Raw genomic sequence first — 57,671 nt, 5'->3', positions numbered from 1 at the left:
TGAGCCATCAACTCAAGAGCTAAAAGTGAAGACCGTTAAGTACTTCCAAGAACTAGAAGCGGAAAATATTAACCACCTTTAATCCTATTAAGGAATATTCATGTACGCGCTTACCAACTGTAATATTTTTACCGGTAGCGAAGTGCTGAATAACCACGCCGTCATTATTGACGGCGTGAACATTCATGCAATCTGCCCGATTAATCATTTACTCGATGGCATCGACACTATCGATCTTCATGGTGCAAACCTCTCTCCTGGCTTTATTGACTTACAATTAAATGGTTGTGGAGGGGTGATGTTCAACAATGAAACCACCGCCGAAGCCATTGATATTATGCACCAAGCCAACCTAAAATCAGGTTGTACTAGCTTTCTCCCTACGCTTATCACCTCCCCCGACGAAGACATGAAACGTGCAGTTTCAGCTATTCGTGACTATCAAGCAAAATACCACAATCAAGCATTAGGCCTACACCTAGAAGGCCCTTATATTAATGTTGTAAAGAAAGGGGTTCACCGCCCGGATTTCATTCGTCCAGCGAGTGACGATATGATTGCGTTCTTGTGTGATAATGCTGATGTTATTACTAAAGTCACTCTCGCACCTGAACTGAATTCACCTGAGCATATTCAGAAACTGATTGATTCAGGTATTGTCGTATCGGCAGGACACAGTAATGCGACATACGAAGAAGCAAGACAAGGCTTCGATCTCGGTATTAGTTTTACTACGCATTTATTCAATGCGATGAGTCCAGTAGAAGGTCGTTCGCCAGGTCTAGTTGGTGCTATTTACGATAGCAGTGAAATCTATACAGGCGTTATTGCTGACGGTTTCCATGTTGACTATGCCAATATCCGCATGGCTCATAAAATGAAGAATACGCGTTTAGTTTTAGTGACCGATGCCACAGCTCCAGCAGGTGCAAACATCGATAGCTTTCTTTTTACTGGGACAAAGGTATATTACCGAAACGGCATGTGTGTAACTGAAGAAGGCACACTTGGTGGTTCAGCACTGACAATGATTGAAGCAATTCAAAATAGTGTTGAACATGTAGGTATCGCCTTGGACGAAGCGATTCGTATGGCCACACTTTATCCTGCTCGCGCTATTGGTGTAGACAAGAAACTTGGGGCTATAAGAAAAGGCATGGTAGCAAATCTTACTGTGTTTGATCGCGATTATCATGTTCAGGCGACAATTGTTAATGGTGAATACAAACAGAGCTAATTATGACAGGCGGACAAATTGGTAATGTTGATCTCGTAAAACAGCTAAACAGTGCAGCTGTTTATCGCTTGATTGACTTGCAGGGCCCTATTTCACGTATTCAGGTGGCTGATGTTAGTCAGCTTGCTCCTGCCAGTGTTACTAAAATAACCCGCCAACTACTTGAGCGCGGCCTAATCAAAGAGGTCGCGCAACAAGCATCAACCGGCGGTAGACGGGCAATATCGCTGACAACTGAATCAGCAGCATTTCATTCTATTGCGGTGCGTATTGGTCGAAATTACATTGAAATAACCCTTTATGATTTAAGTGGTAACCATATAACAGGTACCGCTCACCCATTTTCTTATACCAGCCAACAAGCCTTAATTGATGGTTTACTTGAGCATATCCAAAATTTCATCAGTAATAACCAAAATGTAATGAAAGAATTGGTTGCATTTGGTATTACGCTCCCCGGCTTAGTGAACCCTGAGCATGGTATTGTGGAATATATGCCACATATTGAAATTGATGACTTTCCATTAGCTGACATTATTAAAAAACAATTCGGTGTTATTTGTTTTGTCGGTAATGATATTCGAGGCCTAGCGCTAGCTGAACATTACTTCGGTGCAAGCCGCGATTGTAAAGACTCAATTCTAGTCAGTGTTCACAACGGTACAGGTGCCGGTATTATTGTTAATGGTCAAGTATTCTTGGGCTTTAACCGTAACGTGGGCGAGATCGGCCATATTCAAATCGATCCTTTAGGCGATAAATGCCAATGCGGTAATTTTGGTTGTTTAGAAACAGTCGCAGCCGATCCCGCAATAGTTAAAAATGTTCAACATTTGCTCGACCAAGGCTATCCAAGTTCATTACAAGCGCTTGAAGATATAACAATGCTTGCGATTTGTAATGCGGCAAATGATGGTGATGAGTTAGCAACCCAAGCGTTGATAAAAGTTGGAAATCAATTGGGCAAAGCTCTTGCGATGACCATCAATTTGTTCAACCCTCAAAAAATCATTCTTGCGGGTAACATTACTCATGCCCAAGAGATTGTTTTTCCAGCGATTCGACGTTGTGTTGAAACACAATCACTCTCAAGATTTCATCATGACTTACCGGTTGTTGCATCTGAGCTTTATAACCAGCCGACCATAGGTGCATTTTCAATGATCAAACGCGCCATGTTAAACGGTGTATTATTACAGCTTCTATTAGAAGACTAATCACAGCACCATATAAATTCAGAGCAAAGGGGCGTATTGATTTAATACGCCCCTAATCTCATCAGCTTCACACTATTTCTCCAGATTGTTATCTTGCAAGGATGTTGTACAAGATATGGAATTTATCTACATACTTACCGCTTTTATCATTGGTTTTATTGCTCTACGTTGCAAACTCCCCCCTCTTGTGGGTTTTCTTGTTGCAGGCTTTAGTCTTAACAGTTTTGGCTTTACTTCTACACCCACATTAGAAACCTTAGCTAACTTAGGGGTAACACTGCTTCTTTTTACCATTGGTTTAAAGCTGGATGTGAGGTCCTTACTTAAAAAAGAAGTTTGGGGTGGTGCTACCTTACATAATCTCTTATCAACAACCTTATTTACCCTCTGTTTATTAGTATTAAAACAGCTTGGTTTAACCATGTTCAGCGACATGGCGTTAAGCCAATTAATTCTTATCGGGTTTGCGCTGTCTTTTTCCAGTACAGTATTTGCCATTAAGCTGTTACAAGAAAAAGGCGAGTTAAATGCAAAGTACGGTACCGTCTCTATCGGTATTCTGGTCATGCAAGATATCTTCGCCGTTATATTCTTGACTATCTCAAGTGGAAAAATGCCAGAAGTGTATGCGCTTGGACTTTTCGCCCTACCGTTAATTCGCCCTATCCTATACAAGATCTTAGACAAAGCAGGTCACGGTGAAGTACTGGTACTCTATGCCATTACTCTTGCGCTAGTGCTCGGTGCAGGGTTATTTAAACTGGTTGGTATGAAGCCTGATTTGGGTGCGCTATTGATCGGGATGCTAATGGCAGGACACAGTAAGTCTTCTGAAATGGCAAAATCACTCTTTAACTTTAAAGAGCTGTTACTTGTTTGCTTTTTCTTAAATATTGGCCTGTCAGAAACCCCGACGCTTAATGGGTTACTGATGGCATTTGTTTTACTACTCTTATTACCGCTTAAAGGCATGTTGTACTACGGCATATTCCATTTGTGTCGTTACCGTGTCCGTACCTCAATGCTCGCGACGTTAACACTATTTAATTACAGCGAGTTTGGTTTAATTGTCGGTGGTGTGGCTTATAAACTCGGACTATTACCGGGTACTTTTTTAGTGGCTATCGCTATTGCCGTTTCTTTTTCATTTTTGCTCGCAGCCCCTCTCAACAGCGTGAGCCATAAACTTTATACAGAAGCATCAAAATGGCTAAAAGAATTTGAACCAGAAAAACTCAACGCCGATGACAAACTGATCGATCTTGGACAATCAAAAGTGTTAATTCTTGGTATGGGTCGAATAGGCACGGGGGCATATGATGAGTTACAAGCACGTTACGGCAAGCAAATCATAGGCGTTGAAACCCGAGAGGAATCCGCAGAGAAGCAACGCAAAGAAGGACGTAATGTTATTCAAGGCGATGCGACTGATCCTGATTTTTGGGCGCGGGTTATCAGCAAAGAACGTATAACTCTTATTTTATTAGCAATGCCTCATAGTCAGGCGAACGTTTATGCCTTGGAGCAAATTAAAGCTCGTCATTTCCAAGGTAAAATAGCAGCAATTGCTCAGTACAATGATGATGAAGAGTTACTGTATGAACAAGGTATTGATGCCGTCTTCAACATCTTCAATGAGGCTGGCAGTGGTTTTGCTCGTAATGTATGTGATCACTTAAAGCCAGACATAACAGCAATCAAATCATAATCCTATAAGTACGCCCCCTTATTTCGCAGCGAAAAATAAACAGTGGTAACAACTACTGTTTATTTTTTTAAACAAAAAGCCAAACAAATTAGATTTAATTCAGTTAAAGGCGCTTTTACTGAATGATATTCACCTAAGGCGTTTTATTTTAATCGATTGAAGATTTTTTATTGCAATTTACTTCAGAATACGCAATTTTAACAATCAAAGAGAAACGCACATAAATAAAAAGTTTTATTTTCATTATATAAACCTTTCGGTTACATCTGTGTTTCTAAGATTTATGGATATAAAAAGATAACGTTGGAGTGGTATTACTATGTGTTCTGTATTTGGGATCCTAGACATTAAAAGCGACGCAGCAGCATTGCGTCCTATCGCATTAGAAATGTCGAAAAAGCTTCGTCACCGCGGCCCAGACTGGTCAGGTATTTACGCATCAGAACATGCCATTCTTGCGCATGAGCGTCTAGCGATTGTTGGCTTAAACAGTGGTGCACAACCGCTATATAGCCCAGATAAAAAATTAATTCTTGCGGTTAACGGTGAAATCTACAACCACAAAGAAATCCGTGCTCGCTATGAAGGTAAATACGATTTCCAAACAGATTCAGATTGTGAAGTTATTCTTGCGCTATACCAAGATATGGGCGAAGAGTTACTTGAAGAGCTTAACGGTATTTTCGCCTTTGTACTGTACGATGAAGAAAAAGATACTTACCTTGTAGGTCGTGATCACATTGGTATTATTCCGTTGTACCAAGGCTTTGACGAAAACGGTAACTACTATGTTGCATCAGAAATGAAAGCGCTGGTACCTGTGTGTAAAACAGTGAGTGAATTCCCTCCTGGTTGTTACTACGGTAGTGCTGATGCCGAGCCACAACGGTATTACACCCGTGATTGGAATGAATACGCAGCCGTACAAGGTAACTCAACCAGCAAAGAAGAATTAACTGAAGCATTAGAAGCCGCTATTAAGCGTCAGTTAATGACAGATGTACCTTACGGTGTACTACTATCAGGTGGTTTAGATTCATCAATTACATCAGCTGTGGCAAAACGCTTTGCTGCAATGCGTATTGAGGATAATGACCAATCTGAAGCATGGTGGCCTCAACTTCACTCTTTTGCCGTGGGTCTTGAAGGTGCCCCTGATTTAAAAGCAGCGCGTGAAGTTGCAGATAAAATTGGTACCGTTCACCATGAAATGACTTACACGATTCAAGAAGGTCTAGATGCTATCCGTGATGTGATTTATCACATTGAAACTTACGATGTGACAACCATTCGTGCTTCTACCCCAATGTTCCTAATGGGTCGTAAAATCAAGGCAATGGGTATCAAGATGGTACTTTCTGGTGAAGGTGCAGATGAAATCTTTGGTGGCTACTTATACTTCCATAAAGCACCGAACGCGAAAGAGTTCCATGAAGAAACTGTACGTAAATTGCTTGCTCTGAACATGTTTGACTGTGCACGAGCAAACAAATCGTTAGCGGCATGGGGTGTTGAAGGCCGAGTACCATTCCTAGATAAAGAATTTATCGATGTGGCAATGCGTCTGAACCCTGAAGATAAAATGTGTGGTAACGGTAAGATGGAAAAACACATCTTACGTGAGTGTTTTGAGCACTACCTACCAGAATCTATCGCATGGCGTCAAAAAGAGCAGTTCTCTGATGGTGTAGGTTACAGCTGGATTGATACGCTAAAAGAAGTGGCTGAAGAAAAAGTAACGGATCAACAGCTTGAAACAGCGGCTTACCGCTTCCCTTACAACACACCAACAACCAAAGAAGGTTACGCATACCGTGAGATCTTTGAAGAGTTGTTCCCGCTAGAAAGTGCGGCAAAATGTGTACCGGGTGGTCCATCGATTGCTTGTTCAAGTGCAAAAGCGATTGAATGGGATGAGAGCTTTAAGAACGCAGCAGACCCATCAGGTCGTGCAGTAGCAGCTGTACATAACGAAGCTTATAAAAAATAAGTTTGCTCTAAACTGCAGCTAATAAAAAACCGCCAAGCACGAAAATGTGTTGGCGGTTTTTTTATATCTATATGAAACTTAACGTTCCCAGTATGCTTCTTCCAAACTATCTTCACGCTCTGGCAGACCACGAGATAAACGTGGAGAATACTGAGCCAAGACTTCGTAGCTTACACGGTTTGAATATAAACAAACCTGTGAGAACGATGAATAAGTTAGGAAAGAATGTTGGTGCTTACTCGAGTTCGGCACGTTTTCTTTATGGTAGCGGTTTGCAGACATATCATGCAGTAATGCTGAAAGTGCACCATCACCAGCACCGTTAGTATTCTTAATACGCTCAGGACCGCCCATATAAGGAGCAATATGTGAATACGCCTTAATTGGATTCTCACACGCCGTTTTAAGCATTGGTCGGCTAAATTCATAGCGGTTAAACTCAGCAATATCACCTGGAAGTAACGGTAAACTTGTTTCACGCTTAGCGTTATCATCAGTGTAACCTGCGGTATATAAACCTACAGGGCCTGCAGTACAAAGAACAAGATCAACCCATTCTAATGCTTTATCAGCTGCTACAAGCGGATCAGACTCACCAGTTAACGCTTCACCTTCATCTTCATTCATTGCAACAACTGTTACATGATCACGAAGGAAGTCGCGCCACCATTGTGGATCGTCTTGAATAACGAACTTTGTACCTAATGTTAATACCACAGGTACATCGTATTTTTTCGCATATTCAATGGCGCGCATTGTTGCCGCTGGCATAGGATCGCCAGGCTTACAACGCACTAAATACGCCGTTAACACAAGTGCAGACGCATTTTCAAACACATGTTCAGGAATGCTATCAGGTTCAAGTTGGTTCATCTTACCTTCGTTGATAGCGAAGGTACGTTCACCGTCTTTTGAAATAAGAGCAAAACAACGACCAATAGGACCGTCAACAGGTTGAAGGTAGTTCATATCCATGCGGCTTGATGTATTACAAAGGTAACGGTACGCGTAACTACCGATCTCAATGTCTTTACTCATCACGCCTAGAAGAACAGATTTATCATCCGCTAACACAGAATAGTTGTGTAGCGTATTACCAATCGTGCCACCAGCAAACTCGTGAGTAACAAGGTTGTTCTCTTTTAGCTCTTGATATAGCGCTTCTGCTTTTTCATCAGTAATAACCAAAGAATGGCCTTTACTTAACTCATAGCGTTCCAGGAATTCATCATCCACATAAGCTTCAATATCTACCAATGTTTGGTCAATACCGACAACATGAGTACGTGCTAGACGCTTCTCTTGTTTCGTTTGACTTAAAAGTGGATCGCGAGCATGTACCGGAAAGTAATGCTTAGATTTTCGTTGGCCTGGAAATTTCATGTCTATGCGCTATCAAGTTGTAAATTTTGCGAATTCTATCACAGAATATAGAACATAAAAGCAAAAGCTCTCATTGGTTTTGAGATATATCAACACAAATGAGAGCGTAAACGTTATCGTCAATGTAAGTTACAGAATAAAAACTGACTATTCCCAACCTTGAACATGTTGTTTCACCAAGTTTTCCATCATTGTAATATGTGCCTGGCTATCATTAAGGCAAGGGATCAAATTAAATTCTACCCCACCCGCTTCAATGAACACTTCTTTGCACTGCTCTGCAATTTCTTCAAGGGTTTCTAAACAATCAACAGAGAACGCAGGACACATAACATCAAGGCGTTTTACACCTTTCTCTGCCAATGATTTTATCGTGCCTTCCGTATACGGTTTTAACCATTCTTCACGTCCAAAAATAGACTGATAGCTCATGCTCATTTTTTCACGCGGCATCTCAAGCATCTTCGCTAATAGCTCCGTTGTACCATTACAATGATCGGGATACGGATCGCCATTATCAGCATAACGTTTAGGAATACCGTGATATGAACATAATAAGTAATCAGGCTCGCCTTTTTCTGCCCACACCGTTTTAGCCGTCTCGGCTAACGCTGAAATATAATCAGGGTGATCGTAATAATGATTAATAAAGCGCAACTCTGGGATATACGATATGGACTTTAAGTCTTTCGCAATACGATCAAATACAGCAGCGGTGGTAGTACCTGAATACTGAGGATATAACGGTAAAACTAAAACCTTATCACAACCTTGCTGCTTTAGACGCTCCAAACCAGCCTGAGTACTCGGATTACCATAAGTCATACCCAGTTCAACTGGGACTTGAAGTATCTCTGTTAATGCTTTTTGTTGGCGTTTTGAATACACCATCAATGGTGAGCCATCTTCCATCCAAACAGATTGATATAATTTAGCAACTTTCGGTGAGCGAATCGGCAAAATTACGCCGTGTAAAATGGGGCACCATAACCAGCGAGTCATATCGACGACACGGTGATCGTGTAAAAATTGAGATAGAAATTGTTTCACCCCAGCCGCCGTCGGTGCATCAGGCGTACCTAAGTTAACTAACAATACACCGTATTTTTTATTGTCTTTATTCATCGGTTTTCGCTCTTATCTGTCCTAAACCAAGCTTTCTGATCAAAAAATATTAATCATGCAACCGAAGCTAAACGAAGGCTGATCGCTTTTAGATCACTTTGATCAGAAAAAGACGTATCCCGCCTTTATTAACCCCTATTTAAACCATAAAAAAACGGACTATACCAATAGGTAAGCCCGTTTTTTTCATTGTTACAAGCTATCTAAAACAGCCTATATCAATATTAAGCTAATGCTTTTTCTAGCTCAGCGCTCACTTCAGCAACAGGAAGTGTACCATCAAACTTAAGGTATTTCGTGTTACCCGCTGCCGCTTCTTTACCATAGTACTCGATAAGAGGTGCAGTTTGTGTGTGGTAAACATTTAGACGTGCACGAACTGTTTCTTCTTTGTCGTCTTCACGGATAACAAGATCTTCACCTGTTACGTCATCTTTACCTTCAACCTTTGGTGGGTTGTAAACAGCGTGGTAAGTACGACCAGAAGGAAGGTGAGCACGACGACCCGCCATACGCTCAACGATCACATCGTCAGCCACATCAAACTCGATAACGTAATCAACGTTAACACCGTTTTCTTTTAGACCATCAGCTTGAGGAATTGTGCGTGGGAAACCATCTAGTAGGAAGCCTTTTGCGCAATCATCTGCCGCAATACGCTCTTTTACAAGACCAAGAATGATATCGTCAGATACCAATTGACCTGCATCGATCACTGATTTCGCTTGCTTGCCTAGTTCAGTACCCGCTTTGATAGCTGCACGTAGCATGTCACCAGTTGAAATTTGAGGAATACCAAACTTTTCCATGATGAATTGAGCTTGAGTACCTTTACCTGCACCTGGAGCGCCCAGAAGAATGATGCGCATTGTGATCCCCTTTAATAGAGTGGAATTTTTGCAAAAAAGTGAAAATACACTGAATAAGCGAGACTCGCAAGCCCAGTACAATGACTGGGCTTGGTTTACATGCTTTATCAGAATAGTATTTGATACAAGCAAGTTATTTGGTTATTTAATCAGCAACTTGTTAATTGCAGCAAGGAACTGAGAAGGATCTTCCATCGTACCGCGTTCAGCTAACATCGCTTCACCGAGCAAGAATTCAACCCAACGACCAAACACTTCTTCATCTGCTTCATCTGCCATTTTCTTAACCAATGCATGCTCAGGGTTTAATTCAAAAATGTATTGAACCTCTGGCGCATCATGACCCGCTGCTGCTAGCAGTTTCGCCATTTGGGTACCCATTTCGTTTTCATCTGTCACAACAACTGCTGGTGTGTCATGAAGTTTGAACGTTGCACGTACATCTTTTACACGTGTGCCTAAGTAACCTTTTGTTCGCTCAGTCACTGAAGCAAACTCTTTTTCCGTCTCTTTTTGCTTCTCTTTCACTGCTTCATCGTCAAAGCTTGAAAGATCAAGATCAGATTTAGTAATCGCTTGGAACTGCTTGCCTTCAAATTCTGGCAAGTGGCCCATTAGGTACTCATCAATACGATCGTACATCAAAATCACTTCCAACCCTTTAGCACGGAATTGCTCTAGGTGTGGGCTATGTTTCGCTGCATTAAAATTATCTGCGGTTAGATAATAAATCTTATCTTGGTTTTCTTTCATGCGGCTCACGTAATCGGCAAGCGATACTGTTTGCTCTTGTGAGTCATTTTCTGTTGAGCTAAAGCGTAGCAAGTTGGCAATTTTGTCACGATTAGCAAAATCTTCAGCTAACCCTTCTTTTAATACCTGACCAAACGCTTTCCAGAACGTCTGATACTTCTCAGCATCATTTTTCGCCATACGCTCAAGCATTTGCAACACGCGCTTGGTACACGCTTTACGTAGCGCTTGAGTTACCTTGTTATCTTGTAGAATTTCGCGCGATACGTTCAGTGGCAGATCGTTTGAATCAATTAAGCCGCGCACGAAGCGAAGGTATGTCGGCATAAACTGCTGTGCATCATCCATAATAAATACACGTTGTACATACAGTTTTAAGCCATGCTGACCATCACGATTATTCAGATCCCAAGGTGCCGTCGACGGGATGTAAAGCAGACTAGTGTAATCTTGCTTACCTTCAACGCGGTTATGTGACCATACCAAAGGCTCTGCGTAATCATGCGCAACGTGATTGTAGAATTCTTTATATTCTTCCTCACTGATGTCGGACTTATTACGTGTCCACAATGCTTGGGCCTTATTGATCTGATCCCACTTTGTTCCTGTTACTTTACCTTCTTCGTCTTTTTCTTCGGTTTGAATAAGAACAGGAATACCAATATGGTCTGAATACTTACCCACGATTTCACGTAAGCGATACTCATTTAAAAACTCTTTATCATCTTCACGTAGATGCAAGATAATATCAGTACCACGATTCGCTTTAGTGATAGTTTCAATACTGTAATCACCTTCACCAGCAGACTGCCAACTTACCGCTTCATCAGCCGCAACATCAGCTGCACGTGTATTAACCGTTACCGAATCTGCCACAATGAATGCTGAGTAAAAACCCACACCAAACTGACCAATTAATTGCGAATCTTTACTTTCATCTTCTTTTAGCTGAGAGAAGAATTCTTTCGTACCTGATTTAGCAATTGTGCCTAAATGCTCAATCGCCTGCTCACGAGTCATACCAATACCATTATCACTAATAGTTAATGTACCCGCTTGCTCATTGATTGATAACTTAACGCATAGGTTAGAATCGTCACCATACAAATCAGACTGTGATAAGGCTTTAAAACGTAGCTTATCTGCCGCATCAGACGCATTTGAGATCAATTCACGTAAGAAAATCTCTTTATTCGAGTAAAGTGAATGGATCATTAGGTGAAGTAATTGTTTTACTTCCGACTGAAAACCACGAGTTTCCTTATTTTTATCAACTACTTGCTCGCTCATCTCTACTCCATTGGAAATTGTTAGGTGTTATTTTTAAGATAAATATGGTCAAACGGTATAATTTCAACCTAAAATAACACGATTTTTATTTTTTATATTTTTTCAGATTCCGTTTTATATTTTTAGATTAAGAAACCATTCAGCAAACTTATAGAACAATGAATAATTAGAAGATCATTGCTAAGGTTAAAAAATGCCCACACACGCAAAAAAGTTTTTAATCGGACAACGATTCATTTTTGATCCAAACGATAACAGTTTAATTGATAAACTAGAAAATAATGAGTTAATTCGTTTAGGCAGTAATGAAAGCCGCGCCTTGAGTCTTCTAATCGAAGATCCAAGCCTCATTATTACTCGCCAGCGTATTCACGATTATGTTTGGCGCGAACAAGGCTTTGAAGTCGATGACTCAAGTTTAACACAAGCTATTTCAACGTTGCGTAAAGCACTAAAAGACTCAACTAAGTCGCCTGCATTTGTAAAAACTGTGCCCAAACGTGGTTACCAAATCATTGCCACTGTCGATCCCTATGTCGATGAAGAAGGCATGGATTCTAATGTTGCAGCCCAAGAAACTTTACCGCATCCAGAACATATTTCCCCTCTTGATACACCAAGTGTTGATGTTACAGATAGCGAGATCGTTGAACAAATAACAGAGGCTGAATCATCGATACCACCCTCGATAGAAACCAAACCGAAGATAACATGGCTTGGTTGGATAGCACTGGCGATCGCTTTAATATTACCGGTTGTTGTTAATTTAAGTATGCCCCCAAAATCGGCTGCTTTTCGTCCACTTCTTCAAGTTGAGGGCGTAAAAATTTATACGCCAATTAGTAATCCAGTGATGAAAGATTGGAACAATATGATCAGTAGTTGCGTCAGTGATTATTTGAAAAATCATCAGGATGAAGGTAAACCAACCGAAGTCATCGTCACTGGTGGACAAAATAATCAACTGTATTTGAATTACTTACATAGCAGCAGTGTACCAATGGAAAACATCACCTTACGTTTACTGACTAGCCATGAGGATAATGTGAAATTATGCCAGTAAATTCTCCTATTACCTTCTCGCATATTATTCGTAAGTATTGGCCTTTTGGGATCCTTGCTATTTCTATCACTGTTTGTAGTTGGGTTTATTTTTCAACAGATTACAAACAAGAGCAGCTACTAATGTCGCGAGAATGGCAAAGTACGACATTTAGTCGCATTGAGCCAACACAACTCGATAATTTAGGCACACTACGTAAAGTAAAACAAAGCAGTAATATGGTGTATTTGCCTAACCATACCTATTCACGTATTACGACGTTAGAGCTGTATAGTGAGAAAGCAACGCCCGTAACGATTCATATTTCTGAATCCGGTCAATGGGATGTCAGTGGTGGCTATCTGCTTACTGAGCCCACAGAGTTTAAAGACGTAACATCTGGTACAAATATTGATTTTGATGATAAGCAACTTAATGTTGTAAAAGATATTTTCAGAATGAATGCGCAAGAAAGCCGTCGGATTGATGTGATAAACAAAAATTCACTGTTATTAACCAGTTTAACCTACGGCTCTAATATTCTTTACTCGCTGTAAAAAATACAGGCTTTAAATAACACATAAAAAAACCGCGCTATATGAGCGCGGTTTTTATTTATTCTCGCCAGACTATAAACGCTGACGCCCTGCTAATGAGTGCGATAGCGTTGTACCATCAACAAGCTCTAACTCACCACCGACAGGAACACCATGAGCAATACGGCTCGCCGGTACATCATATTCATGACATAACTCAGCAATGTAATGCGCTGTGGCCTCCCCTTCAACCGTAGGGTTAGTTGCAAGAATTACTTCACTGATATTTTCATGCTGTAATCGATTTTCAAGACGATCAAGACCAATATCAGAAGGTCCAATACCATCAAGTGGTGACAAGTGCCCCATCAATACAAAATAACGGCCAGAAAATTGTCCTGTTGCTTCTACTGCGACAATATCCGCAGGACTTTCAACAACACAAATTAATCCGTTTTCTTGGCGGCGAGGATTTTCACAAATGGCACAAACATCATCTTCAGTAAATGTTCGACAATCACGGCAATGTCCAATTTCAGTCATAGCCTGACTCAGTGCATCTGCAAGTTGTAAACCACCTTGGCGATTACGCTGTAGCAAACTAAAAGCCATACGCTGTGCTGACTTAGGACCAACCCCCGGTAGACAGCGTAAAGCTTCCATTAAATGCTCCAGTAAGTGACTGGTACGCATTAATTAGAATGGCAGTTTAAAGCCAGCAGGTAGGTTCATACCGCCAGTAACTGAAGCCATTTTTTCTTTTTGTGCTTCTTCGATACGACGAGAAGCATCGTTAAATGCTGCTGCGATAAGATCTTCTAGCATGTCTTTGTCGTCTTCCATTAGACTTTCATCAATTTCAACACGACGAACACTGTGGCTACCAGTGATAGTAACTTTAACAAGGCCAGCACCTGATTCACCAGTTACTTCCATGTTTGCTACTTCTTCTTGCATCTTCTGCATACGCTCTTGCATCTGCTGCGCCTGCTTCATCATGTTACCCATGCCACCTTTACCAAACATATCTTTTCTCTCTCTATCTTGGTCTGGTTAAAAACCTTTAAATTGGTCGAACACTGTCTTCATCCAGTTGAGCGGCAAAACGCTGACAAATAAACATCACATTTTGATCGTTATCTAAGCTCTGTTTTGCTTGTAACAGCTTTTGTTGATACAGCTCTTCACGTAATTCTAACGGTGTTTTTCCTTCTTCACCCAGTACGATATTCAACATGACTGAGTGTCCTAATACGGAACTTAATGCACTACATAATTGTTCTTTCGCACGCTCACCATTTAAATGCTGTTGCGCTGCGCGTAAATGCAATGTGATTTGATCACCTTGCTGCTCAAAAGAAGAGTTCAAGGCTAGCTGTTGGATTAATTTACCCACATCCAACTGCGTCACTAAGTTTGCCCAACTATCCTGATTTGCCGCTTCATTGACAAGTATTTTTGTCATTTCAGGTGTTTTTTCGTGCTCTAGTGCTTTCTTTAAAACACGTGGAGCAACATCGACTTTTTTAGCCTCTTCAGCATCCGGTTTTGCTGTCGGTTTCCAGCGGTATTCTTGATCTTCTTTCTCTTGTAGCTGTTGTGCTGGGAGATTCGACGTCGGCATCGCACGTGAAACACTCGTAGGTATCGCTTTTTGCTTATTCGCAACACGATCTAATACGGAAGTAGCGACTTTTTTAGCTGACGTCGTTGGCGTCTTTTTTACCGATGAAACCTGTGCATCATCATGACCACGCTGTTTCTGGCTGCGTAACCTATTACGTGCCGCCAATAACCCACTAGCTGGCGAGCCTGAACGTGATGTTTCAGCAGGTGCCGCTGGCATTTCAGGCGCACTCATCGGTTGCGATGCCTGTGATACAGGCTCCTGAGAACGTTGTGGCGCAGCAGGTTGTGATTGAGCACTTGACTGAGCTGGTCCCACTTGAGGTTCTGGCATCACAGAATGAGGTGGCATTGGCGCCATATTCATCTCTGGATTAATAGCAACATTAGATTGTTGTATTTGATGCGGTGCGACTGGAGATACAGGCTCCGTATGCGTGGCTTGCATCTGCGCTTTTAACGCTTGTACGCGTGAAACACCTTGTTGCCCAGTAGGGTTTGGATTCGCCGCTGGTACTGCCGCGACTGGCTGAGTGCTAGGAACATTGATCGCTTGTGGCTGGATCCCTGATGAAACAACAGGTCTAAATGCCAACATACGCAATAGCACCATTTCAAGTCCAGTTCGACCATCAGGGGCATAGCCTAAATCTTGTCGACCTTGCACCGCAATTTGATAGCATAGCTGCACATCTTGTGGCGTCATCAATTGGCTTAACAAACTGATACGCTCAGCGTCAGGCAAGGCTTCATCTAAACTCGCAGGTAAAGCTTGATACATGGCTACACGGTGCAATTGACAGGCTAATTCACGCAGTAAGCTGTCCCATTCAACGCCAATATTCGCCAGTTCTTGTAAACTGTTCATCGCAATATTTGCATTTGCTTGCGCAACAGCTTCAAGTAAAAATAACGCTTGATCTGTGTCTAATGTGCCAAGCATTGTCGCGACATTATCAATGCCAACTTGGCCGTTTCCCAAAGCAATCGCTTGATCCGTTAAACTTAACGCATCACGCATACTGCCTTCTGCAGCGCGCGCTAATAAACTCAATGCTTTAGCTTCATACTCTACTTTTTCTTCTGTGAGTACTGTTTCTAATTGCGTTTGAATTTGTTGATGATCAAGGTGCTTTAAATGAAACTGCAAACAACGAGATAAAATCGTAACCGGCAACTTTTGAGGATCCGTTGTCGCTAAAATAAATTTAACGTACTCCGGTGGCTCTTCTAACGTTTTGAGTAAAGCATTAAAACTGTGGCGAGATAACATATGTACTTCATCAATCAAGTACACTTTAAAGCGTCCACGAGCAGGCTTATACTGAACATTATCGAGCAATTCACGAGTATCTTCTACTTTGGTACGAGACGCGGCATCTATCTCTAATAGATCAACAAAACGTCCTTCGTCAATTTCACGACACGTTGTACATTTACCACAGGGGGTTGCAGTGATCCCTTCTTCACAGTTTAGTCCTTTGGCGAAAATGCGCGCGATGGTTGTTTTACCCACACCACGAGTGCCACTGAACAAGTAAGCATGATGAAGGCGATTTTGCGTTAACGCATTGCCTAAGGCTGTCAACACATGTGACTGACCAACCACATCAGAAAACTGAGATGGACGCCATTTACGGGCCAGAACCTGATAACTCATTAATAACTACCTTACTCTATCTAGACAGCGTCTTATGAATACACTCGCTTCTATTTCTATTATTCTCTAAACCTTATTTTAGATACCCATAAAACAAATAGTTCGTAGAAAATAAGAGAAATACTAAGACATGGTGTATTGATGGTGAAACCTGCGCTAATGCTAGCATATTGCGTATTTTGGAGCGAGAGAAGAGATAATTGAGAGAGCAATCATTAAGCAAATAAACAGTAAGTAAACATCTGGCTTACTTACTGTTCAATATTCTATTTATACTTAGTGGCCGGGGAAGTCACAAATAGCATATACATTTAAGCCTAAGCCTTGCAGGCGTGCTTCACCGCCGATATCTGGCAAGTTAATAACAAATGCAGCATCATCTACAATACCACCTAAACGACGCACTAAATTCGTTGTCGCTTCAATGGTGCCACCTGTTGCCAATAAATCGTCTACAAGCAATACGCGATCACCAGGTTTAATTGCATCTTTGTGAATTTCTAATGTGTCTTTGCCGTATTCTAACTCGTAACTTTCAGCAATCACTTCACGCGGTAATTTACCTGGCTTACGAACAGGCACAAAACCAACGCCAAGTTCTAATGCTAATGGCGCACCAAACAGAAATCCGCGCGCTTCAGTACCGATAATTTTGGTAATACCTTGATCTTTATACTTTTCAGCTAAAATAGCAATCGTTGCACGGTAAGCTTCAGGCTGCTCCATCAAACTCGTCACATCACGGAATAAGATCCCCGGTTTTGGGTAATCTTGAATTGATTGAATACTATTTTTAATCAAGTTAAGTGTTTCTTGGTTCATAATCGTTTCCGTGCTTTCACAATGCTGATAAGTATCAAGCGAGAAATAAAATGCCTACTCAATCGCAGGCAATATCATCAACTCCGGCAGATAAATATCAAAATTATCTGTCATGAATTATTGTTGCAGTTTATTGGTTTTCCTGCTTGTCAGCAACTAGCTCTGCAGCCATAGTTTTATCAATTACTGTCAACCTATTAAAGAAAAAGAGCAATGTCATCGCCATCACCAACAACATCAATTTATGCCACCATAACGGCACAAGAAAAATAGACAGTGCAAAACTGCACACTATCATGATGTTACCACGACGTTTTACGGTAGAAGAGACAGCACGATGCTGGTACCAATTATCTAAAATCGGTCCAAAGGTAGGATGATGACGTAGCCAATGATTTAAACGTGGTGAACCTCGCATAAAACACGCACTGGCTAGCAGTAAAAATGGGGTTGTTGGCAACAGTGGTAAAAAAATCCCTATCACCCCTAAGACAACACAGGTGGCTCCTGTAACCACATATAAAGATGAGACAACTCTTGTTTTTAAATTGGCATTCTGTCGCATTATCATGCTATTCCTTGTGTCCATTGCTACCTCCATATTGAAGCAAGATATAAGGTTAGTATAGCGATGATTAAAACTTATAAATCAAATAATAAGTAACAAAACAAATTAATCATATGACTAACCTAGTTTAATATAATCCCAAGAGAAGTGAGGTTCGCAGGCAAAGTCGGTAGAGCAATTAATAACAACAGACCACAGAAATACTTCACGCTAAACGGGTCTTCAAATTCATGATCCATCTCTACTTCTTTATATAAGATAATTGACAGTGCTGTGACGAAGATACTGAACTTGTTTTTTTTTCTTTATATTTGTTAAAAAAAAATTCTATCTGATAATTTTTTTAGCAAAAACCGAAAGAAAATAGGGTTATTGATATAAATTTACACTAAGACTTGATTCAAATCACAACTCAAAAATGAATATCACCTAAACTAAAAATGAACTTGGGAGGATTCGTTAATATGTAAAATTTCTCGCAACTCTCTTGTTTCATATCAATCCCCATAATTAATGACAGTGATGTTTAATTTTCTCTATTGAATCAATCATTACGGCAATGGTAGACATGAATTATCAACAATTTCAGAGCCCGCTAAATACAGAATTTTTAACCCTAGCGGAAGAATTAAAAAATAAAATACAGCTCAATAGCCTAGTTACTGATCCTGCAAAGATTAATGATGCAGAACTTAACGACCTGATTGCGATGGCGAAAGCATCATTCATTCCTGCTCTTTTTGATACTGCAATTCGTCTTGAAAAAGTAGATGCCGCAGTCTGTTCATTTAAACTAGGTATGTATGGTTTATGTACTGATTGTGAAGAAGAAATTGAATACCGTGATTTAGAGCAAGACCCAGCACAACCTCGCTGTAAAGCATGTCGTGAGCATAGCCGTTATCACCACGACTGATCTTCATTAATAAATGACATATATAGAAAAAGGCAGCGATAGTCGCTGCCTTTTGCTTTTTACAATGTAGCGTAAGTCTTAATTAAAATCGTGCTCTGCCATCCAAATTTTAAACGCTTTTTTATCGTCTTTAGATGCCTTGCTATACCATAACTTTAATTGCGTTAACGCATCACCCGTGATCTGAACTTTTCCTGTTTTATCATCAACTTCTACCACTGTTTTTTGTAAATCAACAGGGTTACCGTTTTCAATAATGATACCGTTGTTTTTATTATATTCAGCCACAAGTGCCGGCATGTCACTATACGCTCCAAAACCTTCACCAATAAGTTCAACCGCATCTAACGATAATTTCTCACCACCTTCTGTCTCTAATATCCATTTTGGATCGCGGTCAAAATATGCTTTTGCTTGTGATTCTGTGGTTAAACGTGGCAAGGTGATTTCCGCATCTTGCGAAGTCATATTAATATCAAATAGATATGGACGCGTTGTATAAATTGTTGTTTTTGAGCCACGCTTCACTTCACCATCAAAACGTACCACTACTTGGTGCTTGCCTTCAGATAATTCAATACTTTCAGCATGAGAGAAGCGGCCTGATTTTACTTCCTTACCATCTACAACCAACAACTCAAGATTATTACCTACCGATAAGGTTGCCGCATTAACAGCACCAGAAAATAATGCGACTAGCAATAAGATTTTTTTCATTTTACATCCCTTATATACAGCGTTGGATCATCAAACTCTTTCTATAGCAATTTATATCAACAGCTATAGAAAAAATGTAATAAAAAAGCCGCCAAAATGGCGGCTTATTGGTAGTAAACTCTATAATTAGAATTTAACTTCTAGACCAGCAACGTAACCGAACTCTTCAACTTCGTTGAAGATCTTGTCGTTATCAGCGTAACCAACTTCAGCGTATGCTTTAACATTGCTGTGTAGTTGTTGCGTTACGTTAGCGTATACGTTGTCATGAGAAACATCTTCGTGACGGTCTTTAGCGTGAACATAACCTAGAGCGAACGTTGTTTTGTCTAATGTGTAAGAACCGTTAACTTCGTATAGATCTAAGTCTTTCTGAACTTTCTTAGTATCAGAGTGTTTGTATTTAATTTGACCGAAAGAAGCAGCTAGGTTTACAGCACCGAATGCGTATTCCGCTTCTAGGTTGTAACCACGAACATCATCGCCAGCTTTACCAGGCTTAACAACTGGCTTACCGTCAACTTCACCAAAATTTTCTAGACCTTTGTAGCCAACACGCTCAGCATCGTAACCGTATACACGCACGTCAAGACCAGCAGTACGGAAACCTAAACGACCATCAGTGATCTCTGTTTTGTTATCAGAACCTAAGTTATGAGAAGCAGCAGCGTAGAAAGTACCGTTGTCGTAAACGTACTTAATTGCACGGTCGCCTTCAGTTTGAGCAAAGCTTACTTGCTCTAGACCCATTTCGTAGTCCTTACCAATACCTGAATCATCTGAAACAAGTAATTGACGACCAAATGTTAGCGTACCGAAATCACCTGAGAAACCAGCCCATAGTTCATCATTTTTTACTTCTTTACTTTCGTATTTAAACGCAGTACCAGAAACAACATTTAGATTATCGCTAACTGCAACAGATGCATTTAGAGATAAATCACCGTCATCCAGACGGATTGTTGTATCTTCGTTTTTTGCATAACCGTCATAAACTTGAACTTCAACAGCACCAGATAGGTCAACTTTAACACCGTTTGCGTCATATAGGTTGATGCCTGCATTTGCAGAACCAGCTGTTAGTACAGCAAGAGCTAAAAGAGTTTTTTTCATGATAAGTCCACTGCCTTTCTTTATCTTATTTATGGAGAACCATTCCCGGCACTCCTGTTTATTTTCTCCTTGTTATGCAACAGTTCTAAAAATAAAAAACTAAAATAACAAGGAGTTGGTGTTCGTGGCTCGCATCCTGACAGAAGTTCAATATTTTTGTCAAATTTCATAAAATAAATATAAAAAAATATAAAACAATCATAATTTTCAATCAGTTACAGCAAATAAATACAAATAACAAACACTATCAAATGGCGCTTTTCCTTTTATTTAAACCATTAAAAAGTGTAAATAAACAGAATAAAAAACTAAAAACAAAACATAAAAATAGGCATTTTAGCTATTTAAACTTTAAAAAACATTTTGAATGGACGATCGTTTCCAGTCGTCATTTATGGTATTTAATATTACAGTTTTCTATTCGCAATCGTGATCCAAAGCACAATACAACTATTATTTTGTCTCCGTATATCGCTCCTATCACTCAAATAAATTCCTTATAAACACCTTTCCTGTCATTCCACCTTTAATACTTGATGAGATTGTTATCTTTGTTTCTTAAATGTCAGTACTAAAACAAACACATGACTTATTATGCACCGTTCAACGCTCTGAATTTCACCTCACTCCACGTTATTCACTTTGAACACCGACACTTCATGCTACAATGCCGTCCCCTGCCATTATGAAATTTCAGCCATGTTACACAGCCAAGTAAAAACCGATATCAAGCAGTGCTATGAGAATTTAGGAAAACAGCTAGATAACTTTATTCCGCGTCGCGCACAAAACTATTTGGTGTCAGAAATAGCAAAAACGCTGGCTGGGGAATACCACAAAAAAAATCGAATGTTAGTGGCTGAGGCTGGTACAGGGATCGGTAAATCTTTAGCCTATTTACTCGGTGGGATCCCTTTCGCGTTATTCAATAATAAAAAGCTATTGATCTCGACAGCAACCGTTGCGCTGCAAGAACAGCTAATCAACAAAGATCTCCCGTTGTTTAATCAAATTTTCCCAAAGGAATTCAGTTTTATTCTCGCCAAAGGGCGTCAACGCTATTGCTGTAACCATAAGTTAGAAGCATGCTGTTCACCTGATGGTGATCCTCAACTCGCCATGTGGGAAGAAAAACCTAAAAAATCTGATCTCGATCTGCTAAAACGAATGCTAAAGGCAATCGAGCAAAAGAAATGGGATGGCGACAGAGACAGTTGGCCAACAACAATTCCTGATCGTGTTTGGATGCAAATTATGGCAGATAAACATAGCTGTCATGCTGGTATGCCTAAACATCGTACATGCCCTTTTGCTAAAGCACGTGAGCACTTAGATAAAGCGGATGTTATTGTGGCTAACCATGCTTTGTTAATGGCTGATATTGAACTAGGTGGTGGGGTTATCTTACCTGAGCCAGAGCAAACCATTTATGTGATTGATGAGGCCCACCACCTGCCACAAGTCGCACGTGACTTCTCATCTGCCGCTGCGAGTTTGAAAGGCGCAGCAAGTTGGCTTGAAAAACTCAATCAAAATGTAAGTAAATACGCAGAGCTCGCTGACTATCAAAAAGCTAATCGCTTTCAAAATGCAATACAAGATAACATCCAGCACTTAATTCCAACATTGAGTCAGATTGCCAATAATATTGATCCCGCTATTTTTAATAAAGATGGCGTGTATCGTTTTGAACATGGTGAATTACCACAATGGTTAGAAGAAGAAGCGAAAGGCTGTAAAGAAGCCAGTAAAAAAGTCATGCAATCATTGGGTAAGATCCAAGATTTAATCTCCGAGCGTACGAAAGAAAACGAAATTATTCCTCGATTAGGTGAGCAAGCACTTACTGAAATCGGTTTTTATCTTCAGCGCGTGGAAAACCTTGAAAAAGTCTGGACACTGATGGCGCAGCCAAATAATAAAAAAGGGGCTCCGTTAGCTCGTTGGATAGAAAAAAGTCCCGAACGGGAAAATGACTACATTATTGAAGTTTCGCCACTTGAAGTCGGCTATCGGCTAGATCAGCTACTTTGGAGTCGCGCAGCAGGATCTATTTTAGTTTCAGCAACCTTGCGTGCTTTAAACCAATTTAACTTCTTCTGCCGTCAGGCTGGTGTTTCAGAAACGGATGGAACACGCTTTTTAGCACTGGCATCTCCATTTGATTATCAAAATAATGCGCGATTAGTGATCCCCTCTTTAAAAATGGAACCACAAGCCGAAGCATTTACTGACTTATTAATTGAAATATTACCTGAATACCTTGAAGGTGAAACTGCAAGTTTGGTGTTGTTCTCTTCCTATTGGCAAATGAATAAAGTCGCCGATGCATTACGCCCACTAGCGAAAAAGAATAAATGGGAATTATTGGTACAAGGCGAAGAGTCACGTAATGAAACCCTAAAAAAACATAAAGAAAACTGTAAAAGCGGTAAAGCTAGCATCTTATTTGGTACCGGAAGTTTTTCTGAAGGTCTTGATTTACCTGGTGATTTACTAACGAATTTAATTATTACCAAGATTCCATTTGCTGTACCCACATCACCAGTAGAAGAAGCCCACGCTGAATATATTGAAAGCAGAGGCGGAAATCCCTTCTTACAAATATCAGTACCAGAAGCCAGTAAAAAGCTTATTCAATCCGTCGGTCGCTTACTGCGAAAAGAGCAGGACTCTGGTAGAGTAGTGATTCTTGACCGTCGAATTATTACCCGTCGATATGGAAAATCATTATTAGACTCTCTGCCTCCTTTTAAACGGGTTATTGAATATAACTAAATGAATAAAAAAGAATAATTAATGATTGAAATGATAGAACCGAGTACCTTACTGATACTCGGTATTATTGCCCTTGCCGCTGGCTTTATTGATGCGGTTGCAGGCGGTGGCGGAATGCTCACTGTCCCTGCCTTGCTATCACTAGGGTTACCGCCACATATTGCTTTAGGTACCAATAAACTTGCTGCAAGCTTTGCCTCTGCAACAGCGGCTTGGACTTATTATAAAAAAAACCTATTCTCACCACGTTTTTGGCTTGCTTCCTTTATCGCTACATTTATTGGCGCAATAACAGGCACCTTAATTGTTAATCTAGTTAGTAGTGAGTGGCTAGAAAAAGGCTTACCTCTGCTTATCTTTGCCGTGGCTATCTATACTATTTGGCATCCCCAGCCAAAAGAAGAGCAATACGTATTACCATCAGTCACCCCTATGCTAAAACTTAAGCAATGGCTTCAAGGAACAAGTATCGGCTTTTATGATGGCATTGCAGGCCCTGGCACAGGCGCTTTTTGGACAGTTTCTAGCATGATTTTATATCGGTTAGACATGCTCCGTGCTTGCGGCCTTGCAAAAGCGATGAATTTCACCAGTAACATTACTTCATTAGTTACTTTCATTGTCTTAGGGCAAGTCAATTTTGCACTAGGTTTAACAATGGGGATATGTTTAATGCTAGGTGCTTACATTGGTGCTCATTCTGCAATACGCTTTGGCGCAAAGTTTATTCGACCTGTTTTTGTCACTGTTGTTTTAATTTTAGCAATTAAATTAGCTTGGCAAGCTTGGTTCTAACTTAGCTTGTAATACAAGGTTTCTCTATGATTGACTTATCTCGTCTTATTTCACTGATTGAACAATTAAAACAACAAACAGCTGACGTTGACCGTAAACGTGGCGAATCCTTTAAGCCTCTGTTTGACGAAACGCTATTTAAAACACGTAGTAAGTTGCTTACCCCTTGCGTCAATGAAGTCCATAATGAGCTCCAGTTATTACAAAAAGAGCAACAAGCCGGACGTTTATTACCCGCAAGAACACAGCATCTCTGTGAAAAAATTGTGAGCCAAATTCAAGCTATCCAACGTGAACTAGCCACACAAAACATTCGTAAAAAAGAGCCGAAAAATCAAGCTGTCTGGCGCAGACCAATTAATGAAATATATCAAGATCTTAATCAACATAAAGATTGGGAACGCCGTTTAAAAGCCATGCTTCGTGATAAAGAGTTATTAATTAGTAGTTGTGCTTCACAATTTGAGCAGCAACAGCTTCAAAAAGAAATTCTAGCCCTTGAAGGTAGGATAAGCCGCTGCCAAGCTGCTTTGATAAAAATTGAAACTGACATCAGTAACAGAGAGAGAAAAGGCTAACAATGCTTCCTCTGATTTACCATTCTCAATACTCGGCTCTAACCTTGCCAGAAAAGCATCGTTATCCTATTAATAAATACCGACTGCTGTTTGAGGCTATTTTTCACTCAGAATTAAGTCACAAGGTAAGTATTCACCAACCTAATAGGGCTGATATTGCCAAAATTAAGGCCATTCATAATAGTGAATATGTTGATGACTTACTCTTTAATAGATTGCCAGCAGCAAAAATGCGCCGTATCGGGTTCCCTTGGAGTAATGAATTAATCACTCGAACCCTACTCTCAACAGGTGGCACTCAATTAACGGTTGATTTAGCACTTGAGCACGGTATAGCCATTCATTTAAGTGGTGGTTATCATCACGCCCATCATGATTTTGGTAGTGGTTTTTGTCTATTTAATGACTTAGCCATCGCAGCTAAGCATGCTTTATCTTATTCTCATATCGACAAAGTCATGATTATTGATTGTGATGTACATCATGGTGACGGCACAGCAACACTACTTACCAATGATCCCAACATCATTACTTTTTCTGTTCATTGTGATAAAAATTTCCCAGCTCGTAAGCCTGATTCAGATGTAGACCTTGCTTTAGAAAGAAACACTTCAACAGATGATTACCTCACGGCATTGCAAGGTGTTCTCCCTCTTCTGCTTGCTCAGCACCAACCCGATTTGGTCATATACGATGCCGGCGTTGATATCCACCAGCATGATGAACTGGGATATTTTGATGTTTCTAAACAAGGTCTATACCTACGAGATCATTATATTTTAACCCAATCTAAAGCGCAGAATATTCCTGTTGCCGCAGTCATCGGTGGTGGATATAGAACAAATCATCAAGATTTAGTCGAGCTACACTTACAACTTATTTATGCAGCATTATTCGTACACAACAAATAGCGATAAAGAGAAATTATGCCTGATAACCAAATAACAACAAATACATTAGAAAATGCACCGGAAGAAATAAAGCTCGCGGTAGATTTAATTTATTTATTAGAGAGTAATGACATTGCCCCAGAGATCGTACTTTCCGCTTTAGAAATTGTTCGCAAAGACTTTGAAAATAAAGCATAGACGCCATATTTTTAAAAAATTAGCTCAATTCTCACCAAAAGATAAAAGATACAACTTTTCACCATTAGTATCTTTTATCGACTCAACCAAATATTTAAAACGGCAATAATATACTATAAAGGTATACTTTTAATTGGCGTTATTTAACAGTATGAAACAAACTTCATTATGTCATTTACAGTAAAAAAAATGTTTCAACTAGCTTTGTTAGCTCTTTTAATTGCTACGCCTATTACCTTTACATACTTAAATATTCGGTGTAGTAATTTAAGTAAAGATATTGCGAGCGCATTAAATAAAACGTTAAATAAACGTATTTCTAGCGTTTTAGATCTACCAGAGAACCAACCAGACGCTAAAAGTATGCATGATTTGGTGACATTGGTTCTTTCTTCTCGCTCTCTACGAAGTGTTGCCTACTTTCAAAACAATCATTACATCTATTCAGATCGTAATGCCTCTTTGCATACTCCAATTTCACCTAGCCTGATTGAACGATTAAAAAAGGATAAATTACCACTACTTTATCGCAAACGTAGCTCACTTGATCAGATCGATGAATTACATCTTGTCGTTAAAGGTAAAAAGGGCTTTTATCAGTTATTTATAAACGCACCTTATATGGATGACTGGTTAACTAATGCGGATGAGTATTTACGAGGTTATGTCGTTACCAATAGCGGGAATATATTAATTAATCATAAGAGAAACTATTTATTCCATAAGTCATACCATTCAACTCAATTTCCTTTTAAAGTGATTGTTGGTGCTAAACCTTCTCAGGTGTTATTGAGTATAGCTGCATTGTCTGCTTTTATTTTTATTTTGTGCATGTTCATTATCCTTATTATTAATTACATTCAAACTAATAACTTCTCATTTAAAAAGGATATAGACAGAGCAATAAAAAATAATGAGTTTATTCCTTATTATCAACCTATTGTGTGTAATAAAACTCACCAGATCATTGGAGCCGAATTACTCTGTCGCTGGCTATATCGTCATGCCAAATTGATCACCCCAAACCAATTTATTACAAAAGTAGAATCGAATGGGCAAATAAAACCGATAACGTTACAATTATTAAAACAGCTTTCAATTGATAAGCCTTTAATAGCTCATTCAAATAAAGATTTTTACGTTTCGATAAACGTTACTCTATCTATGCTCAACGATCCCAAATTTGTTGATGATGTCATATTGTTAATTAAGCAGAACCCGTCATTACAACAAGGCTTAGTCTTTGAAATGACAGAAAGAGAAAACACAACCAATGCATTTATCAAATTAGATAACATCATGCAGCGTTTTCGTAGCTTAGGTGTTCGTTGGGCTCTTGATGATTTTGGAACGGGTTTTTCCAGCCTATCAAGCTTAAAAGAGCTCAATTTTGATATTATTAAAATTGATAAACTGTTTGTAAATTCTGCTGATACAGATGCAGTCACAAGCTCAATTTTGAATAACATCGCTTCACTCGGAAAAGAGTTAGAATGTAAGTTAGTCGCAGAGGGTGTAGAGACAGAGACGCAGTTAAATACCCTAAAATCGTTGCTGATTGACTATACACAAGGCTTTTACTTTAGTGCTCCAACTAGCCGTTGTGGTTTTATCGCGTTTAAAATAGAGCATAATGAACTGATTCTAAAAACAATGGATAAATGCACAAAGCGTTGCGTTACATTGAACTATCATAGCCCTTCTATTGATATTTGACCCGTTAAAAATTTATCGTACTGCGTCACAATAAAAAAAGGGCTGATAATAATCAGCCCTTCGTATATATATTAAGTATCAATTAGATACCAGCACGCTTTAACAAGCCAGCCATTAATGCTGAGCTTGATTTCACTTGCTTAGACTTATTTTTAAACTCTTTAGCCAATGACACATCTTTAATTTCATTAGCAATATAAATCATAGAGTTGTACATATCTTTTGGCGTTTTTACACGATCTTTATCATTCAAAGGCTTCAACAACGTCACAACGTCTGCACCTTTCATTTTATTTTCAGTCGTGTATGCAAGCATTGATTCTAGTAGCTTATCCATATCTACCATAAACTCAGAGTTTTCAATGCCCTGCTTTTTCATTTCTTTCAGGTTTTTCTTACGTACCTGCTTAATCACAAATGCAGGTTGGTTAATTTTCTTATAACCATAAATACCGGCAATGATTAATAAAACCACGCCACCTGCTACATAACCCCACACTGAACCTGAAGACTCAGCAACTGGCTGAGCGACAGCAGCAATATTTGCAACAGACTCTGGTACATCAGACATATTTGTAACCTTTTTACTTTAGGAATTCGGAATGCGGCGAGACATTATCACCAACTCGGTAAACAACAATGTGTTTTATGAAAATTCAATTCAAATAGAGTGACCGAGTTCAAATGTGAGGCCATTCTGCCGTTTTCACTGACAAAAATAAAGCATTAATTGCACACTTTTTAACCACATTTTGTTAACTAGTTGTCTCACCACAAAAAGTTCGCACTATTATCTCATGCTATTTGTTATTTGCTATGAATAATTACCATGAAATATAAATTACCAATACAAATCGTGATCTTATCAACATTACTTTCAAAAATGCTCTGTCGGTGTGTGTTGCACAATTTATATAGCACATAAGTTATATATCATTGATAGTCAAAAAATCTCTTTTTAAATTCCCCGATCCGATCCTGGTATACCCTCTGCCACTCATTATCAGATAACGTTCTATATTCATTATTACGCATACTTTCCAAACTCTTTTTTAACTCAAAAAGCTGTTTCTGGTATGTTTCAACTTCTTTCCTTTGATTTTTTATTTGCAGATCCCTTCTGTAAAAATCGGTTGTTTCTTGTTCATTTAAATAAAGCAAAGAAAGCTCTCTTACGAGCAATGCTCGCTCTTCCTCACTGTATGTATTAGGTATATTCCTTAGAGCATAATCAAATGTGGCACTTTTTGATTGAAAAAACATATCAAGGTTTGTCGCTGCCTGTTGTTCAAATATCCGGTTTAATTGTTCTATATATTCAGAAGGCGGGACTTGTTGCAATATCCTGCTTTCGGATCTAAAACGATAATATTTAAACTCTTCCTCAAATAAAAGATCAGTATATTCCCCCCAGACAGTCTCGTATTGTTGTCTAACTTGATTGACTTTTTCGTTAAAGGGAATTTCCATCGGAATACTTAGAGAAGCTAACAACCACTCATCTCTAAGTGATTCAAAGTCACTCAACAGCTTAAATAACGAGTAAGGTAATTGTTTTTCTAATTCTATTAGTTGCCCATCGCATGTATGGGTCGACTTGCATTCAACCCAAAAATTGGTCATTTTATTTAATAACGCATTTCCCTTTAGTGATTGCAATTCGTCGCTGAGTACATGTATGCGCATAATCTTTTCATCAGTGCTCTCTTCAACCTTCTTCAATTCAAAATTATTGTGCTCATTTAAGGCTATTTCAGGTTCTATCAATTCGTTTACGTGGCTTTTTATAAGCCTGTCTGCTTTAACCGTTTTTGGCTCTATAACTTTTGCAGGAGTGATCAGCGTCATATAAACGACGCTGATAAGAAAAATTACGAAAACAAGCGCGAGCCATCTCATTGTGCAATTGTCGCCACAACAGGAAAGTGATCTGATAAATCCCAGTGATACCACAAACCAGAGGACGTAGAACGTGGAATATCAACCCTATTTGTATTTGATTCAACCTGACCATATTCAGTACTTACGACTACGTAGTCTAAATATTCAGAACTTGAGCTCGCATAGCTATTTATTGTCGGATCATAGGTTGCAGATGTATATCCGGTATAAGTAGGCTCATTTGCTCTCAATAGCATATGCATCCACTGGTAATCTTGTGTAAAGAATTTATTTTTATTTACATTAAAATCACCACTATAGATAACGACTTCATTATTTGGAATATTTTGCTTTCTAGCAAAACTATTAATTTCAGAGAATTGATAAATACGATCAACTCTAGCATCAATAGAATCAGTTGAAGCTGCATGAGTCGCAAATACATGATATGACTTGCTACCTTTAACTACTTCAGCATAAACAGCACCTTTATCTGCTAAGCAATCTGTTCCGCTACAACGCGAGAATATATGGTAATCTGTTGCAACAATTGGATATCGGCTAACAATAATCACTCCTCCATCCATCGCATTAAATCCTGGAGCATCTAATACTTCGGTTTGATAAGGATACTCTGATGATAACTCTTGCAAGAAAGAATATCTTTCTCCAGAAAAAACTTCTTGGAAAGCAATAACATCATAATCTGATAAAAATTCTGGTAAGGCGTCTAATCTATCTGAAATATGAGAAGCAATAAATGGTAGAGCCCATATATTATAAGTCATCAACTTGAGGGAAGAGTCATCAGTAATTAGAGGTTCAGAGTGTTTAACTGGCGTTATAGTGTAATAAATATCGTCATAACCCGATGTTCTCTTAGCACGAAAAGCTAATTCAGCCGATAAGTCACTATAATCATGAGATGTAAATCTATAAATTGAATAACCAGATTTGTAAGAAGTATTTACATCAGCAGCACTTAGTTTGTATTTGAGAGAAGATCCCCACCAACTGCCTCGCATATATTGCTGTAAATTTACTTGTTTACCACTTTCGGAAGTGACTGATGTTGTAAAATAATATTTCTTTTTATTCTTAACGCCCCAGTTTCGATTAAAGCTTAATACTTTTTTCGTTTCCCATGGCATCAATGTTTGTGCATCCTGAGTCCATTCACTTCCTTCTCTTAATGTATCTCCTTTACCACTGTGACTGACATTTATGCTAAGAGTTTCAGAGGAGTTATTAGTAATATATATATAGGTATCTGAATAGCAATAGCTTGAAAACATTGCAAGTAAGGTAAATAAATAGGATTTAATGTTCATTGTTAACATCTCGTAGATGAAGACGGAATGTTATTTAATTATAGTTCATTTAAAAAAATGAGAATTAATCATATTAAAAAAACAAGTGTTATAAACATCTAATTTTATTAAATAAAAAAATAAAATTATTTTTTGAAATTATAAATCGAATAACACGGTCTTATTTAAGATATCCTAAAAAGGTTAGAAACAATGAAATTTTTAATTGTCTTATCAATGCTTCTTACTATTTCAACGTCTCATTCAATTATTCTCTCTGAAAGCAAGTTTCAAGAAATTGGTGGAAATATTCATAATATCCCAGAAAGTATCAAAGTAGACAATGAGATACTTAGAGAAATGAGTTTACACCCTGAATATTTAACTGTAGGAAGTATAAGTTCTAAAAAAGGTCGATGTACTGCAACGTTATTAGGACAAGACAATAATGGATTTTCATATATTTTCACTGCTGCACATTGTATGAAATATAATAAAAACAAACAACAATCAGATATTAATGCAACATTTACATCTTGGAATAAAAAAACAATTGCAAAGGGGAAAGGTAAAATTTTTGTACCTAAACCACTAATTAGAAAACCATTATCACACAAAAATGATCACATCTATTATGATATGGCAATATTGAAACTACCGACTGTTGACATTTTATTAGATCAATTTGGTTTTCCTGTACCCTCTCCAATACTTAACGATAATTTTCTGAAGAAGAATGCTAAAGTGAGCTTTGTCGGTTACGGTTTATGGGGGGTTGGGAATGACATATCAAACGATTACAAACCTGCATATGGACAACAACGTCGTTTATATGGTGAAAATATTGTAACGCATATCATATCTCAACATGCCTTTCTGATATGGCTAGTAAACAACAATAGTAACAAATGGGCCCTGCCAACCACAGGTGATAGTGGTTCCGCTTGGTGGTATAAACATAAAGGCTTAAATGTTATGGTAGCCATTACGACTAAAGGCAAAGATAATCTTGCCTTGGGATCCAGTCTATCAAAGAAGATTGATTGGATTAAGAGTGTTTATAGCGATGTAAAACTTTTAAGTAGAACATTTCTGACCATAAAAAAAGACAATAATGCAGGAGAAGTTGGAGATTATTACCAGGTGAAAAAACAAGATGGTTGTTATAACTATTATGAACTATCTAAAATAACGAATGATAGCTATCGTAATCTGCCTGACTCCCATAATGACAATTCAAATTGGCAATTCAGAGGCCCATTTTTTGAACATAATAAACAAGACTTAGTTATGGGAGATATTTTCCTTTACGACAACTCTGAAAGTGGTGAACTAGAACTATTTAAACTCATTTCTCCCAATATTAACAATATAACAAAAACCATCCCAAAAGATCGTAGCGATAACAATTCTTGGATCTACATGAAAAAAGCGGATATAGAGTATAGCCAGTTAATTAACTGTTCTACATACAAAGATACTGTCTACAAAGAACCAACGTTAGAAGAAACATTAGCTGCCTTATCTGAGCTTCAAGAACTATTCAGTAATATTGTTTTTTTAGAGCAATTAGCGAATATGTACGATAATAACTAATAGGTATTATGAGTCTCTAAATGTATAAATATTGATCAAAGCCACCTTTATAATATTCATGAGTAGGCTAGCCTTTAAATAACTTCTATTTTTTAAGGATATTTATGAAATTGGTTTATATTTATTTATTTCTCTTTTCTGCTGCTTCATTTTCAAAGGATACGATAAAAAAGACCTTTAACTTTAAAGAAAACAGGAGTGATATTATAGAAGAGTGCTTTAAAGCGCATACTAATGACGTTCTGCATTTTGAATTCAACAGCTTAAAAGATATTGATTTTAATATTCATTGGCATAAAAACGACGATATTTACTTTTTAGAAAAAATTTCTTCAATCAAGACGAACCTGAATAATTTTACAATACCTGAAGACGACTCTTACTGTATTATGTTCAAGAAACGAGGAGAAGCGAATAACGAAATTCTATTGCAGTACTACATCGAGCCGTATAAAGCATAAATATTGATATTCATTCATCATTTTTAAACGTAAAGATAGTATAAACCTTCTGGCTACGCCTCTATAAAAGAAATATCTGGCGAGCATTCAAGATGGAAACAGGTATCAAACTCTAATCTTGATTCTACAGTTAAGACCTTATTCATCTTAGAGCTAACAAATTTGAAGATGTTTTTAACGCGGGAATGTCTTAGATTTCGCCTGTACATAACAACGCTCTTTTTTGTAGCTAAACTACAACAAAAATAGGTTATGCAGAGGTATGGTGTAAACAACAGGAATAGCAGATGGGTGGAAGCCCCCACCAGCCACATCCCGGCACACACATCGCCTGCTGCGGTTGCTCCCTTCCGGGCCTGGCCGAGTTCACAAGTTAGTGTTGCGGGAGGACCAATGGGGGCCTCCATAGATTCTTTGTCTCTTGCGAGAACGGAGAAGATTATCTATTAAGCGCATCGATATTGCAAGTTGTTATATAGCAACAATAGTTCAAGTGTGTGTTATTTATCCAAACACTAAGATATTGAAAATAAAACCATCGCCTTGCTTCATTTAACTTACTCTTCTTCCTCGGGATCGTCTAATAAAGATTCACCAAGTAGCCCACCACCCAGTACCAGTAGCCAAGACACTAATATCGGATTAGCAACATCAAATTGCGGCATGATGACTAGCGTGGCAAAACCAACAGCAGGTAATACACAAGCCAATTTAGGGATCCATTCATCAAGATGTAATTTATTTAAAGACTGAAGTGCCGCAATAATACCGGTAACACTTAAAGCCAATAATGCAGCATGCTCCATGCCACCAACCCATAAGGGAACCACAAGTAAAAGCGGCCACCATGTATTGCCTTCAACAGGCCGCCAACTTCTAGCAGCAAACCAAATAATGGCAATACCAATAATTTGAATAATAGTCGCACCAATAGAGCCCGGCAGTTTACCCTCCGCTTGTAATGCCATTAAACCTGCATTCATGGCTAATACAATGGAGATCATCAATGAACCTAACTGCCAACATCCCTTAGGCGATGTGCAAATCATCAAAATCGGTAACATCATAAATAAGCTGACAGACAACGCGACTGGTTGTTCTGGCAATACATAACCAAATACACCTAGTCCAAACAATAATAGCCATGCCGCAACACCGCCCTGAGGTAGCAGCCATAATGCTGGGATCGCAAGGGCAAGAATAGGTAACTCTCCCTGACTATGCGCCAAGGCATTAACCCCTAATACGGTCAATAATAAAGTGACAATGATTAGTAATGTTTTATACAACATGGCAACACCTCCTTGCGTTATCCTGTTGTTTAAGAAAAGATGGTTTTTTTTATCTCTAATTATAAATATGGACGATTTTTCTCAGCAAATCTACAGCCAAGTGCATCAAATACCTATTGGTAAAATATCGACTTATGGCGATATTGCAAAATTTTCAGGATTTCCTGGCTATGCACGTCAAGTAGGCCGCTTACTCTCGAACCTTCCCCAAGGTTCAGCGTTGCCTTGGCACCGTGTTATTAATAGCCAAGGAAAGATCTCAATATGTGATAACGGTAGAGCTCGCCAAATAGCAGCATTGCGTAATGAAGGGATTATTGTGACGGAACAAGGACGAGTAAGCCTTAAAACATACCGTTGGGATGGGTACCCTGAATAGCAAAATGCCCGACTATCTTATTCAATCATAATAAATAGAATAAATCGGGCATTACTAATATTGTATAAAACGATTGGATTACACTTTCACCAATGGAATATCTAGGTGTGTGGTTTTTAACGGTTCAATGCTTAAATCTACTGTTGATTGATTACTGAACAATACTTCATCATTGATTTCAATCTTAGCAATAACACGATATGAGGTATCTGGCTTTAATTTACTTTTCACATAATTCAACGTGAAAGAAACAGGTGGCTGTTCACCTTCAGCTAAAAATGAATGTTGGCTGATAACTTTACTCGCACTATGATCAGCTTGAGTAGACTGTTCAACCAATGACACTATAATGCGTGCATTATTCGGTAACACTACACGCTCACGATAACTTACTGTTCCACTTAATGTTCCAACATCATTATCGGTCGGCATCAAGTTAGTACAAGCCGTGATCACTAATGCCGCAATCAAAACCCCAAACCATGCAAAAGAATTTTTCATATTCTTCTCTATTAATCCCTAATCTATATTGCTATAAAGCTCAAATATAATAAAACCAATCCAATCTCTATTTGAACTTGATTTCCCTAAATCGTACTGATAGTAACATAATTAATGGTGCTTAGATGAGTAAAGAACTGAATGAACTTCTCAATCTTCTACAATTAGAACAACTTGAGCTTGATCTTTTCAGAGGTCAAAGTGAAAACCTTGGCCTACCGCAAGTATATGGTGGACAAGTGATTGGGCAGTCCTTATCCGCAGCTAAGCAAACGGTTGAAAAAGAACGCTACTTACACTCCTTTCATAGCTACTTTTTACGCCCTGGTAATTCTGAAAAGCCAATTATATATGATGTAGAAAAACTACGTGATGGTAAAAGCTTTAGTACTCGTCGTGTAAAAGCAATTCAGAATGGTGAGCCTATTTTTTTCTTAACGGCTTCATACCAAGCCAATGAAGAAGGGTTTAACCACCAATCAACAATGCCCAATGTAGTAGGGCCTGAAGGTTTAGCATCTGAAACTCAACTTGTTGATGCCATTGCGCAATATCTACCACCTAAAATAGTGGAAAACTTTGGTAAGAAACGCCCAGTTGAAGTGCGTCCAGTAACTATTATTAATCCATTAAAGCCAACCATTGCTGAGCCTAAACAATATTTATGGATTAAAGCCAATGGCACAATGCCTGAAGATCTTAATATCCATCACTACCTATTGGCGTATGCATCTGATTGGGGATTTCTTGTCACATCAATGCATCCACATGGTGTGACGTTATTTAGCCCGAATATGCAAGTAGCAACCATTGACCATTCAATGTGGTTTCACCGTCCATTTAAGATGGATGAATGGCTGCTTTATGCTATTGATAGCCCATCAGCAAGTGGCTCTCGCGGTATTGTTCGTGGTGAGATTTATAACCAAAAAGGCGAACTTGTTGCATCGGCAGTACAAGAAGGCTTGATCCGTCAACGATAAACTTATCGGCTGAAGGTTAACGCAATCAAGGCAGCCACTAGTAATAAATAGTGGCTGCCTTGATTATATAGCCTATACAGGTAATGCCGTAGTGTACTTAAGGGGTTCCATTGCAAATGTCGATGTTACATTCGTCAGTCCCTCAATGCTGTTCACCAATTTCTTATAAAACAGATCAAAAGCCTGCATATCTGCTACTTGTACTTTCATCATGTAATCATAATCCCCCGCCATACGGTAAAATTCCATGACTTCTGGGAACTCTTCAACCGTATGAACAAAACCGTTATACCACTCTTTAGAATGATTACTGGTTTTAATCTGTACAAATGCTATAAAAGATAATCCTAGTTTTGCCGCATCTAATAGCGCAACACGTTGACGTAATATGCCATCTTCTTCTAAACGCTTTAGCCTTTTCCAGCATGGCGTGGTCGTTAAATTAACAGCTTCTGCTAATTCAGATAACGCTAGCGTTGCGTCTTGTTGCAACAAACGCAGTAATGTTCTATCTACAGCATCTAAACTTGACATCCCATACCACCAATAAGCAATTAAGTAGAAATATTTTCTAAATTTTATCGTTTTTTTGCAAAACAAAGCAAAGACTTTTCTCTGTAACTTGGTAATATAATTGTTAAGCAGTCAACATAAATACAACAATAATAATAAAATCAATACAGTGGAGTCACGCTATGACACAACAACTAAACAATCAATGGGTTAATAACGCCATTCGTAAAATTGATGCTGATTATCAACGCTCAGCAGACACCCACTTAATTAAATTAGAGTTACCTAGCCTAGACGGTATTGATATTTATCTTAAAGATGAAAGCACGCATCCAACCGGAAGCTTAAAGCACCGTCTTGCTCGTTCGTTATTCCTATATGCTTTATGTAACGGTTGGATTAAAGAAGGTACACCGATCATTGAATCATCATCAGGTAGTACCGCCGTTTCTGAAGCATATTTTGCACGTTTACTTGGGTTACCATTTATTGCTGTCGTGCCACGTAAAACAGCGTGTAAAAAAATAGAACAAATTAAATTTTATGGTGGTAGCGCCCATTTTGTTGACTCTCCTGCTGCAATTTATGACGAATCTCGCCGTTTAGCAAAAGAGTTAAATGGTCATTACATGGATCAATTTACCTATGCTGAACGTGCCACCGACTGGCGTGGTAATAACAACATCGCTAACAGTATTTTTGATCAAATGAAGTTAGAGCGCTTCCCTATCCCAAGTTGGATTGTAATGAGCCCTGGTACTGGTGGGACATCAGCAACAATTGGTCGTTATATTCGTTACCAAATGCAACCAACACAACTGTGTGTGGTTGACCCAGAGAACTCAGTATTCCACGACTACTTTATGCAACGTGATAATACGATTACTGGCAACACAGGCAGCCGTATTGAAGGTATTGGTCGTCCTCGAGTTGAGCCAAGCTTTATTCCTGATGTGATTAATGAAATGCGTAAGATCCCAGATGCGGCAAGTGTTGCCACTGTTCACTGGTTAGAAAAAATTATTGGTCGTAAAGCCGGTGCATCAACAGGTACAAACCTATTTGGTGTATTGCAAATCGCGGCTGAAATGAAACAACGAGGCGAAACAGGCTCTATCGTTACGCTATTGTGTGATAGTGGCGAGCGTTACCTCGACACCTACTACAACCCTGAATGGATCAGCGAAAATATTGGCGATTTATCAGCATATACCGAACAGTTAGAACAATTGGAAAAATTCGGTCAATGGTAAGTATCACGCTTCAATGAACAACCCCTTGGGGAGGTTAGCCACAGCGCCTCCCCCCTCTATTAAACTTTGTGTCTGTGTACGTTGAACGTTGATAAACCAAGTACTGCCTTAACTTGGATAATCTTTAAACGCGATACGTTATTTTGCCGTACTTTATGTACGGCTTTTTTTCGTCTATTACATCTAAAACTTTGCAGCGGACAACAGCTGAGTTAGCATAGATAGACGTTCTAAAGAATGTCTATCTACCGACTGTTTCTCGGTAATTTTTCAAAAAAGGAACACCTATATGTCAAAAGCAGTTGTTGTTTTCAGTGGCGGTCAAGATTCGACTACGTGCCTTATTCAAGCTCTGGCGCATTACGATGAAGTGCACTGTATTACATTTGATTATGGTCAACGCCATAAATTAGAGATTGAAGTGGCAGAAGCTATTGCCAAAGATCTTGGCGTAACAGCACATAAAGTAATGGATGTCGGCCTATTAAATGAATTAGCCATTAGTTCACTAACACGTGACAATATTGCTGTCTCTCATGAACTACAAGAAAACGGATTACCGAACTCCTTTGTTCCTGGTCGTAATATTCTATTTTTAACCTTGGCTGGTATTTACGCCTACCAAATTGGTGCTGAAACCGTTATCACCGGTGTATGTGAAACTGACTTTTCTGGCTACCCTGATTGCCGTGATGAATTTGTTAAATCATTAAACCAATCATTAGTACTCGGGATGGATCGCCCATTAACGATTGCAACACCATTAATGTGGCTAAATAAAGCAGAAACATGGGCGCTAGCAGATCAATACCAAAAACTAGACTATGTTCGTGAAAAAACACTGACTTGCTATAACGGTATTATTGGTGACGGTTGTGGTGATTGCCCATCTTGTGATTTACGTCGTGCAGGACTTACTGATTACTTAGATCATAAAACCACTGTGATGAATGCTCTGAAAGCAAAGCAAGCGCAGCAAGCATAATAACCACTGAGTGACCTATAAAAACGGCATGATGGTACAGAGAAAGTAACCATCATGCCGTTTTTCTTAATCGTGTTTAACTACGCTTTAATTAGTCGCGAAAAGCCGCAAAATCATCTGCACAATCAACAAGCTGATCACGTGTTAACAAAAACACACCATGACCACCATTTTCAAACTCTAACCAGGTGAATGGAATATGCGGATATTGATCTTCCATGTGGATCATGGAGTTACCCACTTCACAGATCAAGAAGCCATCATCTTTTAGGTAATCGGGTGCATTGGCTAAAATACGACGCACTAAATCTAAACCATCAAACCCTGCCGCAAGACCGAGTTCAGGCTCGTGACGGAATTCATCTGGTAGACTATCCATATCTTCTTGATCCACATACGGTGGATTAGACACGATAAAGTCGTACTTATCTTTTGGTACATCACGAAGCAAATCAGAACGAAGTGGGATCACTTGTTGCTCTAAGCCGTGATCAGCGATATTCTGCTCAGCAACAGCCAGTGCCTCAGGTGAAATATCAACGATATCCACTTCTGCTTCTGGGAACATGTGCGCACACGCAATACCAATACAACCACTACCCGTACATAAGTCCATAATACGTGTAGGCTCTTGGTTTAAAAGTGGCTCAAAACGGTTTTCAATCAATTCGCCAATCGGAGAACGTGGAATAAGAACACGCTCATCAACGAAGAATTCCATACCACAGAAATAAGCAATATTTGTTAGGTATGATACGGGTGTACGATCGTCGATACGGCGAATAACGCGCTCAACAATACTCTGACGCTCACTACGAGTTAAACGAGAATCTCGAACTTCAGGTGGAACATCTAACGGTAAATACAATGTAGGAAGAACAAGCTGAACCGCTTCATCCCACGCATTATCGGTACCGTGACCATAAAATAGACCTGCGGCATTGAAACGACTTACCGTCCAACGTAACATGTCTTGCAATGTATGAAGTTCGTTGACAGCTTCGTCGACAAAAATCTTATCCAAAATAGCCTCCGAAAAACGCGACATTACCGCTATATAGTTGTTGGAATTTCATTATGAGTAAAAAAGATCCAAACCTTGATGAAGAGATGGCTCTCTTCAAAGATGCGATAAAAGGCGTAAAAAAGTTTTCGCATGATACCATAATCACGCCACGCAAACAGACTACAAAAGCTGATAAAGCAAAAGTCATGGGCAAAGAAAGTCAAAACCATGAATTTTATTTCTCAGATGAATTTGAGCCTCATCTTAATGAAAATGGCCCTGTGCAATATGCACGCGACGGCGTTTCTAAGTATGAAGTAAAAAAGTTACGTCGGGGTGTTTACGTACCTGACATTTATTTAGATATGCACGGTATGACGCAACAAGAAGCCAAGCGAGAACTCGCCGCTATGATTGCAGCCTGTATAAAAGAGAATGTGTCTTGTGCCTGTGTAATGCACGGTATTGGAAAGCATATTTTGAAACAAAAAGCGCCGATGTGGTTGGCACAACATCCAGATGTACTCGCTTTTCACCAAGCTCCCCTTGAATTTGGTGGGAATGGCGCACTACTCGTGCTTATCGAAATACCTGAAAGATAAAAGAACATCGAGTAAGCAAAACGCGCATCGCAATATCACTTACTCGGTTGTCCTATTTTAATAGCTTGGTTTTACTATATGTCCAACCTTCACTACTTTACCGTGATTAAATAGCGTCACTTCTCCAGTGGCGCATATTTTTAAACGTCGTTTAATCACGGTTTCATCGTAAAAGTATTCACAGTCATCATTTCGTGCACTATCAATACGCGCAAAAATACGAATAGGCCCTTCACCGATCGCATTGGAATAATTAGCAAAGGTTAATGTGCTTCCCGTACTCGATACATGCATGCCTTCTTTTCGTCCATCTGACCACTTGATCATACCATTTGCTGAAATACGAACAGGCTCAGCGGTAGAAGCGCAGCCCATTAGCAATATCGAAGTGAGAAAAGAAATTAACGATACTCTTACCATAACCAGCACTTACCTATTGTCCGTCATCAAAGCCATATTATTGTGGTACGTTTTGCCAAACCAATTCTGCATTATCCATGTCAGGATCGTAATCAATAGCAGCAATGGCCGAAGTACTAAACATAGGGGGCTGTATGCCTGCCACCAACTCTGAGGTTAAATATCCCACCAGAGGTAGATGTGAAACTAATAGAACCGATTGTGGCTTTTCAACCCCAATCATTGCTTTTAAATAATCGACTACCGTTACAGCATCACCATAAGGGGTGATCTCATCACTCACTTGAACATTTGCAACACCCGGTAATACACTTTCCATACATTGCCATGTTTGTTGCGCGCGTAAATACGTACTCACCAGTACAGTGTCTAATGGTTGATTTAATTGCTGGGCTAGCATTTCCGCCATCTGTTTTGATTGGCGTGAACCGCGCTCTGTCAACGGGCGCTCTGCATCACTCGCCGCAAAATTTTCAGCTTCACCGTGACGCATAATATAAATTCGCATAAGTTTCCGTTTCTCTTCGTTAAACAGGTCGTTCAATGAGTTGTGATAATGAGGCTTATTTTATTACTAATTGACATGCTAATGCATTTTTTTCAACGTATCTCTCTATCATGCTAGCAACTCCCTTTCATATCGCATACTCCTTACGCAAATTTGATAACGAATCCGTGACAAGGTTAGCCAACCTGAACAAATCATTTATTAAAATAGGATTAAGCCTTGACGTTGGGTTTTCATATCACGCTCATAACTACGTAAATAAAGTTAACTATCAGTTTGCCAGTCTGTGTATTGGAGGTCATAATTGATCCAATTCTCCTTTAAAAATAGGCTCTTCCTGTGCATATAAGCCCAAATGATCACAAGCAGTATCGCTATCTTACTTTAGCGAATGAACTACGCGTATTGCTGGTTCATGATGCTGAAGCGCCTCGCTCCGCTGCTGCCTTATCCGTCGAAATTGGTCATTTTGACGATCCTCTTGATCGTCAAGGTATGGCGCACTTTCTCGAACATATGCTGTTTTTAGGTACTGAAAAATATCCGCGTGTTGGGGAATTTCAAACCTTTATCAATCGCAGTGGCGGCAGTAACAATGCATGGACTGGAACAGAAAACACGACGTTTTTCTTTGAAGTCAGCCCCCATGCTTTTAAAGAAGGATTAGATCGTTTTGGGCAGTTTTTCACTGCACCATTATTTAATGAAGAAGCCGTTGATAAAGAAAGACAAGCTGTTGATTCTGAATATAAATTAAAAATAAAAGATGATGTCCGCCGTCTTTATCAAGTACAAAAAGAAACCATTAACCCAGAGCACCCTTTTGCTAAGTTTTCAGTCGGTGATCTTACGACACTAGACGATCGTGATGGCAAATCTGTACGGGATGATTTAATAGCTTTTTACCATCAACATTATTCAGCGGATGCGATGGGTCTCGTCTTATTAGGCCCCCAACCATTAGATGAATTAGAACAATTCACGAATGACTTTTTTAGCCATATTCCAAAAACAGATGTTGTAAAAACACCGCTTACTACGCCGTTTGTGACCGAAAAACAACAACAACAATTTATTCAAATTGAACCAATTAAAGAACTACGAAAGTTAACGCTGTCATTTTCTTTGCCGTGTGTAGATGAGTTTTATACCGCGAAACCCTTATCTTATATTGCCCATTTACTAGGCAATGAAGGTCAAGGTAGTTTGATGTCAGTTCTCAAAAAACGGGGTTTTATTAATACCTTAACCGCCGGTGGCGGCGTTAGCGGCAGTAATTTCAGAGAATTTACCGTAGGTTTGAATTTAACGCCGAAAGGTCAAGATCACATTGACGAGATAGTCACTAGCGTTTTTCAGTGCCTTAAACTCATTAAGCTACATGGCTTAGCTCAATGGCGACAACAAGAGAAGAAAGCTGTACTTGAAATGGCTTTCCGCTATCAAGAAAAAAGCCGTCCATTAGATACTGTCAGTTATTTGGTTTTAAACCTGTTGCATTATAAACCGGAAGATATCATCTACGGTGATTATATGATGGAGCAATACGATCATACCTTAATCGAGCAGATCTTAGATTACCTTGAGCCGACCAATATGCGATTAACCTTGGTTGCTCAAGGTGGCCATTATGATCGCACAGCACAATGGTATGACACGCCTTACTCAGTAACACCATTTACCGCGGAACAAAAAGCGTTATGGCAAGATATTGAACTGGATCCTGAGTTAACACTACCCGAGCGCAATATATATCTTTGTGATAATTTTGAGCCTTTACCACTTGAACCTGGCTCAGAATTACCTCCTCAGTTAATTCAAGATTTACCTGGGTTTCGTTTATGGCATAAACAAGAACATGATTTCCGCGTACCTAAAGGTATAGTTTATGTTGCCATTGATAGCCCGCATGCGGTGAGTTCACCACGTAATATCGTAAAAACTCGCCTATGTGTTGAAATGCTATTAGAAGCGATAAATGAGACCGCTTATCCCGCTGAGATTGCAGGTATGTCGTATAATCTTTATGCTCACCAAGGGGGAGTGACGCTTCAGTTATCAGGCTTTAGTGAAAAACAACCTTTGCTTATGACGCTGATACTTGAGCGCTTTGCTGGGCGAAAATTTGATAAAGATCGCTTTACCAATATCAAAGCACAAATGCTACGTAATTGGCGTAACGCAGCTGAAGATAAACCAATTTCACAATTGTTTAATCAGCTAACAGGATTACTACAACCCAATAATCCGCCCTACCCTGTCATGATTGAAGCGTTAGAATCAATCGAGTTAGATGAGCTACCAAGCTTTGTTGATGAAATGTTCGCAGAGCTTCATATTGATGCCTTTGTGTATGGCAATTGGCTTAAAAAAGATGCGTTAGCATTAGCTGAAATATTAAAAGATGCATTCCGAGTGACTGACCAACTTTATGGTGAATCACAACGTCCGCTGGTACATTTAGACAATGCGGGTACATTAACGTATGAGTTAGATTGTAATCATGAAGATTCAGCAATCTTAATGTATTACCAATCTCAGGAAACCACACCTGAGCAAATTGCGATTTATACGTTAGCTAATCATTTAATGTCGACCACGTTCTTCCATGAGTTACGCACAAAACAACAACTGGGTTATATGGTAGGAACGGCCAATCTACCGCTTAATCGTCATCCAGGGTTGATCTTATATATTCAATCACCTGTTGCCGATCCAAGTTACTTATCAGAGGCAATTGATGATTTTACCAATGCTTTTGCACTTGTATTGCTCGAATTGAATGAAGCGCAATGGCAAGACAGTAAGCAAGGTTTAATTGCTCAAATTTCAGAGCCAGATACTAATTTACGATCTCGTGCTCAACGGTTTTGGGTAAGTATCGGCAATAAAGATGAAACGTTCCAACAACGTCAGCGTGTTGTTGATGCGCTTAAACAATTAGATCGTGTAGATATGATCAAATTTGTTGTTGATACCATTAAACCAAGAACAGCGAATAGATTAGTCATGTATTACAAAGGCAAAGCGCATAGTGATTACGCACCTTTAGAGATAGGTCAACCAATTGAATCAGTGACAGAATTTCAAGATAATGCTTATTAAGCTGGCATGACTCGTCTAACAATTAAGACGACCGTCTACATAACGAGCCATATTTACAAATAAGTGTTAAATATGGCTTTTTGTCTATTGTCATTCGTTGTGTATAACATTTATTAAGAGCATTAAGGCTTTATTGAATAGCAAAAAAAACCGATGGCCTAAGCTCATCGGTTTTTTTCATTAATCTATTGGCTAATAGAACGTTTTCTCTTCTTTGGCCATATCAAGTAATCGCTCGCACGGTTTAAAACGATCACCATACTTATCTGTGTACTCGTTTAGCATATCAACAACACGCGTTATCCCAATATGATCCATATAACGGAATGGCCCGCCTAGGAACGGTGGGAAGCCGATACCGAAAATAGCGCCAATATCGCCATCTCTTGCCGAACGGATCACACCTTCATCTAAACACCTTGCAGCTTCATTCAGCATCATTAAACTACAACGAACCGCGATTTCAGTTTCAGATTCTTTAATCTTTGGTTCCAACTCAAGAAGCTTATAAACCGACTTATCGACTTCTTTTTTCTTGGTATTATAACGATAAAAACCTTTACCGCTTTTACGTCCCTTGCGATTATCCTTCAGCAATAAATCAAACACATCTGGTGCTTCAAATCGTTCACCGAGTTCAGCTAACAGAATAGGACTTATCTTCGCGCCGATATCAACACCAACTTCATCCAATAATGTGATTGGCCCAACAGGGAAACCAAAGTTAAGTAAAGCTGTATCTATATGTTCAATCGGCTCACCACTAAGAAGTACGCGTGCCGCTTCATTCATATAAGGCGCTAGTATACGATTAACATAGAAGCCTGCTTTATCACCGACCACTATCGGGGTTTTACCTTGTTTTTTCGCCAAGGCTACAACCGTTGCAATCGTCTCTTCTGACGTTGCACTCCCTGTTTCCGTGCCTTGATGTGGAATTACCTCAACCAATGGCATTTTTTCTACAGGACTAAAATAGTGAAGACCAACAACATTCTCAGGATGCTCTGCCGCTTGTGCTATTTGATTGATCGGCAATGAGGATGTATTCGTGGCAAAAATTGTGGTTGGTTTTGCATGCTCTTCAACATCTTTTACCATTTGATGTTTGAGCGCTAAATCTTCAAATACCGCTTCAATCACGACATCGGCCTGATTAAAGCCAGTAAAATCAGTCCCACCTGTTATCGTTAGCATTTGTTTTTGTAATGTGGCTTTCGAGATAATTTTACGCTTACGTTTTTTCTCAAGTAGCTTGAAATTGTACGCTAGCGCATTTTGGATACCATCATTACTAATATCTTTGATCCGTACCGGATAACCTGCTTTCGTTGCTGTAACATGACTAATACCGCCGCCCATTAAACCGCCACCCAATACAGCGACTCGTTCGACAGTTAATGGCTCTGCCTCTGAACCCGTTTCTTTTTTCATTGCTGTTGTGGCAAAAAAGATACTACGAAGCGCGGCGGATTCCGGTGACATCACCAATTCACCAAATACTTTAGCCTCTTGTTCTAACCCTTTTTCCATCCCATGCTGTAAACCATATTTCACAACTTCTAAAATGGCATCAACAGCAGGATAATTCCCACGTGTTTTCTCATGTGCTTTTTTCGCCGCTTGATCAAACACTACTGAGCGACCTAATGGATTTCCGCCCAATGCCCAATTTTGCATGGATGATTTGCGGCTAGGTTTTGGCGATAAAGCCATTTGCTCGGCAACATTTAATAAAATACTTTCAGGGACAACTTGATCAATCACCCCCAATTTCACTGCTTTTTTCGCGCGTAATTGCTTACCCGATAAAATCATGTCAAGCGCATTAGCTACGCCAATCAAACGAGGTAAACGCTGAGTACCGCCAGAGCCCGGGAGTAATCCCAACTGTACTTCTGGTAAACCTAATCGGGTTTTATCACCATCACTACAAACTCGGCTATGGCAAGCAAGAGCAAGCTCTAAGCCGCCCCCTAAACATGGGCCGTGAATCGCTGCAACCACATGAAAAGGCAGTTGCTCTAACTGTGAAAATAAAACCTGTCCTTTTACAGCTAAGGCTTGTGCCTCTTGTGCTGTTTCACAGGCTGACAACATGCGAATATCAGCGCCAGCGACAAAGTTATCAGGCTTACCTGAATAGACAACAAGCCCTTTAATATCAGAACGTGCTTTAAGCTCTGCGAGCACTGATGTTATTTGCTCTGAAAATTCAGCTTGTAAGGTGTTCATTTTCTCGTTTGGCACATCTATTTTTAGCCAAGCAACACCATTATCTTTGTACGATAAACTAAATGCAGATTGCGTCATTATTCAGCCTCCAAAATCATTGCCGCACCTAAACCACCAGCTGCACATGCCGTATTCAATGCAAAGCCACCACCACGACGTTTTAACTCACGCAAAGTTTGGGTGATCATACGTGCGCCTGTTGCTGCAAATGGATGCCCGTAAGCCAATGAGCCACCTAACACATTGAATTTATCCATATCAACTTCACCAATCGCATCAATACGGCCTAACTTTTCACGCGCAAACTTAGTAGAAGCAAACATTTTTAAATTTGCTAATGTTTGGGCAGCAAAAGCCTCATGCATGTCAATCAAGGTAAGATCAGATAAATTTAAACCTGCACGTTCCAGTGCAACAGGTGTCGCGTAAGAAGGTCCCATCAGCATATCGCTTTCAACCCCTATTGCGGAAAACGCGTAGGAACGAATATACCCTAATGGTGTTAGTCCTAATTCCTTAGCTCGCCCTTCTCGCATCATCAGTATTGCGGCTGCGCCATCCGTTAATGGGGTCGCATTTGCTGCTGTGACTGAGCCATATTTACGATCAAAGGCTGGTCGTAATTTGGCATAAGATTCAAGAGTCGATTCTTCACGAATGTTGTTATCTTTATCTATCCACTGGCGATAAGGTTGTGGGAATGCCGTCATCACTTCATCACGGATCAATCCATCTCGCCATGCTTGTGCCGCTAATGTGTGTGAACGGTGAGCCAATGCATCTTGCTCTTCACGACTAATACCATGTGTTTTTGCCATCTGCTCTGCGGTTTGTCCCATGCTCAATCCTGTTGAATATTCAGCAACGGCAGGCGGCACAGGCATTAAATCTTTCATGTTAAGCGAACTTAATAACTTAAGCCGTTTTGACATGGTTTTCGCCTTGCTAAGTGCAAGTAATGTAGCAGCCATTTTTTTACTTACGCCAATGGGTAATACCGATGATGAATCAGCACCACCTGCGATACCAATATCGATCGTGCCTGAAATAATACTTTCGGCAACATTCGCAGCGGCTTGAAAACTAGTGGCACAGGCACGGGTAACACTGTAAGCATCAGTATGAATGTTCATACCAGTACCCAATACAATCTCACGCGCGATATTTGGCGCTTCTGGCATTTGTACCACTTGCCCAAACACCACTTGATCAATAAGCATCGGATCAAAATCAAGCGTTTGTAGCATATCATTGACAACCAGCTTTCCGAGATCCAAAGCAGGAACACCATCGAAAGCGGTAGATTGACGAGCAAATGGAGTACGTAAACCGCTAACAACGGCAATACGTTCCCCTTGACGAGTAGTAAGATTTTGGAGACGTGTCATCGCAACTCCTTTTGATAATTTGGCTTACAGTAAGCCGTTTGGCACACCGTGCACTAGAGGTCAGACCTCACAATTGTAAGCCAAATGTTACCAAATTCAATCAAGTGTTTAAATTTAACGGAAGAAGTGTCAAAGATTGTGATCTATCCTCTCAGTTTTAAAACGATATTAAGCGGAAAAATGCAGATAATTAGAGAGAGAATTAGAAAAGATGTAAAAATAGAGGTCAACAAAGATAAAAAGGCAAAAAAAAACCATACCTTATAAGGTATGGTCATAATTCACGCGGAAAGCAATCTGCGTAATGAATAAGTCAATCAACATAAAGCTAATTGCAAATCAGGAAAACCTGATAGGAGAAAGTAAAGTCAGCCTTCAAAAGGAAGTTGTCATCTTGCTCAACAGATAGCATTACAATAGCCGGTTTTGCAACCCACCATCTCGCTATCAGATGACGCAGTCACTATAACGCGCTGCTGGAATCAAATTTTGAACCAGATCAATTTTAGTGTGAATTATCAGCTTAATTATAAAAAAGAAAGGTAAACACCTTATAGCTTTCTTTATTCATAAGATTTTTGTAAGGACAACGACGGATATTGCCATGTTCAAAAATTTTTTTGGTAAGAAAAAACACGATCCCTCGGTCTCTTTAGATATGGACAAACAAAGAAAATACGAGGCCCTTGTTAGGGCTTGGCATCGGGATCTCTACCGTTACGCATATTGGTTGTGCCACGACCAGCATATTGCTGAAGACTTGGTACAAGAAACATGCTTACGCGCATGGCGTTCCCTTGATAGCCTACAGGATGATAAAGCTGCTAAGGCATGGTTAATCACCATACTTAGGCGTGAAAACGCACGTCGGTTTGAAAGAAAACGATTTGATTTGGTTGATATTGATGACCATGCAATTGCTGATTCCACACCCAGTGTTGAAATGAATACTGAGCAACATATGCTTCAACGTTTAATCATGAATTTGGCACCGGAGTATAGAGAACCACTCATTTTACAGGTCATGGCTGGTTTTAATGGTGATGAAATTGCAGAGATCCTTGAACTTAACCGAAACACTGTGATGACTCGCTTATTTCGAGCCCGTAACCAATTAAAAGAGCAACTTGAAAATAAAGAGTCAAAAAGGGGGAATCAGAATGGATGAACTAGAATTTAGACGGAGATTATTAGCTGATCCACATGATAATGATCCCACTGTAACGGCATGTAAACATCAATCGATCGCAAATAAAAAGTTTTCCGATGAATTACAACAGCTTGATATCCAATTAGAGCAAGCGCTTAAAGTCGATGTACCCGATGATCTGGCGGATAAAATTTTATTTCAACAAGCTGGAGAAGAAACCAACAAGAAAAGCATTAATCGCTATTGGTCTTATGGCCTCGCCGCCTCTGTTGCTTTTGCTATTGGTCTCTTTGTTGGGCAAATGAATTTGCTACCAAGCCAACAGTTACCAATCAATAGCCTTGCCAATGTCGCACTTGAACATGTTTCTTATGAAGCAAAATTTGTCGATAACATCGATGAAAAAGCAACGTTGCAACAAGTGAATGCAAAGCTGCAACCTTTTGGTTCGGAAATGAAAGATTTACCAGGGCACATTTATTATGTGAACTATTGTGGCTTTGATGGCAAACGCTCATTACATATGGTGATGGATACACCTCAAGGTAAAGTCACAGTATTTGTTGTTCCAACCCCAAGCCATGCTATTTCTAACTCAACAGACAATAACAATGAAAGTTTAGTCGTACCGATCAGAGAAGCAAGTTTGATTATTGTTGGCGATAAGGGTCAAAACTTAATGCCAGTTGCGAGTAAAATCAAAAACGACCTTAGCTGGGAAATCTAATTTTCCTACTGATTTTTAGTCCTTCTTAATAACGGCAACACACGCTATGTTGCCGTTTTTCGCATCTGATATTTGTCGTTAAAACAACCTAAAACATCGACATTTGATACCAAAATCACTATAAGTTTCGTTAAAAAGTATTTTTACTTAGACATAACACTGGTCAGATTTGATTAAGTCAGTACACCCCCTACAATCATCGAAAATTAGCCAACATAGGCTAATAAAAAACAATAATATATATAATTAGGAATTATTCTAAGCATGAATAAGAAGCAAATTTTTACACGCTCAGTGATTACTGCTGCTATCGCCTTAGCTTCATCACAATCTATGGCAGCGGGCTTTCAGCTGAATGCACAATCTGCAACTGGTCTTGGCCGTGCATTTTCAGGTGACGGTGTTATTGCTGACAACGCATCAACAATGGCAAAAAACGCTGCATCAATGACATTATTTGATGCACCTGCACTGTCTCTTGGTATTATCGCCATTGATACTGACGTTAAAGTAAAAGATGCAACATACAATGGTTATCAGATCCCTGGTGATCAAATTGGTGGTACTAGTTACGCGCCAAACATCTACTACATTCAGCCTATCAACGATAAATTCGCTGTAGGTGCATCACTTTACTCAAACTTCGGTACTAAAACTGAGTTTAGTGATAACTACGCTGCAAATGTATTTGGTGGTTTAACTGATGTAAAAAGTGTGAACTTAGGTTTAAGTGCTGCTTACCGCATTAACCAGCAACTAAGCATTGGTGGTGGTTTAGACGTAATTTACGGCAGTGGTAAACTAAATCGCTATATACCTGCAGGAAAAATTCCAACACCTAATGGTACGATTAATACACCAAAAATTGATTTACTTGATGTTGATGCCGATGGTGTAGCACTTGGCTTTAACCTAGGTACTATCTACGAACTCGATCAAAACAACCGTTTTGGCTTATCTTACCGCTATAGCCCAACATTAGAAGCTAAAGGTGATATGCACTATGCGGGCAACGACCTTAGCGATCAGAAGCTAAAAATGCCATTACCAGATATGGCAGAATTTTCTGGTTTCAATAAGCTAAATGATAAATTTGCGGTTCACTACAGCATTCAATGGATCCGCTGGAGCGAGTTTGACGTTCTAGAAACAACTGGTGGCGTTAAATTAAATGATTACCAATGGCAAGATGGATGGCACTACTCTATCGGTGGTACTTACTACCTAAACGATCAGTGGACACTTCGTGCCGGTTACATGCATGACACTAGCGCACAGGATTCAAAAACGTCTATTTCTGTACCTGATTCAGATCGTAACTGGTTATCTGGCGGCTTTAGCTACCACCTAGACAGCAAGTCTACCATCGACTTTGGCTTAACTTACCTTATTGGTAAAGATGTTAAAGCAGATGAAACCAATCCGCTCGGTATGTCGGTTGACGCAACTACTCGTGCAAATGCATGGTTGTACGGTCTACAATACAGCCGTTCATTCTAATTTCAGCGTACACTTGAACGCTAAAATGATTAAAAGGAGCCGTTTGGCTCCTTTTTTAATCTTTTCACTACCACTTCCACCTCACTTTCCTTTCATTAATTCACTCGACACGTTCAAAATTTGTATAAATAACAATCAGAACAATACAACAACTGGTACATGTGTACGCTGAAAATAGATCAGATCAGAACAGCACGAACAAAAAGTAACGGATATAATTCCAAAATAAACAAATCAAAGGAATATTACTTCAATAAGTAGAATTTATAGCGATAAATTGTCACGCTATTAATTGTTAAGGGTATTATTCGCGACTTAGTTTCAGCGAACAATTAGCGATTAATATTAAAATGATGAATAAAAATAAAATTACATTATCTTTAACGGCTGCATTAGCATTAGGCATGAGCTCTAACGCCCTAGCTGCAGGATTCCAATTGGCTGAATATTCAGCAACAGGTTTAGGCCGCGCATTTGCTGGTGAAGCAGCAATGGCTGACAATGCCAGCGCCCAATTCCGTAACCCTGCAATGCTGACATACCTTGAAGGTACGCAAATATCAGTCGGTGCAATTTACGTTGACCCAAACATTGATGTTAAAGGGAATCTACAACTTAATGATCAAACCATAGATCAAACTGAATCTCGTGATATCGCTAATAGTGCCGTTATTCCCAATTTTTATATTTCTCGTCAATTGAACGATAAAGCAACATTAGGCCTAGCATTTGGTACAAACTTTGGTATGCGTACCGAACTTGGCACCCAGTTCACTGCCTCTCTTTTCGGTAATCAAGCGGAAGTACACACCGTTGAAATCAACCCTAATCTTGGTTACAAAATTAATGACCAATTTAGTGTTGGTGCCGGTGTGCGTTATATTATGGCAAAAGGCCACTTCGGCGCGGCACTGCCAAGCGCACTACCAGCGGCTGTTTCTGGAATGTTGTCACCACAACAGAAATATATTTATGATCAAGGCTTAGCGGGTAAAAATCTTAAATATATGGAAGGAGAAGATAATGCATGGGGTTGGCAAGCAGGTGCAGCATGGCAAATTAACCCAGCAAACCGTATTGGCGTAAGCTATCGCTCAGCTGTTGACCTAAACCTTAGCGGTCACGCTAGCGGCCTTGCATACAACAACCAAACTTTACCCGGTTCATTACCGCTTGAGCTTCCAGCATCTGCAGAGATTGCAACCTTACACCAGTTAACCGATCAATGGGCTATTCATACCAGCATCAACTGGACAGATTGGAGCAGCTTTGAAAAATTAGAAGCGAATATTCCGGCTCTTGGTTCACACAGTAACGATCTAATTAAAGAAGAAAACTGGAAAGACAACTACCGTTTTGCTATCGGTACTACTTACCAAGTAAACAGTAAACTCGCACTTCGTTCTGGTATTGCCTATGACATGGCTGCAGTTGATGAAGCCCACCGAACTCAAACGATCCCTGAAACTGATCGTACTTGGTTAAGTCTTGGTGCGGGTTACCAGTGGTCTAAGAATTTAACATTAGATGCAGGCCTGACCTACGTTTATGCGAAGAAAGCGCACCTAAACGAAACAGATAAGAGTATTAATGGCCTGGCTAGCGGCCTACTTCAACAACCAACTAAACTCTCTTTCGCTGGTACAACATCTGGTGATGTGTGGTTAGCGGGTGTACAAGCAAGCTACCGTTTCTAAGTAAAATAAAATTTATTTAGAAAAACAAGCTCGCTACAAACTATACCACATATAAAAAGACCTCCTTATTGGAGGTCTTTTTTAGTTAAGTAATATTACTGATCATCAATTTCATCAAGATAACTATCATCAAAACTATCTGCTTGTTGCTCTTGGTCAACTTTACCGTCACTGGCAACAAAGTCTTTATATTGAATATATGCATCACGAGTAAATACATATGGATCGGGTGAGTTTTCTAGCATCGCTTCTTGTTGTGCTAATGCAGCACGATCTTCCATCCCCTGAAAAAGCCATTTACCTAGCCCTTCCCAAATATTTAATAAGCTGAACATTGGGTAGAGTTCATCAGCCGCATCACCAAAACCTCGGAACGTCACAGGGCCATAAACTGGTAACATCAAATAAGGACCATTTGGTACACCATAATAACCTAACGTGTCACCAAATCGTCGATCCGCAGGTTTATTTATGTCAGCCGCAGATGCGATATCGATTAAACCACCCAATCCAAAAATTGTATTAATCCAAAAACGGTTAAAATGGGTGACCGCAGCTTTGCCATTTAACGACAGTAGGCTATTAACCATACTTGCAGGCTCATCTAAATTTGATAAAAAATTCATGATGCCTTTACGAACAGGGGTTGGCGTGTAATTAACATATGCCATTGAAACTGGACGGGCTACGTACGGGTCTAAATAGTTAAAATTAAAATCCCACATAGCACGGTTAAACCCCTCAAATGGGTCATAAACGCCATTACTATCACTGTCAGCATCAATATGATCAGTAATATTGTTAGAGGTAATTTGTTTTGACGGTTCATCTGGTGTTTGCGCACAACCGACTAGCCCCAGAGAAAGCCAAATTATTAGTAAGAAAATTCTATTCAAAACATATATCCAATAGAAAGCAGGCTGGACAATAATATCCAGCCTGCTCTATTTGTTCCAGTATTGAATCAATATTGTTTATTAATTAATACTTTTGTATCACCACCAAGCATCACTTTCTGGCTTTCACCATACCAATCACCTTGTTTCGTCATGACGTTACCATCACTATCAATACGAGCACGGACAATCATTTCAGATAATGACGATAGCTTGCGCTGCGGCATCATGCTGTCTTTATCCGTTAACGTAATGGTTAATGGGAAAGACGTTGTCAGTGGTAGCTTTACAGCTGCAATAGGCATTGGTGCACCATCAGCGCTATGAACAGAGACAATAATATCGCCCTGCTTTGGCATCACGACGTTTGGCGCTAATGAAATTGTCGCCACTATCTGCTGTTTTGCTTGTTCAGCACTGACTTTTGGCGCAGTTTCTGCCGCAGCTGCAGCAGAACCATTGACTAATGCTTTCGCTTTGTCATCAGCATTTAAACGTGCTTGTGCGCGTTCAATACTTCGATCAAGCATCGGTGCACGCGAATCATCCGGTCCGATAAGCTTTTTCATCATCGTCCAATAAGCGATCGCTTGTTCAAACTTGTTTTGCTCAAACGCATCGAAAGCGAGTAGCGATAATGCTTGCACGTTAGTATGATCTTTCTTAATGACATTGCGTAATAAGTTACGTGCCATGTCACTTGCGCCCGGCTTACCACTTAGCATTAATGACTGTGCATAACCTAACTGAATATCCTCATCAACAGGGTTTAAGTCATAAGCTTTTTTCATTGCCATTTCAGCGGTTTCACCATCACGGTTTGCCATTGCGATACGACCTAACAATAACCATCCCATAGGATCATCACCGTCATCGTGCAATTTAGTACGTAATGCTAAAGTCAAATCAGACATATCTTGATCAGACAGCGGCTCATTAGCGGCATTATCACCCAGTAAGCGTTGAGAAAGTTGAGGCAGACGGTTTACCGCATCATGCCACGCTTCTACTTTCTGAATACCGCCCACAGAGGCGTACATGCCATAGCTCACACCAACAATTAAGATAATGCCAGGTAGCAACATCCCAGCACTAACATGAGTAGATTTCTTCTCTTTACTTTCAGGTATATCATCTAACAATGACTGTTGAAGCTCAGAAACTAATTCTTGGCGATTCTCAACCAAGCCTTCTTCTGATTCGTGCTCCAGTTCATGAATACGATCTTTAAAGAATGCTTTGTTTAATTCATCTCGGCTTGCTACATCATCGTATTCTTTACCATACAACATAGGTACAGCAAAAAATGCTATTGCAATAAGCACTAAGACAGCAGTTATAATCCAAAACAGCGTCATTTGTTTACCTTTGATTGAGTATCAACACTTTTAGCATCTTGCTGTTCCATCTCTGCAAGCAGTGCTTTTAATCGTTTAGCTTCTTCCTCATCTAATTGAGCCTGCTCAACTTTTTCACCGTTTTTACGCGTACGATAAACCAGAACAGTAAAGCCAATAACGATAAACAGAATAGGACCAACCCATAAAATTGCAGTCGAAGCTGTCATCGGTGGATTGTACGTAACAAAGTTACCGTAACGCGCAATCATGTAATCAATAATTTGCTGACTGGTTTTGCCTTCTTGAAGAAGCTCAAATGTTTTCTGTCGCATATCTTGCGCTAAGGTTGCATTTGAATCAGCAATATTATTGTTCTGACACTTAGGGCAACGTAATGTTGCCGTTAGCTCTTGAAACTGCTTTTCTTGTTCCGCATTTTTAAAGTCATAGACATCAATCGATGCAAATGCTGGTAACGCCGCGGTTAGCGCAATCGTTGCAGCTATAACAAGGGCAAATAAACGTTTCATTAACCTTTTGCCTCCGCTTTTAGCTTGTTGTACAACGGCTCAAGCGTTTTTTTCCAATTTTCAGGATTAACGTCACCCACATGGCGATAACGAATAATGCCGTTAGCATCAATAATGAATGTTTCAGGTGCGCCATACACACCTAAATCCATACCTAACATACCGTTACCATCATAAAGTGTATGCAAATAAGGATTACCCAATTCAGTTAACCAACCAATCGCTTTCTCACGTTGATCTTTGTAGTTCAGACCAATGATCTTAACGCCTTGTTTCGCTAACGTATTTAAGTATTGGTGTTCTGCATAACATGTCGGACACCATGTCGCCCACACGTTAAGCAATAATGGTTCACCTTTGAAAATCGTTTGTTGATACTCTTTTCCTGGTTGGAATAGATCTTCTAATTTAAAGGTCGGTACAGGTTTACCTACCAATACCGATTCTAATTTTGTTGGATCATCACCATCAGCATTGCGGGTTAACTGCACCATAAACATAATAACCAGTGCAATGAACAAGACTAACGGAATAAAGAGGAACTTCTTATTCATGGGTTAATTTTTCCTCTGACGATTTATTACTCAGTTTTGCAGGAGTGCGGAAACGGTAACGTTTATCGCTGATCGCCAATGCGCCACCTAACGCCATTAAAAATGCCCCCGCCCACATCCAGTTCACAAATGGTTTGTAGTAAATACGGACGGCCCATGCACCATCACCAAGCTTCTCACCCATAGCAACATATAAGTCGCGAGTAATACCGCTATCAATTGCCGCTTCTGTCATCATAGAGCCAGCAACACTGTAGAAACGTTTTTCAGCATGTAGTGTTGTTACATTAATACCACGACGGCTAATGTTGAAATCAGCAATATATCCATCATAGTTAGGACCATCTGCATCACGTAATCCAGCAAAATGGAAATCATAGCCTTTCACGTTAACAGACTGACCCGGTGATAAACGTAAATCACGTTCGATATCGTAGTTAGATACTAGCGTGATACCAATGATAGATATCGCTAAGCCAATATGGCCTAACACCATCGCCCAGTGGCTACGACCTAATTTACCTAAGCCATCAACAAAAGTATGGCGGTGTGTCGAACGCTCGAATAACTCAAAACCATGCATCACAATGATCCACACCGCCATCATCATCCCTAACACCGCAAGCGGTTCAACCACACTTGCCGTAAAGTAAATAACAAGGTACGAAAATGGAATCGTGATCAGTGCCGAAATAATCATTGGCTTGCGAACATGTTTGAAATTATCGCGTTTCCAACGAACAAGAGGACCAACACCCATAATAAAAGCAAACGGGATCATCAACCATGTAAATAGCATGTTGAAGAAAGGTACACCGATAGAAACAGAGCCTAAACCAATTTGCTTATGTACCAATGGTAATAATGTACCAATAAGTACAACCACTAAGCCTGCAACAAGTAAAATGTTGTTTGCTAGTAACAGGTTTTCACGAGAGAACAAGCTGTAGTTACCACGAGAACGAATTTGACCGCCACGTAATGCATACAGCAGTAAAGAACCACCGATAACGACCACAAGGAAACCAAGAATGAACATACCGCGAGCAGGATCTGACGCAAATGCATGGACAGAAACCAATACGCCAGAACGCACTAAGAACGTACCGAGTAAACTTAATGAGAAGGCAGAGATCGCAAGCAGCACTGTCCATGCTTTAAATGTGCCACGCTTTTCTGTTACTGATAGCGAGTGCATTAACGCCGTACCTGCAAGCCATGGCATAAATGATGCGTTTTCTACTGGATCCCAGAACCACCAGCCACCCCAGCCAAGTTCGTAGTAAGCCCACCATGAGCCTAGTGCGATACCTACCGTTAGGAATGACCATG

Annotated in this window: 53 protein-coding genes and 1 other RNA gene (2 of these 54 only partly in view); 26 read left to right on the top strand and 28 right to left on the bottom strand. The window is 39.7% G+C overall.

The window, feature by feature from the left end:
* The 5 genes from nagB to asnB form a co-directional block, all read left to right on the top strand.
* Positions 1 to 82, top strand: the final stretch of a protein-coding gene (gene nagB, locus C9J38_RS01470; RefSeq protein ID WP_107205564.1) for a glucosamine-6-phosphate deaminase. It extends 719 nt beyond the left edge of the window; the window shows 82 of its 801 coding nt (coding positions 720-801); its start codon lies off the left edge, out of view; it ends in the stop codon at positions 80 to 82.
* 18 nt (positions 83 to 100) lie between these two features.
* On the top strand, positions 101 to 1,237 hold the full coding sequence (gene nagA / locus C9J38_RS01465; protein ID WP_107205563.1) for an N-acetylglucosamine-6-phosphate deacetylase: 1,137 nt from the start codon (positions 101 to 103) through the stop codon (positions 1,235 to 1,237).
* A gap of 2 nt (positions 1,238 to 1,239) precedes the next feature.
* Entirely contained in the window at positions 1,240 to 2,454 is a 1,215-nt protein-coding gene (locus C9J38_RS01460; RefSeq protein WP_107205562.1) for an ROK family protein, read from the top strand.
* A gap of 115 nt (positions 2,455 to 2,569) precedes the next feature.
* The gene (locus C9J38_RS01455) at positions 2,570 to 4,162 is read left to right on the top strand and encodes a cation:proton antiporter family protein (RefSeq protein ID WP_107205561.1); all 1,593 of its coding nucleotides are present in this window, start codon (positions 2,570 to 2,572) and stop codon (positions 4,160 to 4,162) included.
* A 319-nt stretch (positions 4,163 to 4,481) separates the two neighbouring features.
* The gene (gene asnB, locus C9J38_RS01450; RefSeq protein ID WP_107205560.1) at positions 4,482 to 6,152 is read left to right on the top strand and encodes an asparagine synthase B; all 1,671 of its coding nucleotides are present in this window, start codon (positions 4,482 to 4,484) and stop codon (positions 6,150 to 6,152) included.
* Positions 6,153 to 6,230: 78 nt separating this feature from the next.
* Here the strand turns inward: asnB and C9J38_RS01445 are convergent, their stop codons facing one another.
* From C9J38_RS01445 to htpG, 4 genes are all read right to left on the bottom strand, one after another.
* Entirely contained in the window at positions 6,231 to 7,535 is a 1,305-nt protein-coding gene (locus C9J38_RS01445) for an inosine/guanosine kinase (protein ID WP_107205559.1), read from the bottom strand.
* Positions 7,536 to 7,682: 147 nt separating this feature from the next.
* The gene (gene hemH, locus C9J38_RS01440) at positions 7,683 to 8,660 is read right to left on the bottom strand and encodes a ferrochelatase (protein ID WP_107205558.1); all 978 of its coding nucleotides are present in this window, start codon (positions 8,658 to 8,660) and stop codon (positions 7,683 to 7,685) included.
* A 224-nt stretch (positions 8,661 to 8,884) separates the two neighbouring features.
* Positions 8,885 to 9,529 (bottom strand): adenylate kinase, encoded by a 645-nt coding sequence (gene adk / locus C9J38_RS01435; protein WP_105060657.1) that lies wholly within the window; start codon positions 9,527 to 9,529, stop codon positions 8,885 to 8,887.
* Between the two features lie 141 nt (positions 9,530 to 9,670).
* Positions 9,671 to 11,572, bottom strand: coding sequence for a molecular chaperone HtpG (htpG, locus tag C9J38_RS01430; RefSeq protein WP_107205557.1), 1,902 nt, complete (start codon positions 11,570 to 11,572; stop codon positions 9,671 to 9,673).
* A 193-nt stretch (positions 11,573 to 11,765) separates the two neighbouring features.
* Between htpG and C9J38_RS01425 the strand changes: the two genes are divergently transcribed.
* A complete protein-coding gene (locus tag C9J38_RS01425) occupies positions 11,766 to 12,635 on the top strand; it encodes a transcriptional regulator (RefSeq protein WP_107205556.1) in 870 nt (289 codons plus the stop codon).
* On the top strand, positions 12,626 to 13,171 hold the full coding sequence (locus C9J38_RS01420; protein ID WP_107205555.1) for a regulatory protein ToxS: 546 nt from the start codon (positions 12,626 to 12,628) through the stop codon (positions 13,169 to 13,171). Before C9J38_RS01425 ends, C9J38_RS01420 begins: the two co-directional genes overlap by 10 nt.
* A gap of 72 nt (positions 13,172 to 13,243) precedes the next feature.
* Here the strand turns inward: C9J38_RS01420 and recR are convergent, their stop codons facing one another.
* The 5 genes from recR to C9J38_RS01395 form a co-directional block, all read right to left on the bottom strand.
* Complete coding sequence (gene recR / locus C9J38_RS01415; protein WP_107205554.1) at positions 13,244 to 13,843, bottom strand: recombination mediator RecR; 600 nt, start codon at positions 13,841 to 13,843, stop codon at positions 13,244 to 13,246.
* Between the two features lie 3 nt (positions 13,844 to 13,846).
* Positions 13,847 to 14,176, bottom strand: coding sequence for a YbaB/EbfC family nucleoid-associated protein (locus tag C9J38_RS01410; RefSeq protein WP_107205553.1), 330 nt, complete (start codon positions 14,174 to 14,176; stop codon positions 13,847 to 13,849).
* 37 nt (positions 14,177 to 14,213) lie between these two features.
* Complete coding sequence (dnaX, locus tag C9J38_RS01405; protein ID WP_107205552.1) at positions 14,214 to 16,436, bottom strand: DNA polymerase III subunit gamma/tau; 2,223 nt, start codon at positions 16,434 to 16,436, stop codon at positions 14,214 to 14,216.
* A gap of 276 nt (positions 16,437 to 16,712) precedes the next feature.
* Positions 16,713 to 17,258, bottom strand: coding sequence for an adenine phosphoribosyltransferase (gene apt, locus C9J38_RS01400; protein ID WP_005370463.1), 546 nt, complete (start codon positions 17,256 to 17,258; stop codon positions 16,713 to 16,715).
* Positions 17,259 to 17,388: 130 nt separating this feature from the next.
* On the bottom strand, positions 17,389 to 17,823 hold the full coding sequence (locus C9J38_RS01395) for a YbaN family protein (RefSeq protein ID WP_107205551.1): 435 nt from the start codon (positions 17,821 to 17,823) through the stop codon (positions 17,389 to 17,391).
* Positions 17,824 to 18,394: 571 nt separating this feature from the next.
* Between C9J38_RS01395 and C9J38_RS01390 the strand changes: the two genes are divergently transcribed.
* Positions 18,395 to 18,742 carry a conjugal transfer protein TraR gene (locus tag C9J38_RS01390; RefSeq protein WP_107205550.1) on the top strand — a complete coding sequence of 116 codons (348 nt, stop codon included), beginning with the start codon at positions 18,395 to 18,397 and terminating at the stop codon, positions 18,740 to 18,742.
* Between the two features lie 78 nt (positions 18,743 to 18,820).
* Here C9J38_RS01390 and C9J38_RS01385 read toward each other — a convergent pair whose 3' ends face one another.
* The gene (locus tag C9J38_RS01385; protein WP_107205549.1) at positions 18,821 to 19,459 is read right to left on the bottom strand and encodes a DUF2057 domain-containing protein; all 639 of its coding nucleotides are present in this window, start codon (positions 19,457 to 19,459) and stop codon (positions 18,821 to 18,823) included.
* A gap of 126 nt (positions 19,460 to 19,585) precedes the next feature.
* Positions 19,586 to 20,572, bottom strand: a complete 987-nt coding sequence (locus tag C9J38_RS01380; RefSeq protein WP_107205548.1) for a porin — start codon at positions 20,570 to 20,572, stop codon at positions 19,586 to 19,588.
* Positions 20,573 to 21,271: 699 nt separating this feature from the next.
* On the opposite strand from C9J38_RS01380, the gene dinG reads away from it, so the two are divergent.
* The 6 genes from dinG to C9J38_RS01350 all read left to right on the top strand — a co-directional run bounded on the left by dinG (position 21,272) and on the right by C9J38_RS01350 (position 27,527).
* Positions 21,272 to 23,350, top strand: coding sequence for an ATP-dependent DNA helicase DinG (gene dinG / locus C9J38_RS01375; protein WP_107205547.1), 2,079 nt, complete (start codon positions 21,272 to 21,274; stop codon positions 23,348 to 23,350).
* A 21-nt stretch (positions 23,351 to 23,371) separates the two neighbouring features.
* Positions 23,372 to 24,145, top strand: coding sequence for a TSUP family transporter (locus tag C9J38_RS01370; protein ID WP_158259263.1), 774 nt, complete (start codon positions 23,372 to 23,374; stop codon positions 24,143 to 24,145).
* Positions 24,146 to 24,171: 26 nt separating this feature from the next.
* Positions 24,172 to 24,723, top strand: a complete 552-nt coding sequence (priC, locus tag C9J38_RS01365; RefSeq protein WP_107205546.1) for a primosomal replication protein PriC — start codon at positions 24,172 to 24,174, stop codon at positions 24,721 to 24,723.
* Positions 24,724 to 24,725: 2 nt separating this feature from the next.
* A complete protein-coding gene (locus C9J38_RS01360; protein WP_107205545.1) occupies positions 24,726 to 25,634 on the top strand; it encodes a histone deacetylase in 909 nt (302 codons plus the stop codon).
* 15 nt (positions 25,635 to 25,649) lie between these two features.
* Entirely contained in the window at positions 25,650 to 25,811 is a 162-nt protein-coding gene (gene rsmS / locus C9J38_RS01355) for a pleiotropic regulatory protein RsmS (protein ID WP_107205544.1), read from the top strand.
* A 189-nt stretch (positions 25,812 to 26,000) separates the two neighbouring features.
* The gene (locus C9J38_RS01350; RefSeq protein ID WP_233217608.1) at positions 26,001 to 27,527 is read left to right on the top strand and encodes an EAL domain-containing protein; all 1,527 of its coding nucleotides are present in this window, start codon (positions 26,001 to 26,003) and stop codon (positions 27,525 to 27,527) included.
* Positions 27,528 to 27,609: 82 nt separating this feature from the next.
* Here the strand turns inward: C9J38_RS01350 and C9J38_RS01345 are convergent, their stop codons facing one another.
* The 3 genes from C9J38_RS01345 to C9J38_RS01335 form a co-directional block, all read right to left on the bottom strand.
* Positions 27,610 to 28,098, bottom strand: a complete 489-nt coding sequence (locus tag C9J38_RS01345) for a hypothetical protein (RefSeq protein ID WP_005370451.1) — start codon at positions 28,096 to 28,098, stop codon at positions 27,610 to 27,612.
* A 362-nt stretch (positions 28,099 to 28,460) separates the two neighbouring features.
* On the bottom strand, positions 28,461 to 29,375 hold the full coding sequence (locus C9J38_RS01340) for a hypothetical protein (RefSeq protein ID WP_146144052.1): 915 nt from the start codon (positions 29,373 to 29,375) through the stop codon (positions 28,461 to 28,463).
* A 47-nt stretch (positions 29,376 to 29,422) separates the two neighbouring features.
* Positions 29,423 to 30,739 (bottom strand): sphingomyelin phosphodiesterase, encoded by a 1,317-nt coding sequence (locus tag C9J38_RS01335; protein WP_107205542.1) that lies wholly within the window; start codon positions 30,737 to 30,739, stop codon positions 29,423 to 29,425.
* A gap of 192 nt (positions 30,740 to 30,931) precedes the next feature.
* On the opposite strand from C9J38_RS01335, the gene C9J38_RS01330 reads away from it, so the two are divergent.
* Together C9J38_RS01330 and C9J38_RS21730 are read left to right on the top strand one after the other, a co-directional pair.
* Positions 30,932 to 32,314, top strand: coding sequence for a trypsin-like serine protease (locus C9J38_RS01330; protein WP_107205541.1), 1,383 nt, complete (start codon positions 30,932 to 30,934; stop codon positions 32,312 to 32,314).
* 104 nt (positions 32,315 to 32,418) lie between these two features.
* The gene (locus C9J38_RS21730; RefSeq protein WP_107205540.1) at positions 32,419 to 32,775 is read left to right on the top strand and encodes a hypothetical protein; all 357 of its coding nucleotides are present in this window, start codon (positions 32,419 to 32,421) and stop codon (positions 32,773 to 32,775) included.
* Positions 32,776 to 33,074: 299 nt separating this feature from the next.
* Here C9J38_RS21730 and ffs read toward each other — a convergent pair.
* Positions 33,075 to 33,171, bottom strand: an RNA gene (ffs, locus tag C9J38_RS01320) — signal recognition particle sRNA small type.
* 161 nt (positions 33,172 to 33,332) lie between these two features.
* Positions 33,333 to 34,067: a hypothetical protein gene (locus tag C9J38_RS01315; protein WP_107205539.1), complete on the bottom strand. Its 735-nt coding sequence runs from the start codon at positions 34,065 to 34,067 to the stop codon at positions 33,333 to 33,335.
* Between the two features lie 67 nt (positions 34,068 to 34,134).
* Between C9J38_RS01315 and C9J38_RS01310 the strand changes: the two genes are divergently transcribed.
* Positions 34,135 to 34,446 (top strand): MGMT family protein, encoded by a 312-nt coding sequence (locus C9J38_RS01310; protein ID WP_107205538.1) that lies wholly within the window; start codon positions 34,135 to 34,137, stop codon positions 34,444 to 34,446.
* Between the two features lie 78 nt (positions 34,447 to 34,524).
* On the opposite strand, the gene C9J38_RS01305 is transcribed toward C9J38_RS01310, so the two are convergent.
* On the bottom strand, positions 34,525 to 34,947 hold the full coding sequence (locus C9J38_RS01305; protein WP_107205537.1) for a YbaY family lipoprotein: 423 nt from the start codon (positions 34,945 to 34,947) through the stop codon (positions 34,525 to 34,527).
* 125 nt (positions 34,948 to 35,072) lie between these two features.
* On the opposite strand from C9J38_RS01305, the gene tesB reads away from it, so the two are divergent.
* On the top strand, positions 35,073 to 35,930 hold the full coding sequence (gene tesB / locus C9J38_RS01300; protein ID WP_107205536.1) for an acyl-CoA thioesterase II: 858 nt from the start codon (positions 35,073 to 35,075) through the stop codon (positions 35,928 to 35,930).
* A 72-nt stretch (positions 35,931 to 36,002) separates the two neighbouring features.
* Here tesB and C9J38_RS01295 read toward each other — a convergent pair whose 3' ends face one another.
* Positions 36,003 to 36,464, bottom strand: a complete 462-nt coding sequence (locus tag C9J38_RS01295; protein ID WP_107205535.1) for an Lrp/AsnC family transcriptional regulator — start codon at positions 36,462 to 36,464, stop codon at positions 36,003 to 36,005.
* 161 nt (positions 36,465 to 36,625) lie between these two features.
* On the opposite strand from C9J38_RS01295, the gene C9J38_RS01290 reads away from it, so the two are divergent.
* The gene (locus C9J38_RS01290; protein ID WP_045148102.1) at positions 36,626 to 37,696 is read left to right on the top strand and encodes a PLP-dependent cysteine synthase family protein; all 1,071 of its coding nucleotides are present in this window, start codon (positions 36,626 to 36,628) and stop codon (positions 37,694 to 37,696) included.
* 289 nt (positions 37,697 to 37,985) lie between these two features.
* Positions 37,986 to 38,681 (top strand): 7-cyano-7-deazaguanine synthase QueC, encoded by a 696-nt coding sequence (gene queC, locus C9J38_RS01285; protein WP_107205534.1) that lies wholly within the window; start codon positions 37,986 to 37,988, stop codon positions 38,679 to 38,681.
* A gap of 91 nt (positions 38,682 to 38,772) precedes the next feature.
* Here the strand turns inward: queC and prmB are convergent, their stop codons facing one another.
* Entirely contained in the window at positions 38,773 to 39,705 is a 933-nt protein-coding gene (gene prmB / locus C9J38_RS01280) for a 50S ribosomal protein L3 N(5)-glutamine methyltransferase (RefSeq protein WP_005370403.1), read from the bottom strand.
* Between the two features lie 53 nt (positions 39,706 to 39,758).
* Here prmB and smrB point away from each other — a divergent pair, with 53 nt between their 5' ends.
* Positions 39,759 to 40,289, top strand: a complete 531-nt coding sequence (smrB, locus tag C9J38_RS01275) for an endonuclease SmrB (protein ID WP_107205533.1) — start codon at positions 39,759 to 39,761, stop codon at positions 40,287 to 40,289.
* A 57-nt stretch (positions 40,290 to 40,346) separates the two neighbouring features.
* On the opposite strand, the gene C9J38_RS01270 is transcribed toward smrB, so the two are convergent.
* On the bottom strand, positions 40,347 to 40,709 hold the full coding sequence (locus C9J38_RS01270; protein WP_233217609.1) for a hypothetical protein: 363 nt from the start codon (positions 40,707 to 40,709) through the stop codon (positions 40,347 to 40,349).
* A 37-nt stretch (positions 40,710 to 40,746) separates the two neighbouring features.
* Positions 40,747 to 41,217 (bottom strand): phosphohistidine phosphatase SixA, encoded by a 471-nt coding sequence (gene sixA, locus C9J38_RS01265; protein ID WP_107205531.1) that lies wholly within the window; start codon positions 41,215 to 41,217, stop codon positions 40,747 to 40,749.
* A gap of 339 nt (positions 41,218 to 41,556) precedes the next feature.
* On the opposite strand from sixA, the gene C9J38_RS01260 reads away from it, so the two are divergent.
* The gene (locus tag C9J38_RS01260; RefSeq protein WP_107205530.1) at positions 41,557 to 44,322 is read left to right on the top strand and encodes an insulinase family protein; all 2,766 of its coding nucleotides are present in this window, start codon (positions 41,557 to 41,559) and stop codon (positions 44,320 to 44,322) included.
* Between the two features lie 192 nt (positions 44,323 to 44,514).
* Here the strand turns inward: C9J38_RS01260 and fadJ are convergent, their stop codons facing one another.
* The gene (gene fadJ / locus C9J38_RS01255; protein WP_107205529.1) at positions 44,515 to 46,635 is read right to left on the bottom strand and encodes a fatty acid oxidation complex subunit alpha FadJ; all 2,121 of its coding nucleotides are present in this window, start codon (positions 46,633 to 46,635) and stop codon (positions 44,515 to 44,517) included.
* Positions 46,635 to 47,945: an acetyl-CoA C-acyltransferase FadI gene (gene fadI, locus C9J38_RS01250; protein WP_107205528.1), complete on the bottom strand. Its 1,311-nt coding sequence runs from the start codon at positions 47,943 to 47,945 to the stop codon at positions 46,635 to 46,637. The genes fadJ and fadI overlap by 1 nt, the downstream gene beginning before the upstream one ends.
* A gap of 604 nt (positions 47,946 to 48,549) precedes the next feature.
* Here fadI and C9J38_RS01240 point away from each other — a divergent pair.
* The 4 genes from C9J38_RS01240 to C9J38_RS01225 all read left to right on the top strand — a co-directional run bounded on the left by C9J38_RS01240 (position 48,550) and on the right by C9J38_RS01225 (position 53,019).
* A complete protein-coding gene (locus tag C9J38_RS01240; RefSeq protein ID WP_107205526.1) occupies positions 48,550 to 49,113 on the top strand; it encodes a sigma-70 family RNA polymerase sigma factor in 564 nt (187 codons plus the stop codon).
* The gene (locus tag C9J38_RS01235; RefSeq protein ID WP_107205525.1) at positions 49,106 to 49,822 is read left to right on the top strand and encodes a DUF3379 family protein; all 717 of its coding nucleotides are present in this window, start codon (positions 49,106 to 49,108) and stop codon (positions 49,820 to 49,822) included. Before C9J38_RS01240 ends, C9J38_RS01235 begins: the two co-directional genes overlap by 8 nt.
* Positions 49,823 to 50,086: 264 nt before the next feature.
* On the top strand, positions 50,087 to 51,322 hold the full coding sequence (locus C9J38_RS01230; RefSeq protein WP_107205524.1) for an outer membrane protein transport protein: 1,236 nt from the start codon (positions 50,087 to 50,089) through the stop codon (positions 51,320 to 51,322).
* Positions 51,323 to 51,675: 353 nt separating this feature from the next.
* A complete protein-coding gene (locus tag C9J38_RS01225) occupies positions 51,676 to 53,019 on the top strand; it encodes an outer membrane protein transport protein (RefSeq protein WP_199188046.1) in 1,344 nt (447 codons plus the stop codon).
* 95 nt (positions 53,020 to 53,114) lie between these two features.
* Here the strand turns inward: C9J38_RS01225 and C9J38_RS01220 are convergent, their stop codons facing one another.
* The 5 genes from C9J38_RS01220 to C9J38_RS01200 all read right to left on the bottom strand — a co-directional run.
* Positions 53,115 to 53,915: a VacJ family lipoprotein gene (locus C9J38_RS01220; protein ID WP_107205522.1), complete on the bottom strand. Its 801-nt coding sequence runs from the start codon at positions 53,913 to 53,915 to the stop codon at positions 53,115 to 53,117.
* A 68-nt stretch (positions 53,916 to 53,983) separates the two neighbouring features.
* Positions 53,984 to 55,273 carry a c-type cytochrome biogenesis protein CcmI gene (gene ccmI, locus C9J38_RS01215; RefSeq protein ID WP_107205521.1) on the bottom strand — a complete coding sequence of 430 codons (1,290 nt, stop codon included), beginning with the start codon at positions 55,271 to 55,273 and terminating at the stop codon, positions 53,984 to 53,986.
* Positions 55,270 to 55,785, bottom strand: coding sequence for a cytochrome c-type biogenesis protein (locus tag C9J38_RS01210; protein ID WP_107205520.1), 516 nt, complete (start codon positions 55,783 to 55,785; stop codon positions 55,270 to 55,272). The genes ccmI and C9J38_RS01210 overlap by 4 nt, the downstream gene beginning before the upstream one ends.
* Entirely contained in the window at positions 55,785 to 56,339 is a 555-nt protein-coding gene (locus tag C9J38_RS01205) for a DsbE family thiol:disulfide interchange protein (RefSeq protein ID WP_107205519.1), read from the bottom strand. Before C9J38_RS01205 ends, C9J38_RS01210 begins: the two co-directional genes overlap by 1 nt.
* Positions 56,332 to 57,671, bottom strand: partial view of a heme lyase CcmF/NrfE family subunit gene (locus tag C9J38_RS01200; protein WP_107205518.1) — the 3' portion only. The gene runs 643 nt beyond the window's last position; the window shows 1,340 of its 1,983 coding nt (coding positions 644-1,983); the start codon falls outside the window, past its right edge; its stop codon occupies positions 56,332 to 56,334. Before C9J38_RS01200 ends, C9J38_RS01205 begins: the two co-directional genes overlap by 8 nt.

Origin of the sequence: Photobacterium sp. GB-210 (assembly GCF_003026075.1) — a bacterium.
Lineage (GTDB): Bacteria > Pseudomonadota > Gammaproteobacteria > Enterobacterales > Vibrionaceae > Photobacterium.
The sequence above is the reverse complement of the archived record's forward strand: the minus strand, read 5'-3'. Positions and strand labels throughout refer to the sequence as shown.

Coding starts and splice junctions, on each gene's coding strand:
- C9J38_RS01335 (WP_107205542.1), bottom strand. CDS start 30,739: ATGAACATTAAATCCTATTTATTTACCTTACTTGCAATGTTTTCAAGC.
- C9J38_RS01350 (WP_233217608.1), top strand. CDS start 26,001: ATGTTTCAACTAGCTTTGTTAGCTCTTTTAATTGCTACGCCTATTACC.
- C9J38_RS01425 (WP_107205556.1), top strand. CDS start 11,766: ATGCCCACACACGCAAAAAAGTTTTTAATCGGACAACGATTCATTTTT.
- C9J38_RS01370 (WP_158259263.1), top strand. CDS start 23,372: ATGATTGAAATGATAGAACCGAGTACCTTACTGATACTCGGTATTATT.
- priC (WP_107205546.1), top strand. CDS start 24,172: ATGATTGACTTATCTCGTCTTATTTCACTGATTGAACAATTAAAACAA.
- tesB (WP_107205536.1), top strand. CDS start 35,073: ATGAGTAAAGAACTGAATGAACTTCTCAATCTTCTACAATTAGAACAA.
- hemH (WP_107205558.1), bottom strand. CDS start 8,660: ATGAATAAAGACAATAAAAAATACGGTGTATTGTTAGTTAACTTAGGT.
- C9J38_RS01460 (WP_107205562.1), top strand. CDS start 1,240: ATGACAGGCGGACAAATTGGTAATGTTGATCTCGTAAAACAGCTAAAC.
- C9J38_RS01445 (WP_107205559.1), bottom strand. CDS start 7,535: ATGAAATTTCCAGGCCAACGAAAATCTAAGCATTACTTTCCGGTACAT.
- C9J38_RS01385 (WP_107205549.1), bottom strand. CDS start 19,459: ATGAAAAAAATCTTATTGCTAGTCGCATTATTTTCTGGTGCTGTTAAT.
- C9J38_RS01240 (WP_107205526.1), top strand. CDS start 48,550: ATGTTCAAAAATTTTTTTGGTAAGAAAAAACACGATCCCTCGGTCTCT.
- nagA (WP_107205563.1), top strand. CDS start 101: ATGTACGCGCTTACCAACTGTAATATTTTTACCGGTAGCGAAGTGCTG.
- C9J38_RS01315 (WP_107205539.1), bottom strand. CDS start 34,067: ATGTTGTATAAAACATTACTAATCATTGTCACTTTATTATTGACCGTA.
- C9J38_RS01395 (WP_107205551.1), bottom strand. CDS start 17,823: ATGCGACAGAATGCCAATTTAAAAACAAGAGTTGTCTCATCTTTATAT.
- C9J38_RS01305 (WP_107205537.1), bottom strand. CDS start 34,947: ATGAAAAATTCTTTTGCATGGTTTGGGGTTTTGATTGCGGCATTAGTG.
- queC (WP_107205534.1), top strand. CDS start 37,986: ATGTCAAAAGCAGTTGTTGTTTTCAGTGGCGGTCAAGATTCGACTACG.
- C9J38_RS01225 (WP_199188046.1), top strand. CDS start 51,676: ATGAATAAAAATAAAATTACATTATCTTTAACGGCTGCATTAGCATTA.
- C9J38_RS01230 (WP_107205524.1), top strand. CDS start 50,087: ATGAATAAGAAGCAAATTTTTACACGCTCAGTGATTACTGCTGCTATC.
- rsmS (WP_107205544.1), top strand. CDS start 25,650: ATGCCTGATAACCAAATAACAACAAATACATTAGAAAATGCACCGGAA.
- asnB (WP_107205560.1), top strand. CDS start 4,482: ATGTGTTCTGTATTTGGGATCCTAGACATTAAAAGCGACGCAGCAGCA.
- C9J38_RS01310 (WP_107205538.1), top strand. CDS start 34,135: ATGGACGATTTTTCTCAGCAAATCTACAGCCAAGTGCATCAAATACCT.
- sixA (WP_107205531.1), bottom strand. CDS start 41,217: ATGCGAATTTATATTATGCGTCACGGTGAAGCTGAAAATTTTGCGGCG.
- recR (WP_107205554.1), bottom strand. CDS start 13,843: ATGCGTACCAGTCACTTACTGGAGCATTTAATGGAAGCTTTACGCTGT.
- htpG (WP_107205557.1), bottom strand. CDS start 11,572: ATGAGCGAGCAAGTAGTTGATAAAAATAAGGAAACTCGTGGTTTTCAG.
- C9J38_RS01410 (WP_107205553.1), bottom strand. CDS start 14,176: ATGTTTGGTAAAGGTGGCATGGGTAACATGATGAAGCAGGCGCAGCAG.
- dnaX (WP_107205552.1), bottom strand. CDS start 16,436: ATGAGTTATCAGGTTCTGGCCCGTAAATGGCGTCCATCTCAGTTTTCT.
- adk (WP_105060657.1), bottom strand. CDS start 9,529: ATGCGCATCATTCTTCTGGGCGCTCCAGGTGCAGGTAAAGGTACTCAA.
- C9J38_RS01330 (WP_107205541.1), top strand. CDS start 30,932: ATGAAATTTTTAATTGTCTTATCAATGCTTCTTACTATTTCAACGTCT.
- C9J38_RS01455 (WP_107205561.1), top strand. CDS start 2,570: ATGGAATTTATCTACATACTTACCGCTTTTATCATTGGTTTTATTGCT.
- C9J38_RS01210 (WP_107205520.1), bottom strand. CDS start 55,785: ATGAAACGTTTATTTGCCCTTGTTATAGCTGCAACGATTGCGCTAACC.
- dinG (WP_107205547.1), top strand. CDS start 21,272: ATGTTACACAGCCAAGTAAAAACCGATATCAAGCAGTGCTATGAGAAT.
- C9J38_RS01290 (WP_045148102.1), top strand. CDS start 36,626: ATGACACAACAACTAAACAATCAATGGGTTAATAACGCCATTCGTAAA.
- C9J38_RS01360 (WP_107205545.1), top strand. CDS start 24,726: ATGCTTCCTCTGATTTACCATTCTCAATACTCGGCTCTAACCTTGCCA.
- smrB (WP_107205533.1), top strand. CDS start 39,759: ATGAGTAAAAAAGATCCAAACCTTGATGAAGAGATGGCTCTCTTCAAA.
- C9J38_RS01270 (WP_233217609.1), bottom strand. CDS start 40,709: ATGGTAAGAGTATCGTTAATTTCTTTTCTCACTTCGATATTGCTAATG.
- C9J38_RS01390 (WP_107205550.1), top strand. CDS start 18,395: ATGAATTATCAACAATTTCAGAGCCCGCTAAATACAGAATTTTTAACC.
- C9J38_RS01235 (WP_107205525.1), top strand. CDS start 49,106: ATGGATGAACTAGAATTTAGACGGAGATTATTAGCTGATCCACATGAT.
- fadJ (WP_107205529.1), bottom strand. CDS start 46,635: ATGACGCAATCTGCATTTAGTTTATCGTACAAAGATAATGGTGTTGCT.
- ccmI (WP_107205521.1), bottom strand. CDS start 55,273: ATGACGCTGTTTTGGATTATAACTGCTGTCTTAGTGCTTATTGCAATA.
- C9J38_RS01340 (WP_146144052.1), bottom strand. CDS start 29,375: ATGACGCTGATCACTCCTGCAAAAGTTATAGAGCCAAAAACGGTTAAA.
- C9J38_RS01380 (WP_107205548.1), bottom strand. CDS start 20,572: ATGAAAAAAACTCTTTTAGCTCTTGCTGTACTAACAGCTGGTTCTGCA.
- C9J38_RS01420 (WP_107205555.1), top strand. CDS start 12,626: ATGCCAGTAAATTCTCCTATTACCTTCTCGCATATTATTCGTAAGTAT.
- C9J38_RS01205 (WP_107205519.1), bottom strand. CDS start 56,339: ATGAATAAGAAGTTCCTCTTTATTCCGTTAGTCTTGTTCATTGCACTG.
- C9J38_RS21730 (WP_107205540.1), top strand. CDS start 32,419: ATGAAATTGGTTTATATTTATTTATTTCTCTTTTCTGCTGCTTCATTT.
- C9J38_RS01345 (WP_005370451.1), bottom strand. CDS start 28,098: ATGTCTGATGTACCAGAGTCTGTTGCAAATATTGCTGCTGTCGCTCAG.
- fadI (WP_107205528.1), bottom strand. CDS start 47,945: ATGACACGTCTCCAAAATCTTACTACTCGTCAAGGGGAACGTATTGCC.
- apt (WP_005370463.1), bottom strand. CDS start 17,258: ATGAACCAAGAAACACTTAACTTGATTAAAAATAGTATTCAATCAATT.
- C9J38_RS01295 (WP_107205535.1), bottom strand. CDS start 36,464: ATGTCAAGTTTAGATGCTGTAGATAGAACATTACTGCGTTTGTTGCAA.